This is a genomic window from Pseudomonadota bacterium (assembly GCA_027624715.1).
Lineage (GTDB): Bacteria > Pseudomonadota > Gammaproteobacteria > Burkholderiales > Eutrophovitaceae > Eutrophovita.
Genome location: JAQBTV010000005.1, coordinates 1 through 57,671, shown reverse-complemented (window position 1 = coordinate 57,671; position 57,671 = coordinate 1). Strand labels below are relative to the sequence as shown.

The following is a 57,671-nucleotide window of genomic DNA, read 5'->3' as shown; positions in this document are numbered from 1 at the left end:
GGAAAATTATTTGAGGCTGTTATTCCAAGGATGAATGAGCATGGCCGTATCCCGGTTTGTGGAATGATCAGCTGGTATAACGATGGAGCGATGGGAGCTGGTGCCCGAACAGAAACCTTATCAGCGCCATATCTGTGGCGAAATATTCTGGTTCGTAAGCTCTCGGTGAATGGTTTTATTATTTCTGATCATTGGTCAAATTATCTGCACTTTGTGCGTGAAGTTGAGCCGTTAGTCGCTTCAGGTACGCTTAAGTATCTTGAAGACGAGGTGGTAGGGATTGAGAAGGCCCCCAGCGCTTTTATTGGCTTATTACAAGGGCATAATTTGGGCAAGCTGGTCGTAGCGGTCTGACGCAGTTTGGATCCTTCTGTTTTGTCCAATAACGATCATGTCTTCATGCGGCAAGCTTTAATGCTAGCTAAAGAAAGTGCCCTTAAAGGAGAGGTGCCCATCGGTGCTGTTTTAGTCAAAGATGGACAGGTAATCAGTCAATCTGGCAATTCTCCAATTTCGTCATTAGATCCCACTGCCCACGCTGAGGTCACGACACTACGCCTAGCAGCAAATATTTTAAGAAATTATCGACTTGTAGGAACAACGTTATACTCTACGTTAGAGCCTTGCGTCATGTGTGCAGGGGCTATCATGCACGCAAGAGTCTCTCGGCTGGTTTTTGGAGCGTATGATCAAAAGTCGGGGGCATGTGGCTCAGTAATTGATTTATTTGAGCACGAAAAATTAAACCACCACACTTCGGTTCTAGGAGGTGTAATGCCTGCCGAGTGTACGGCAGTGTTACAAACATTTTTTAAAAATCGACGCTGAAATAATGTTTTTAAATATAAATATCAAACATCAAACGCTCAGCATAAGTGACGTATCTAATGAGCCCTTAATCAAAAGTTATCAAGTATCAACTTCCAAGTTCGGCGTTGGGGAGACGTATAACAGTTTTAAAACGCCGAGAGGAATGCATTGTATTCGAGCAAAGATTGGTGAAGACCAGCCGATTAACACAGTGTTCTTTGCGCGCAGACCCACCGGCGAGATATTTAGTACCTCTTTGCAGAACATGTATCCAGATCGTGATTGGATATTAACCCGAATACTTTGGTTGTCGGGAAAGGAAGTGGGGATCAATCGATTGGGCACGGTAGATACTATGCGCCGATACATTTATATTCATGGATGCCCCGATGGGACTCAGTTAGGAACGCCGGGTTCGATAGGATGTATTCGTATGGCTAATGCAGACATTATTGAACTGTTTAACCTAGTTTCTCCGGGTGATACGGTGATCATTAGTTAAGCGCAATGAAGAAATCTTAAATGAGGTTAATTGGGAAAGTATCAATTATTACCGATGCGGGTCGAGGAATCGGTCGTGCCACAGTAAATAAATTCTTGGCTGAATAAAGTTGTTATTGAAGTTGGTGGTGGAGCGACAATATAAAAAATCTAGTAAGTAAGCTTTTCATTTGATAATTCCGGTAGTTGTATGGAATTCTCAGGCTTAAATCCTTTTTTCTTGTGCTCAACAACGACTGTTGTGAAGATTCCACCGCGCACATAAAAGCGCGCAGTGAGCCGCATGAATTTTGGTTTTGTCAGGGTCGCTAGATCATTTAGAATTTGATTGGCAATAGCCTCATGAAATGCTCCTTTATCCCTGAACGATACCGTGTAAAGCTTAAGGCTTTTGAGCTCTACACATTTTTTATCGGGCAAATAATCTAAGTAAAGCGTTGCAAAATCAGGTTGTCCTGTTTTTGGACACAGGCAGGTAAATTCTGGGATTTGCATCCGTATCCAAAAATCATTTTTCGGCGCTGGGTTTGGAAATGTTTCAAGCAAGTGGTTGGCAGATTTTGGCATTCTTAAATGAGTTTATTAAGCTAAAATAGACGTTATGGGTGTGTGAGACTGAATTACAATTTTGCATATCTGAGATTATAACGATTTCAACGGATATTATTTTGCGCCTGACTCATATCAAATTAGCCGGTTTCAAATCTTTTGTAGATCCTACGCATATCCCTGTTCCAGGACAGTTAGTCGGCGTCGTCGGTCCAAATGGGTGCGGTAAGTCCAATGTGATTGATGCTGTTCGATGGGTGCTTGGTGAGACGTCAGCGAAACAGCTTCGTGGTGAGAACATGCAGGATGTTATTTTCGCTGGCTCGAGCGACCGTAAACCTATGTCTCGAGCAAGTGTCGAACTGATTTTTGATAACAGTGCCGGCAAAGTTACTGGAGCGTGGTCTCAATATTCAGAAATTTCAGTGAAACGTGTTCTCGAAAGCGAAGGGGCGTCTTTCTATTACCTCAATAATCAACACGTCAGGCGACGTGATGTCGCTGATATTTTTCTAGGGACTGGGTTAGGTGGCAAAGGATACGCCATCATCGAGCAGGGCATGATTTCTCGAATAATCGAGGCTCGCCCAGATGATATGAGGTTTTTTTTAGAAGAGGCCGCAGGCGTTTCTAAGTATCGCGAGCGCCGCCGAGACACTGAGTTACGTCTTGACGATACCAGAGAAAATCTCTCTCGCCTAGAGGATATTCGGTCTGAACTGGATAAACAGCTGCGAAAGCTTGAGCAGCAGGCTCATCAGGCCGAGAAGTTTCATGAGTACGAAAGCAAATTAAAAGAAACGCAGCAGCACGTGTGGTACCACAGTCAGCGAGAGGCTGATAAAAAAAGAGTCGATGTTGAGACGCAAATCAAAGAAATATGTACCAAGATTGAAAAAGAGACCGCGGTATTACGGAAGACAGAGTCCGAACTTGAGAAATTGAAAATTTCACGTGACGAGAGTGCTTCTGCAGTTAATGAAGTTCAAGGTTCGCTCTACGCGATAAACTCCGCGATTGCTCGAGTCGAACAGAGCATCGAGTACATCAGGGAGAATCGAAAAAGAACACAGCAACAGCTCAGCAATATTGATGTGACTTACAAACAAGAGCGTCTTAATTTGTTAGTCCTAGAGCAGTCATTTTGGAATGCTCGGAAAAATATACTGAGCGTGCGTTTTGATCAAAACCGAACTTTATTACATATGGAGAACAATAAGAATCAGCTGCCAGAAATAGAGCAGTGTTTTATCATTGCCCAGTCAACTGTAGATGCTCAAATAAAGTTAATTTCTGAGCTGCAAAATCAATTAAACCTAAATAAGACACAGCAGACACATGCTGCGGATGTCTTGGCTCAACTCGCGAATAGGAAAGCCAGGTTGGATAAGGAACGGCTCGATCTGAGCGCGCCAGACGCACGTAAAGCTGAGTCGATGGATTCATCTATCAAGCAATTAACGGGTTTATTAACTGACCGAGCGAACTCATTATTAAAGTCGGAAGCAAAGCTCATCCAATTGGAAAAAGAAAAAGAAACTGCCGCAACTAATTTAGATGAAAAGAGAAACGTTTCTTCTGAACTCAATGCAAAGAAAAAAGCCTTAAGTGACCTGCAGGCACGGGTCTCCCAGTCAGATCGTTTGAGAGAATGGTTAGATCAAAGCGGATTTAACAGTGATGATCGATTATGGGAATTGCTCCGAGTTGAAGAAGGTTGGGAGGATGCTGTTGAGGCGGTTCTGCGGGAGCGGCTGATGTCAATTGCCACCGTTGACCTTGGCACTATTACTTTTGAGGAGGCCAATAAGCCACCATCTAAAGTCTCGTTCTTTAATAAATACTTCGCTCATAACGAGAGACTCACTTTGACGTCGGAATTGAAATCATTGGCAACTGTCGTTCAAGCAAATGATGACTCTACCGCAAACCTTATGAAGCTTTGGTTATCGCACGTCTTTATTGCGGAATCGGATGCTGAGGCACGCTTATTGATGGGTCAATTAACCTCTGGACAGATGTGCATCACGAAAAGAGGGGATTTATACTACCCCGGTGGTGTTGCTCTTTTTGCTCCTGATCAAGAGGTGCATGGCGTGCTTGCACGACAACTTGAAATTGAGAAGCTCGATCAACTTGCCGAAATTGCGCAAGTGGCGGTCGACAGTGCTTCAGAAAAATTGCAGATGGTCACAGAGGCAGTTAACATACTTAAAGGTGAAATGGGTAGCGCACGACAAAGCTACGTGGACCTGAAAGAGAAACTTCATCACGAGCAAGTTGATTACCTGCGGCTGACAGATCTCAACCAGCACACCGTCGAGCGTTTGGCGCAGATAAATGCTGAACTCCTTGAAGTGAATGGGTTTAACGTAGGCGAGCAGGCGCGGTATACGAGCGCGACGGCTAACACAGAAGATTTAGAGATAAAACTTAAGTCTGCCTCTGGATCGCTACACGAACTGGCTGCCGAGCTTCAGTTGTCCAGTGAACAGAGGAATCGGAAACTTGAAGAAATCAGCAATCTCAATACAATGTATTCTGAGCACTCGTTTGAGTATCGATCATTATCAAATAAAATCAATGATTTAACAGAGAATATTCGTCAAGTTTACCAATTATTTATTCGATTGGATACTCAGAAAAATGAGCTAAACCAACAAGTTAATCGTGAGTTAGAAGGAGAGCAGTCGTCAGAGCTTCAAATGCACTTAGCGCATCGTGTTGAGATCGAGGAAAAGCTTAACGCCGCTCGCGAGATCCTATCTAGTTGGGATATACAGTTGAGAGCCGGTGAACAACTGCGACAAGAAACAGATCGAGGGCTTCAGCCTTTGCGTGACTTAATTAATACTATGAACCTAAAGGAGCAAGAATATCGACTCACTCGTGATGGCTATGTGCAGCAACTAACTGAATCGAATGCGGACAAAAACTTGCTGCAATCGATCGTGCCTGTAGACTTCGATACGGCTATCGCGCAGGCTTCAATATCGCAGTTACAGCGGAAGATAGCTAACCTCGGTGCGATTAATTTGGCTGCAATGGACGAACTCATAGGATCCAAAGAACGTAAAGGATATTTAGATTCACAATTAGAAGATCTATTAGAAGCTGTCGCCACCTTGGAGAATGCGATACGCAGTATTGACAAAGAAACCCGAGAGCGACTGTCTAAAACGTTTGATCAGGTCAATCAACAATTCGGAGAAATGTTCCCAGCACTGTTTGGGGGTGGTGAGGCCCGCTTGGTGCTCACTGGTGAAGAAATCCTTGATGCTGGTGTTGAGGTCATTGCTCGCCCCCCAGGGAAAAGAAACGTCTCAATCCATCTTTTGTCCGGAGGTGAAAAAGCACTCACCGCACTATCGCTTGTATTTTCCTTGTTCCAGCTTAATCCAGCGCCATTTTGCTTACTTGACGAGGTTGACGCGCCACTCGATGATAGTAATACAGTGAAATACTGCGACTTAGTAAAGAAAATGTCGAAGAGTACGCAATTTTTGTTCATCACACATAATAAAATCACCATGGAGATGGCGGAGCAGTTAATTGGTGTCACCATGCAGGAGCAAGGTGTATCAAGAGTGGTCGCTGTTGATATTGAAGAGGCTATGAAATTGAATGAAGACGTGGCAGTCTAATTACGAGTCATACGTAACTCAACTTTGAGGTTATGGAGTTTCTGAATGAGTGAATTGCAGATCTATTTGTTATCGCTAGGGGGAGTAATCATCCTCAGTGTTGTAATCATGAATCAGGTTCAGGAACGTCGATTCAAGTCTAGATTGAATCAACAATCGCATGAATTAGGGCATGACCCCTTGTTAGATTACTTTGACGATCCTGAGCCCGGTATTGTGATTGACAAGATAACCGAAGTGATTTCAGTTGCAGATCCAGTGGATCCGCCATTATTTCAAGGCGATTTTCAGGACGTAGATAGTGGGTTAAGTTTAGAATTACTCGATCCAGCCATTACCTTTGAAATTAAAATAAGTGCGGTGGACGGGCTATGCGTCAGCGCCACCGGTCGCTTGCAAGAGGTCCTCGAGACGATTCCAAAGCGCCATCAGGTTTGGGGAAGCACTCTAAAACATAAGAAACCCATTGTAGTATCCAACCCCGACTCGATGTTCGACCAATTGCTAATCGTTGTGCAACTCACAGATAGGAATGGCCCTTTGAGCCGTGATCAAATTGAGAGGATTGCGACAGATATTTACGCAGAGACGGTACCGACTGGCGCTATTGCAACGCAGATTAAGCCAGATGAAGAAGCTAATCGAGCTCTTAAGCTAAAGGACTTTAGTGATGAAGTTGATTCGCTGTTTGGTCTAACAATAGAACGTTCCAGAGAATCCTTAATGTCTGGCGAGGAAGTGCTTAGTTTGGCCTTAGCTTTAGGTATGAGACTAAATCAGCGTGGCGTGTTTGTCATGAAGGACGAGGGTAGAGAGTTATTCACACTTGAGAATAGAGATACAACACCCTTTGTGGAGGCGCAACTTAAAGGTCAGGAAATTTTAGGGATAACGTTTCTCTTAGACGTGACCACCGTTTCTGATGTGATCAGAACCTTTAACAAAATGGCTGGAGTCGCCAAACAATTTGCTGATGCGATGAATGCCAGCATTTGCGATGACAACAGCCAGGTAATCAGTGAATCAGGCTTAGATATAATCAAGCAGCAGTTAGGTAAGATAAATCAGCGCATGGAGGAGCAAGGAATTCTCCCGGGATCTTTGGCTGCTAAGCAGTTATTTTCGTAATGAGTGATGAGTATGCGATGATAAAAAGTCGTGCTGACTGGTTACGAAGCACGCTGAATCAGGCAAACCGAGAGTACTACGGGCTGGACAACCCTAGCCTCCTAGATTCTGAATATGACCGATTTTTTCAAGAACTAATCGATATAGAGCAACAGCATCCTGAATTTAAAAATGATGACTCACCGACGCAAAGAGTCGGCTCAAAACCTTTGGTGTCATTTGAGAGTGTAGCCCACTTAACACCAATGTTATCAATTAATAATGCGATTGATGCTATTGATATACAACAATACGATCGGCGAATTCGAGATTTACTCAATAGCGGTGACTCGGATATTACGTATTTTGCGGAACCTAAATTTGATGGGTTAGCCATTAGTCTTCGATATGTCGATCGGGTGTTAGTGCAGGCAGCTACGAGGGGCGATGGCAATACTGGAGAACAAGTCACAGAGAACATTCGAACGATACGGTCTGTTCCTCTAGTACTGTCAGCGCGCGCGTCCGATTACCTGGAAGTACGGGGTGAAGTTGTGATGATGAAACATGATTTTGCTGACCTGAATAGTCGACAGATAGATCTTGGAGAAAAGATTTTTGCAAATCCGCGTAATGCTGCAGCTGGATCATTAAGGCAGTTAGATTCTAAAATTACCGCAACAAGAAAATTATCTTTTTTTGCCTATGGTCTTGACGAATCTAATACCACATCACCCAGAGTTGTATCTCAGTATGACTTGGCAAGTCGTTTAAAAGAATATGGGTTTTCAACATCCAAATTAAGCGATGTGGTTTATGGTCTGACGGGAATTCAGAAATTTTTTGATCACGTGCAAAAAGTACGTTCTGAGTTAGATTATGAAATTGATGGAGTCGTCTATAAAGTCAATGCCCTAGTGGATCAGCAGAAATTAGGGTTTGTCTCACGCGCCCCTCGATATGCAATCGCATATAAGTTTCCACCTCAAGAAGAGATTACAAAACTTGTAGATATTGAGGTTCAAGTGGGCCGGACCGGGGCACTCACGCCGGTCGCTCGCCTAGACCCTGTTCGTGTTGGAGGTGTGGTAGTCACAAACGCTACCCTTCATAATGAAGACGAAATTCTTAGAAAAAACATCAAGATAGGTGATTATGTGATTGTCCGTCGTGCGGGAGACGTAATCCCAGAGGTGGTGCGCCCTGTACTGGACCGAAGAGCTAGAGTAAAAGTAAGAGACTTCTCCATGCCTTCTTCATGCCCAGTATGCGGTGGTGGTGTATTCAAAGAGGCGAGTGAGAGCGTCTATCGCTGTATATCTGGCATGCGATGTCGCGCCCAAAAAGCACAAGCAATCTGGCATTTTTGCTCTCGAAAGGCTATGAATATTGATGGTATTGGTGAGAAGCTGATTGATAAACTCGTTGAAAAACAGTTTGTCGAATCTTTTGCGGATCTCTATGAATTAAAACAAGAGGCGTTAGTTAGTTTAGAGCGCTTGGGCCAAAGGTCTGCAATGAATATCTGTGGCGCTATTTTCAATTCACGCGCAACTACATTTAATCGTTTTATCTACGCTCTTGGTATCCGTAATGTCGGTGAACAAACGGCTAAAGATCTGGCCTTCCATTTCCAAACGCTCGAACGGCTTAAAGCTGCGACTGAGGAAGCTTTAATTCAGATTCCTGACGTCGGCCCAATCGTTGCAAAAAGTATTAAAGCATACTTTAACGATGCGTATCACAATCAAGTTATCGATCGCTTAATCAGGCTCGGTGTGCATTGGGGTGCTGCTGAGCGGCTAATCAAAAGTAGCTCTTTCGCCAACAAAAAATTTGTCTTGACCGGAGGACTGGATAAGTTTTCTCGTGATGAAGCTCGTTATGAAATTGAATCTCGGGGTGGCGTCATTACAGGCGCCGTTTCAAAGAATGTGGATTATGTAATATTAGGTGTTAAACCTGGATTAAAGCTTAAAAAAGCAACTGAGTTAGGGATTAAAACTTTAGATGAATCCGAGTTTATTACGTTTCTGGAATTAAATGATGAATAAAAAAATTAATGCAGCAGTATTTCCAGTCGCCGGTCTTGGTAGTAGGTTTTTGCCAGCAACAAAGGCTACACCTAAAGAAATGTTACCTATAGTTGATAAACCCCTGATTCAATATGCTGTAGAAGAGGCGTTTGATGCGGGTATCAAAAAAATGATTTTTGTCACGGGTCGCAATAAACGTGCGATTGAGGATCACTTCGATTCTGCCTATGAATTGGAGACAGAACTCGCGTTAAAAGAAAAGCACGAGCTTTTGACAATTGTACAGTCGGTAGCGCCTAAGGGAGTTGAGTTTGTCTACGTCAGACAATCTAAGGCTCTTGGTTTGGGGCACGCAATTTTGTGCGCAAAGCCCGCTTTGTCGGATGAGCCTTTTGCTGTTTTGCTCGCTGATGATCTCATTAGAAGTTCGATTGGAGCACTCCAACAACTAATCATGGCCTCTGACGGAACTAATCGGCCAATTATTGGTTTGGAAGAGATCCAGCCTCATCAGACAAGTGCCTATGGCGTGATTTTGATTCGCGAGCCTATGGGCAAACACGTTATTGCCTCAAACCTTGTTGAAAAGCCCAAACCAGAGAACGCTCCATCTAATTTAGGCGTGGTAGGACGATATATTCTTCCCTACGAAATTTTTGATGTTATTGCAAAATTACCTAATCGATCTGGGGGCGAAATTCAACTCACTGATGCGCTCGCCGTCGTGGCGCAGCGTGATGGTGTGATTGGAGTGCTGCTGGAGGGGCGGCGTTTCGATTGTGGTTCAAAATTGGGGTTTGCTCAAGCCAATATTGAATACGGACTTGAACATCCAGAGATTGGTGAAAATCTTAAGGCATATCTTAAAGCGTTGGTGGGATGATAGAATCACGCCTGATTTTTTATTTATCACAGTCTCAGACGCGTTTGCTTGTGAATTCGGTATGGATGTTAGTGGAATGTGAAGATTTGTTCTGGATATCTACGAATTGAGAAACCATACAGAATTGAGTTATTGAGTTATTGAGTGAATGAGGTTATTCGATGAGTATTAAAGCGGTACTTAAGATGGGGAATCCAACATTATTGGAACGGTCTGACGAGATTCATGAATTTAATACACCAGAGTTGCTTGAATTAATTCAAGATATGAAAGATACGATGACTCATTTAAACGGCGCTGGACTTGCTGCGCCGCAAATTGGAAGACTTAAACGAGTCGTGATCTTTGGTTTTGATAGTAATGCCCGTTACCCAGAAGCAAGCGCGGTACCATTCACTATACTAATCAATCCTACGATACATTCACTTGATCAAATCATGGAAGAGGGGATTGAGGGTTGTTTATCAGTGCCCGGTTTAAGTGGTTCTGTCCCTAGATATAACAATATTAGATATCAGGGTTTCGATCCCTTCGGTATGGTCATCGATCGAATAGTCACTGGGTTTCATGCGCGAGTAGTGCAGCATGAATGTGACCACTTGAATGGAGTTTTATACCCGGCTCGAATAAAAGATTTTACGACGTTTGGTTTTATTGAGTAGCTAGCTTTTTTTGTGTTTTGAACACGCTAAGCTTGTCGATAAGGTCGCTTTGCAGCCTCAAGGCTTCCCGGGAACTGCGCAAGGCATCACCAGAAACTAGGAGAGTATCCTCTACGCGCTCCCCCATCGTATTGATTTTTGCATTCTGGATATCAATACGATACTCCGATAACGTTCGAGCGATGGTATACAGCAAACCACGTCGATCTGCACAGGTAATTTGTAAGTAGTAGTTCAAACCGTTTTCATCCCCTCTAATGCTAACCTCTGGCTTGATGGGGAAATACTTAAGTCGCCGACTTATTCTTCCGCTGATTGGTTTTGGTAGTGATTCTTCAACAATAATGATGGGTAGTTCCTTTTCGATATGTCGGATCATATCTTGATAGTGAATGTCCATTCCAAGATGAGTAAGTACTAGAAACGTATTGAGGTAATAATTATTTCGTGTGGTAAAAACTTTGGCTTCTACAACTGACAATTCAGTGTGCTCAAAAAATCCACAGATCTTAGCAAAGACCAAGGGTTCATCTTGACCATAAATCAAAACTTGTAATCCATCTCCAATGGGAGACAGTCTCGCCTTTACTATGGGTTGTTTGCTATCCATTCGAAAATTAAGAACGCGCGTATGCCATACGATCTCGCTCTCTTCATGGCGGATAAAATAGCTCTCGTCTAATTGATTCCAAAACTTAGTATATGCCTCTTTATGAATGGCGTAGGACGTTAGTCGAGCTTCTGCATTAAACTTTTTTCTCTCAATAAAATTACTTGATCTTTTTGAGTCAACGCTAATATGCTCTAATGCGAGGTGATATACATTCTCTAGTAGTTTACCTTTCCATGCATTCCATACCTTTGGACTTGTTCCTCGTATGTCGGCAACTGTTAGCAAATATAAAGCCTCCAAGCGTCGTTGGGTTTTTACAGATTTGACGAATTCAAGTACAACTGATGGATCTGAAATATCTCTCTTTTGGGCGATAGTTGACATATATAAATGGTTTTCAACCAGCCATACTACTAATTTCATATCCGTAGAGGTTAGACCATGATGTTGACAGAACTTTTTTGCATCCTCCATGCCAAGTTTCGAGTGATCACCTCCTCGGCCCTTGGCAATATCGTGATAAAGACCTGCTATATACAAGGTTTCAGGTCGTTTAAATGATCCCATCAGCTTGCTGCACAAAGGGAACTCGTGTGACATCTCCGGGACTGCAAAACGTCGCAGATTACGCACAACCATCAGTATGTGATCGTCAACGGTATACACATGAAAAAGATCGTGTTGTAACTGTCCGCATATTTTTCCAAACTCAGGTAAGTAACGGCCTAAGACTTCATATAGGTTCATCAATCTGAGTGTATGCGTCAAACCTACCTGTTTTTTAAAAAAACTCAAGAACGTTTTTTTGTTTTGTTGATCGTTCCTAAACTCATCATTGATCAGCTTTTTCGCATGCCAAAGTTCCTTACGTGTTCGTGCAGAGATGCCTCTGATCTCGTGATGTTCGTGTAGCACCGAAAAAAATCGAAGAATACTATGAGGTCTTTTATTAAAAACACTAGGACTTGTAGTTTCAAGAAAACTGTTTCGAATTTGAAAATCCTCATCAATCTTTATCGGATCTGCTTCGCTCTCTCCGTGTATCATCTCCGTAAGGTGTTGTAGTGCGATGGATGACAGAAGACTCACCGATTGAGAGGCCTTAAAGACTACTTGCATCAATTGTTCTGTCTCTGGCTTTGCTTTTGTAGTTCGAAAGCCCAGATCAGCGGCGAGTAGTCGTTGAAAATCAAACAGCAGTCGATCTTCCGTCCGTCCTGCCTTTAAATGTAGGAGTGTCCTAACAAGTGTTAGCGCTCGTTCATGTTTCTCGAGTTGTGCTTGCTCAGCTTTCGAGATTACACCGTTTTCTCTTAGATGCTTCCAAGTGGTGCCGTAGCCAGCTGCTTGAGCAATCCAAAGAACGGTTTGAAGGTCTCGCAATCCTCCAGGGGACTCTTTGAGATTCGGCTCAAGGTTTTGTGACGAATCGTTATAACGACTATGGCGTTGCCGTAGCTCAACGAGCTTTGCGTCGCAGAAACGATGCTTGTCTATATTGCTAACAGCTTGCTTCTTAAATTGAGTGAAGAGCGACCGGGAGCCAATTAAAAATCTCGACTCCATCAAATTTGTTTGCGTCGTGATGTCCTTTTCAGCCTCATTAATACACTCTTTGACATTTCTTACGCTATGCCCAACGTCTAGGCTAAGGTCCCATAGCAAACTAACAAACGCGGCGATCACTGATTGACTTTTTTTGTTTATAGCATCAGGAACAAGAATGAGTAAATCGATATCGGAGAAGGGGAATAAGGTGCCACGCCCATACCCACCCACAGCGATTAATGTCGCGTGCGTTGCCTGCAATTGTTCGTCCCAAAGAGACCTTAGCAGCGCATCAATTTGTCTAGAGTGGCGCTTGAGAAGAGATGCATAATCAGTCTTGCGGTCTAACTGAGAAAATAACCTTTGTTTTTTCTGTTTAATTTGCGCTCTAAGATTTTGAATTTGCGCATCCACCGGTGAAGCCGATTTTGCTTGCGTCATTCGACTTTAAACAATAAACCAGTGGGAGGTAGGGGTGTTCCTTCCGACGTCGTCAGCACTTCAAATCCTGTGTCCGTCACTAACACAGTATGTTCCCATTGAGCTGATAGTTGATGATCTTTAGTCACAATCGTCCAGCCATCGGCCAACTGACGGATGTCTGGCTTTCCTGCGTTGATCATCGGTTCCACTGTAAAAATCATTCCTGGAGCTAGCCTTAATCCCGTCCCAACTTTGCCGTAATGAAGTACTTGTGGATCCTCGTGAAAGGTGGATCCGATCCCGTGTCCACAAAATTCTCGTACAACACTATAGCCGGCGGACTCAGCCATTTTTTGTATCGCAGAACCGATGTCTCCCAAGTGAGCACCAGGCTTAATCTGCGCGATACCCGCCCACATACAATCGAAAGTAAGCGCGACTAAACGACGGCTTTGTATCGTAGGTTCTCCGACATGAAACATTCGGCTCGTATCTCCGTGATAGCCATCTTTAATTACTGTTATATCAATATTAATCGAGTCCCCATTTTTTAATTTTTTAGGTCCCGGAATGCCATGACAAATTACATGGTTAACCGAAGTGCAAACAGACTTGGGAAAGGGCGTATACCCAGGTGGGGCGTAATTCAGTGGGGCCGGAATGGTATTTTGCACATTGACCATGAAATCATGACACAGAGAGTCGATCTCATCTGTGGTAATGCCCGCACGGACCTGAGGTTGTATAAAATCGAGTACTTGAGATGCGAGCCTTCCAGCTATGCGCATTTTCTCTATCTCGTCATCCGTTTTGATTACTACTGACATTGAAGATTATTTTATTTTAGTAGACTGGATAATACCATCGTGGCTAAGCTTTGCGGAAAGAAGAACAGGATTATTGAGCGAAGATATGTGGCCCAGTTTTTAGAATGAGTGCGTCAACACGTTTGTTGATTTGATCGATTGTAGGAAAATCCAGAAGGATCCAATCTAACGTAGCATTCAGTTGGGCATAATTGGGCATTGCTCTCCATCTAAGTAAGGGAGCAGCCGAATGACATGATTTATAACAAGTCGACCCTAGTGGCTCCCAACGCCAACCTTCTGCGCGCACGATGGCATAGATCATCTTCGCTATATGCTCTTGAAGACCTTCGTCTATTAAAGCCTCATAAACAATGCTTTGCACCGCGCGCCAAGGTTTAGTGGCTTGGACTGACTGGCTGTGATAAATGAGCGTGGTTTTTAGATAATCAAACTCCCTGGGCAAAGGTCTGATTTGTCGTATTTCATCGGAGAGTAAATCTAGAGGGATTAAGAGATTTTCCTCCGTGGTCCAGATATCCCCCTGATTGTCGACGTAATCAATGCCTCTAATAAGCTTCACATATTGCGAATGCTCAAGGGTGTCAATTTGTTCAATAACTGGAGCCCCTCTAAATTTTCCAGCATTAACAGGATCGATATAGTTACCCATAAAAACTATAAGCATAAGATATTTTATGAAATTTTTAAATAAAATCATTTAATAATAGCTACTTAGGATATTGAGGGGTCTCTAACTATACAATTCATTACCCGACACTTTACTGCGCCGCAAAACACCAAACCCTTGACTTGTAGTGCAATAGGATTATTATTTTTTTACTGTACCTGAAAAATATAGTTATAGGAGCGACTCGTAGCACACCAGTAGAGCCAGCAACTAGACAGTTAACTGATAGTTTAAATTCTGCACATGATGATATGGGAGGAGCGTTATGGAATTCAATGTTTTACAAGCACACAAAGGGCTTGATAAACAACTTGAGGAGTTAGGATCAGATCCTTTTGACGGCAACAGCGTTGGAACCTCATTGTTTATGACAGGCAACATGGGTCCAAAGATCAAAGAGAAAATGGGAGAGGCTGCTAAGAAGGCTGGCATGTCTCGACGAGATTTTTTTCGGTCATCTCTTGGATTGAGTGCTGCGATGATCGCGGCTAACGAGGTAACCGGAATGAAGTTCTTTGAAGTTGGTGCTGCTGAAGCGGCTGACGCAGCTGCAAAGGGAGAGGCAATTCAGGTTGCTCGCGCAGGTAGCGACTTCGTCGTGGACGTACATACCCACGTGTGTACGCGACCTGGACACTACCAGTTGGGCGTGAATACGACTGAACGTGGTATGTGGTTCGTTCAGTTATTGGATGATCTGGGCAAAGCGTTTGGCATGGAAAACGGCACTCGCGACATGAATATCGCAAATTACGGCAGACTGATTTTAGAGGAGAGCGATACTACTGTTGGTATATTTAATCCATTCGGGTTTCGTGAGGATTACGGCGGGCAAGACATGATCCCAATGGAGTATCAAGTCGGTGTTCGCGACCGATGGCCTGATAACACCATTATGTTGGCTGGTGGTTTAACCCCAAATCAGGGTGTGGATGTAACACTAGAGCGGCTAAACATGTATGCCGACCAATATAGAATCTCTGGATTAAAGCTCTACACATTCGATTCAACTGATAAAAAAGGTTGGTGGTTCGATGATGAAGCATTGGCCTATCCTATTTGGGAAGAGTGCCGGCGCCTGGGTATCAAGAACGTTGGTTGTCATAAAGGTATTCCGTTTGGACAGTTCTACGCACGATACGCACACTGTGAGGATTTCGATGCGGCAGCGGATGATTTCTTGGACATTAACTTTATTGCATACCACTCAGCCTGGCCCTATCACAACGAGCTTGCTGCAATGAAGGGCTTTAAGCCACAAAGAAAGAACCTCTACTCAGAAGTGGGTTCGACCTTTGCGGCAACGGTTACCAGTAGGCCGCTTGAGTGCGCACACGTGATTGGCACGTTGCTTCGTGATCTTGGTCCAGACTATGTTCTTTGGGGCACTGATTCGCTACTTTGGGGTAATCCACAGTGGCAAATTGATGCATTCAGGAGCTTCCAAATCCCTGATGAGCTGGTGGAGGGACATGGATATCCTAAGATTACGCCTGAGATTAGACGTAAAGTTTTGGGGGAAAATGCTGCTAGGATCTGGAATATTGATAAGCAAAAAGCAATGACCGCAAAGGCTGATATTTTAGCTAGCAAGGCATACGCTTAAAGTTTATCTACAAAGGTTAGGTGTGTTCCTTTTTTTAGGAGCACACCTTTTTTTTGCGGAAAGGAAATACGGTGCCAACATACGAATACGCCTGTGACTCATGTCTAGTAATTTACAAAAGCATGCACAGGATGAGTGAAGCTGGCCCGACTACTTGTCGGAACTGCAAGGGAGAGCTCAGGAAGGTGATTTCAGCACCCAGTTTTAATAGCGGCAATCATACAAGTCCAACAGCAGCAAAATATTCGAAAATGTCCAATTCAGAGGAAATTGCTCGGGAACATGAATTACAAAAAGTGTATAAGTCGATTTGGATGCCTGAGGAAGTCAAACACAGCCCGTGGGAAGAGGACGACCACGACCGCTAATGCTGGATACATTGAAGACTTTAAAAACCTTATGGTTTTCGGTTGTACTACTTTGTTTTTGCCCGTGCGCTTACAGCGATATCCCCACGCAAGGCCTAGAGAATTCTGGTGGACTACTAACTACCTCTGAGACGGGTGAGTTATCTTTCACACTGCCCTTCGAAGCGTTAACGTCTGAATTGGGTAAGAAATTTATTAAAGGGCATGAGCAGTTTGAGGAGCCATGGGTGCTCGCGCCATTACCTGGGATTTGGGGGCTCGGCCCGACATTCAATGAGGTTAATTGTGTGGGCTGTCATCCTAACAACAGCAGAGCACGACCAGCTGCTGATCGAGCAGAGGTAGAAAAAGGCAATGTGATTAAGCTTGGCTATCGTCAGCCCAATGGCATCGTATTGCCTGCGCACCCATGGTATGGAGATCAACTGCAAAACAGAGCAGCTGAAAATCGTGTTCCCATAGAAGGAAATGCGACCGTGACTTATAAAGTAATCACTTTTGTATATCCTGATAAAAGTACTGTCAACCTAAAGCGACCTTTAATTGAAATAAAAAACCTTAACTTTGGCGATATAAATGACGCGACACTTGCTTCTATGAGGATTGCTCCGCAAGTGGTCGGACTGGGTCTTCTAGAATGGGTTCTCGATGATTCTTTACTTGAAATCGCCGCCAAGCAAAAAGAGCAAGGGCTCTCCGGGCGGCCGAACTATGTCATAAACTTGGAGACGGAAGAAGTTGTGATTGGTCGATTTGGGTGGAAGGCAGCACAACCTAATTTGAAACAACAAATTTCAGTAGCCTTTCATACAGACATTGGGGCAACCACTTTCTTTTTTCCAGAAAAAAATTGCCCGGAGATCCAAACTGGATGCCGAGAGCTCCCATCAGCCGCAAAGTGTGGTGGGCAAGGCGGTTGTACCGGAAATAAATTCCGACCAGAGGTTTTACCCAGCCGCTTAAGTAATATCACCACCTATTTACAGGCACTTAACATTCCGCAACGTCGCATTAAAGATTTAGGAAAAATTCTAGCGGGGGAGGAATTATTTCACCAAGTGGGGTGTTCAGGATGCCATATACCAACTTTGACAACTGGAAGCAAAGGGCCGATCAAAGAACTTCGGAATATGTCGTTTCATCCATACACAGATTTATTGATCCATGACATGGGAGAAGGACTGGCTGATAATCGACCAGAGGGCTCAGCTGATGGGCAGGAATGGCGGACACCACCGCTTTGGGGTGTCGGGTTACTGCGTAACATTTCTGGTGATTTGGGCTTGCTTCACGATGGACGTGCTGGTTCTATCGAAGAAGCTATTCTTTGGCATGACGGTGAGGCAGCGGTCACTCGTAAACGATTTGCAGATATGTCTAAATCTGAACGTGAGAACATTATCGAGTTCATTGACTCTTTATAAACTTACTTGAATAACCACATGCTGTTTCTCGCGTATGCACATCTACGAGGTTACTTTATTAAAGGTAACAACGCATAATCTTTCTAAGGTATAGATCGCACGTCCGAATCATTCTAGTTGGGAGAGAGATGCATTAGCGTCTTGCTGGATGTAACCTCAAACATCCAGAGCCTGTCGCAAGTAAGGATCAATGTCTCCTTTCCTAAGTAACCACTCTTTATAGTCCTTAGGTAAATCTGCTAACAATACGCCTTTATGTTTTCCAAAAGGCATGGTGATTGGTGTTCTAGCTTTCTCAGACTCAGCATATAAATCTTGCACAGTTTTTACCCCTAGTTGCTGGCAGATGTGGTTTAGGATTACAGCGCAGATGCCCACATCAACGATTGCCGAATGGGCATTTCGTAACTGCTCACGCGCTGTGCTGCGCTCTAAGTAGTAGAGTAGGGCGCTTTGCTTGTGGCTGTCTAAATTAGGCCATAACTTCCGGGCTAAAGATAATGTACAAATACGTTTGACTTCAGGTTTACCAATTACTTCCCAGTCGAAGTCAACGTTATGCCCAATAATAAAGTCCACATGTTCGGGTAGAGCAAAACTTGCCGCTGATGGGCAATCAACCAACTCTTCGTCCATGATGTGATGGACAGCTAATGCGCCTAAGGAAATGCGCTTCCCAGGGTTGTAACGCTGCACAAAAGGGTCAGCAACCGTAAAAGGGTCAATGCTTTCAAGCTCAATCCAAGCAGCTTCTATCAGTATGGGTTCTTTAATATCTGTAGCTTCGATATCAAAAATAATACTTCTGTGCATAGTTTTATTTCCCACAGGTTCGCATCTCAACCGTTATATTTTTTAGGTTGACCATGCACAGACTCAGCTCTCTATCAGTCACTTTCAATTTATCGCGCAAATCTTCAACGTCGTACCTCATTTTGGCATTATCTATCTCCAAGCGTTCTATTTGCTGTATTAAATCTGAAATTGTTACATTCTTACACACCAAAGTTTCTTCGTTACAAGCGGCATGAGAAGGAGTGCTCATTGCTAAAAATATTCCTATTAAAGCGGCCCTCAGTAAGTTATTGCGCGATAATTTGCACCTATGTGGGGTAAGCATTGGTATCTCCTGGTTAGTGACAAAAATAGCCTGTCATAAATTTCACATACTCGTTCCATTGTGAGTAGGCCCATCTTTGTCTGTTAGTTTTGATCTCCTCCGTCTTAATCAAATCAACAGCTCCTGATTTTTTATAATAATCATATGAAAGTTCTCGTATGCGCTCTCCGCGACAATCTATTTCAAAGTGCGTAACAAGGGATTTAACACCTTCGTAAACCTGTGATAACTCTCGTAGTTCAGCAACGAGAAATCGATCTTTAAATTTCTCAACTTGATGCAACTTCCACAGAATCTGATCTCCATTTTCCAGGGTCAATACAGGGGACCAATCATCAGCTTGGGCAGAAGGAGGTGTCACCAGTATGCATGTGATGGATACCGTGAGCATGATCAGATATTTGATCATTTCAACTAACTGCTTCCTTAAAAGGCGAAATTAAGTAGCTAGAAATCATTGGTGATTTAATTGATTTAACCAAATAGAAATAACATGCCCAAGCACAATTATTCGAGCGATCTGTATCGGATAGTATACTTGGACTTATTTGAAAATGCCTTATCGTCACTGTTGTTATTCAAGTGGTCAAGACATTCACTTTTAAGGAAATAGGCGGCTATGCACTATTTTACAACTCTTACACGCACGTATTTAACGTGGGCCCGGTGTAGGTCTATCAATAAGCTTAATGACTGATCAAAACTTACCGATTCTGTGGACATTTCGTCGTTGCCCCTACGCAATGCGTACGCGGTTAGCGATTAAACGCAGCGGTATCTCTGTGTATCTCAGGGAAATCTTATTACAGGATAAACCTCCTGAGTTTATCGAAGATAGTGAGAAAGCCACGGTTCCGGTACTTAAGTTGCCTGACGGAAAAATCCTTGAGGAGAGTTTAGATATTATGCGTTGGGCACTCAAACAGAGTGATCCTGATGATTGGTGCCAGGTGCTGGTTGCTGAAGCTGACTACTCCAAAGCGTTCTTAACCGAGTTGGATGGTACCTTTAAGGATGCCTTAGATCGATACAAGTACGCGAGTCGCTATGCTTTGAACGGCGACGCGGTTTTGAGACATCGTTCAATTGGCACCGCGTTTCTTCAACGCATTAATGAACGGTTAGATGAACACCCATTTGTGTCAGGGCAGAAGCAAGGGTTTCTCGATATTGCGAGTCTTCCTTTTGTACGTCAATTTCGTATCGCAGATCCAACGTGGTTTGATAGGCAGAATTGGGCGTTACTGCACGTATGGCTCCAGCAATTTATTGAGTCAGAACAGTTTGCAGTCATTATGCAAAAGCTGAAACCTTGGGATTCGCAGCAAGGCGAGGGCATCTTTTTTTGAACCTACTATACGGGTCTCTTGAGGTCTAGTTAGGTTAATTCGCTCGCAGGTTTCCATTCTGGTAGGGGAGTCCCACCCGTGTAGTGATTCTCGGCCGGGTTCTCTCTAAACAACACATAGATGTCCTCTTCTTTGATGTTTAATTCTTTAAACAATATGCGAGAGATCTCATCAACAAGTGCCTTCTTACGTTCAGGACTGCGACCAGGCCTTAAGTCAACATCAACAACCGGTAATCCATCACCAACAACTCCCAAAGCTTCAGAGATAGACACGTAATCGTACTTTGTTTCTTTAGGTGCAAGTGTGCGTAACACTGCGTCTTTGATATCTGTGCGTATTTTGTGTTTTATTTCTAACGATGTTCTCTCTGGGACTACAACTCGAATAATTGGCATACCGTTCCTTAGTGGCTCTATCGACGTAACATTGCTTTAATGATCCTAATTAGACTTGGCATAAAACGTATTAAGATTGAGATTGATAACTTTCAGATTGAAACGTAAAAATTCTCATGATCTGGCATCCTTCAACTGAGATTTCACCATATCAGTTCACAATTAATTGAGGAGCCACTGAGGCAATGATCTATCCGTACTTACTTTGTGACCTGATGGTTAAAAAGACTCAGACCAAGGTCTAAGATCGAGCTCAAGTGTCCAGGCACTTCTGTGCTGGTGATGCAAAAACCAATAAGCTTCAGCAATGGCCTCGATGTTGAGCATACCATCTTCCCCGCGCTCGGCCTTGAGTTGTGGGGCTTTTCGATTCAATCGTTCGCCATTAATTCCACCATCAATAATGACGTGTCCAATGTGGATGTTCTTCGGACCAAATTCTCTCGATAAACTTTGTGCTAAGTTTCTAACGCCCCCTTTTGCGGCAGAGAAGGGGGCAAATTTGGCTTTCCCTCGCAAGCTGCCGGACGCCCCAGTTAATATCAAAGTACCGCATGATCGATCGATATAGTGCGGTAGAACAGCCTGAGCGAGGAGAAATGAGCCTAAGGTATGCTCACGCCAGTGCGTCGTGAAGGATTCCTCTGTGACCTCTAAAAATGGAGCCCAATTATTACCGCCGGCATTGTGGACGGCGACTGCGATCGGAGCCAGAGACTCGGCTTTATCGACGAGTTTTTTAACCGATGCGGCATCCGTCACATCAGTGATGATCATCTTAGCTGTTACTCCATTAGCCATTAGTTCGCCCAAGGTTTTTTGTAGTTTCTCTTTGCTCCGTCCAGCAATTACAACAGGGTAGCCTCCTTGTGAAAATTTTCTGGCTATTGCGGCACCTAACCCATTTGAGGAGCCAACGCCAGAAACCAGCACTGTTCCTTTTTTATCTGTAGAATTTTTCACGGAAGTCTCAACCTCGATTAGTGTCTTCGTTAATGCGATTGCCAAAATAAAATAAAATAAAAGTGTGTGTTGCCAGCTTTAGGTATCTGGCCCAATACGCTTCGCTATTAAGCGCTGACTTTATGTGTTCATATTGTTCATAGGAGATGCAATTAACATATCGTAAAAGTTAAAGTCGTATTGTAAATTACAAAAGATTAACTGTTACGATTCATAATAACAATCAACTAAATATTGAGATAATAATGACTAATTCAACGAATGTCGTCACACTCAAAACACTATCTTGCAGTGCTGGATGGCGCAATTATTACTTCGTTAAATTGACCACCGACGATGGCGTTGTTGGCTGGAGTGAATTTGATGAGGGATTTGGATCGCCTGGGGTTGGTGCGGTGATTGAACAATTAGCGCCTCGAGTAATTGGTAAATCCGTCATGCATCATGAACGAATTCGCGAAGATCTATTCTGTATGACACGACCAGGAGCAGGAGGGGTTGTTGGACAAGCGCTTGGTGCCATTGAAAATGCGTTGCTTGATGCCAAGGCAAAAACGCTAGGGCTTCCATGTTACGAACTCCTCGGTGGAAAAATTCGAGACCGATTACGCGTGTATTGGTCGCATTTTGTCACTTGGCGAGCAGGCCGAATACCTCACTACTCACCTACCATTACTGATCAACAAGGCGTTAGGGCTATCTCTCGTGAAGCGATTGCAAAAGGTTTTAGCGCCGTAAAAACAAATATTTGGCGCTACGAAGATAATAAAATAATGGGATGGTCACCTGGATTTGGTTATCCGTTCGTACCAGAATTAAACGTTGATCGAAAAATACTCAACGGTCTCCGAGAACACCTTGAGACGATACGTGAAGAGGCGGGCCCTGATATTGACATCCTATTAGATCTAAACTTCAACGCAAAAACCGAGGGGTACCTCAAGATTTTGCGTGAAATTGAAGATTTGGACATGTTTTGGATAGAACTTGATACACGTGACCCGGACGCGCTCGCGTACATTCGATCACGCAGTCCTCATCCGATTGCCTCCTGTGAGACGCTCATCGGCGTGCAGCAATTTTTGCCATTCTTGCGACGACAAGCGTTGGATGTAGCCATCATTGATACCCCTTGGAATGGCGTGTGGCAGTCTATGAAAATTGCTGCAGTTGCTGAAGCACACGAGGTCAACGTCGCATGCCACAATTTCTACGGACATTTATGCACGATGATGAACGCTCATTTTTGTGCTGCGGTCCCTAACCTTAGAATCATGGAGGTCGATATAGACCGTATTGCGTGGGATCACGAGCTATTCACGCATACACCAGAATACGAACATGGTCATCTCGTTATTTCTGATCGGCCTGGATGGGGTACCGAGCCCGTGGAGGAAGCGATTCGCGCCTATCCACCAATTAAAGCGCATGGTCTTATGGGTCCCGGCCGTACTAACAGCCACTATGAGCTAAAACAATAGAAAAAAAGGGCCGTCTATGTGGCTCTTTTTTTTGTGAGCTAGAGTTTTACTTAATTGTTTCTGGGATCGGTACCCGGTTACGCCGCTGTCAACTGGCGCCTTTTTAATCCGCCGTTCATACGAAAAAATAGCCCAGTATGTTCATGGCTTCCTACCAAATGGGAATTTTTGAAAAAACGTTTGCGGAATGTGATTTGGCTACAACCACGTGCACGTTCACTGCACGTGTTTGACGCCAAGTCAGAAAAAAAACTCACATGAGCTCCGGGCTACTGGCTGGCGGCAGATTACTAAAGAGGTAAATTTTGAAAACTATAATTCTTGTAAGCTGACTATAAGCGCAAAAAATAGTTTTCTTGACGTTAGGCCAGCTAAGAGATAAATTTCAGAGCATGAAGAAACGTTTGCGCGATTACCCAATACGAATTCAGTCTCTTGACCTAGGCATTTCACCCGCGAAGTCGCCGGAGCGGAGTTTCGGACTTCTCATGTCAAATTACTTCGATTACCAGCGGAGGGATTGGTTTCAGAGATGACCGAAGCCGTTTTCAACCAACAAAAGCGCGGCGGGATTGACCGCTCAATCACCTTCGCTGATGCCCAAGCCAGGAGCGGCAACTATCCCGGCGTGATTGCGGAGATGCGTGCCGAGATCGGCAGCGAAAACGTGCATGTGGATTTTCCGACCCGCCTGTGTTATGCGCGCGATCGGCTGCCTTGGGGGGCGTTCCATATCCGCCGAGGCAAATTGCCATTTGATCTGCCGGTCGCGGTCGTGGCACCGGCAAACCACGAGGAGGTCAGAACCCTGCTTCGGTTGGCCAATGCGGCGCAGGTTCCTTTGATCCCCTATGGCGCTGGATCAGGCGTACTTGGTGCAACCTTGCCCTTACACGGCGAGATCATGCTCGACCTCAAGCGGATGAACCGGATTCTGGCGTGGCATGAAATTGATGGCATGGTCGATGTGCAGGCTGGTATGAACGGTGGCGAATTCGAGCGCGCTTTAAATCAACGAGGATTCATCTGCGGTCACTATCCGCAGTCTCTGCGGATGTCGACAGTGGGGGGATGGGCAGCATGTCGCGGAGCGGGTCAGGAGTCCACACGATATGGCAAGATCGAGCAATTGGTGCGTGGAATGAAGGTTGTATTGGCGAATGGCGATGACTTCGAGGTCCGGGCTGGGCCACCAAGGGCTGTTGGGCCTAGTCTCCAGGACTTGCTGGTTGGGTCGGAGGGCACGCTCGGCGTGATCACATCGCTTTCGCTAAGAATGTTCCCTGTACCTGCGCGAAAGCAGCCCTTGGTTCTGGCGTATGGCAGTCTTGCCAAGGCAATGCAGGCTAGTCGCAAGATGCTGCAATTGGAACTCAGGCCAGCTATTTTCCGATTGCATGATGAGACCGAGAGCCGTACGAAAGTGCGTGGTCTCTCTGGTTTTGACGCACATCCGATCCTGTGCTTTCTGGAGTTCCACGGCGATTCGCGGTTGGTGGAGGCCGAGTATGGCCTGGCGCGCGATATCGCGCTACAGCATGGCGCTATCGTGGGATCGAATGGTCTTTTTGACGAATGGGAGAGGCACCGGTTTCAGTCTCACTCTGTAGAGGCGCAGGCCGCGTACAACTATCAGGACACGATCGAAGTGTCTGCGCCTTGGTCGCGGCTGGAGGCGATGCATGCCGCAATGCGAGATGCGGTCACCGCGCTGCATTCATCGCTTTTCTTTGGTACGCATTGGTCCCACGCATATGCGGAAGGTGCATGTCAGTACATGACGTTTAGGCTACCGGCAATGCCAGACGAAGATGCGCTTGTTATTCACGCAAGGCTGTGGGAGATAGTTCATGCGCTGTGTTTCGAGCACGGTGGTTCGATAAGTCATCACCACGGAGTCGGATACTTTCGATCAGACTGGATGGCGCAGGACATTGGCATTGGCGGTCTCAACGTCCTGCGCCGAGTTAAAAAGGCGCTGGACCCACATTCGATCTTGAACCCCGGCAAGTTGGGGCTTTGAATTGGCGAGAACTAGAACATGAACTCAAGCAACAAACCTGAAATGCAACCCGATATCGGACTAACGCTCAGAATGTGCGCGTTGTGCCCAAGCCCATGCCGCGATGCCTGGCCATCCGCGTCGAAAGCACCGCTCGAGTCAGATTTGCCGTCGGGGCTCTCGTTGTTGGCGATGTCCGTTCTGGACGGGCTTATCGTATTGGACCATGAGGTTCGGGCATCGCTTCAAGTCAAACCGGAGGCAGAGCTGTGTGCGCAGGCCTGCGTGTACCACCTGCCTGTTATGGCGGCTGTCAGACACGTGCTCGGTTCCGAAGACAGGAACTGAATTTAATGGCGAGACAACAAGCAATCATGCTTGGCATTGACTTGGGTGCCGGGTCCCTAAAGGCCATCTTGGTCGCGTCCGACGGTATTGTCTTTGGTGCTGCAACTGAGGCTGTTATTAATCATGCACCGTATCCCGGATGGAGCGAACAGGATCCAGCAGATTGGTGGCGTGCGCTTTGCTCATCTGTCAAACAAGCGATTGCCTCGTCTGGCGTTGATCCGTCGGCGATCGAGGCTGTGTCGCTAACTGCCGGGGCTCATACCCAGGTGCTGGAAGATGCGAGTGGACGCGTACTGCGCCGTGCCATCATGTGGAATGACCAGCGTAGCCGTGACGAAGTGGCACTGTTGCGTGATAAGGCGGACGAGCGCATCTTGCAGATCGCACACAATCGGTGCAGTACGACTTGGACACTGCCTCAGATGGCATGGGTCTGCAATCACGAGCCGGGGGTGGCTGCCGCAACGCATCGCCTGTATCTGGCAAAGGATTGGCTGCGCTCGCGCCTGACGGGGACCTGGGAAACGGACCCGGTGGATGCACAGGGAACGCTGATGTATGACAGCCAACGCAACGAGTGGTCAACCGAGTTGTGCGATCTGATTGGTTGGGATCGCGACACCTTGCCGCCCGTTAAGGCGACTACGGAAGTCGTGGGCGTGGTAACCTCCACCGCTGCAGACGCGACAGGCTTAGTCATCGGCACGCCCGTGGTGTGCGGTACTTCGGACACTGCAGCAGAGACCTTTGCAGCGGGCATGACGCGGCGCGGACAGGCAGTTGTCAAGTTAGCTACCGCTGGTACTGTCAGCGTCTTGACACAGAATCCTCCCGCTGATCAGACGGTCTTCAACTATTTTCATGTAGTGCCTGACCATTGGTACACCATTACAGCCACCAACGCCTGCGCGTCATCGCATCGCTGGTTACGCGACCAGGTGGTTGGTGGCATGCTTGGATCGTCGCATGCTGGCGGCCCGGTGACATACGGAACGATGGATGCTCTTGCCTCCGATGTGGGGCCTGGCAGTGCTGGATTGTTTTTCCATCCATACTTGAACGGTGAGCGTACGCCCTACTGGGATCCGTTGTTGCGTGGCAGTTACGTCGGCTTGGGTTTTGAGCACGGGCCTGGTCATTTGGTGCGGTCCCTGTACGAGGGGATCGCTTATTCATTGCGGGATTGCCTGGACACCCTCCGTGTCAAAGTGGGGGATATTAGGTCGGCTCGCCTTACCGGTGGCGGCGTGAAAAGTGCCATGTGGCGCCAAATATTAGCGGACGTTTTGGCGCTAGAACTTGAGTTGCCTTCGTCGGCAGACGCATCGTACGGCGCGGCATTGATCGCCGGAATTGGTGTCGGTGTGTTCCCTGACGCAATCACTGCGGTGAATCAAACGGTTCGGGTGGTGGAGAAAACGGTTCCCAATCCTGCAACGATGCAGGTATACGCCGAAGGTTTCGATATCTACAAGGAAATTCAACAATCATTGGCACCGATTCACCACCGCATTCATGGTTGGCGCGACAATATGAATCATACCTAACAAGGGGAAACCATGGAATTTGGGCTGAAGGGACGAGTAGCTTTGATCACTGGTGCGGGTCGGGGTTTGGGGCTGGCACAAGCGCAAGCTTTAGCCGACGAGGGCGTCAAGGTCATGATCAACGATATCGACGCTGAACGGGCACAGAAGGCGGCGACCGAAGTCGGTGAGCGCGGCGTCGAAGCGCTCAGTCATGCCTGCGACTCAAGCGACGAGTCAGCTGTGACGACCATGGTTGAGCGCGCAGTCAATCACTTTGGACGGCTGGATATTCTTGTCAACAATGCGGGCTTGCCCGGTGCCCAGCGTCATATTGATGAAATGGACATGGAGGTGTTTGACCGTGCCATTCGGGTCCATTTGCGCAGTACTGTCGTTTGCAGCAAGCATGCCATTCGCCAAATGAAGATCGCAGGTTGGGGCCGTATTGTGAACCTCTCTTCGAGCCATTTTCTTTCGGGTGGGCGCGCCGGTATCTGTGACTACACCGCAGCGAAAGCGGCTATCTCCGGGTTGACGCAGAATCTGGCGAAAGAAGTTGCCGCACATGGCATCACGGTCAATGCCCTCGCGCCCGGGTTCATACTCACAGACCTGTTGACTGCCGCCCCAAAATCTATCCACAATACGATTGTCAGTCAAAACCCGACGGGGCGTTTTTGCAAAGCGGAAGAGGTAGGCGCCTTGGTGGCGTTTCTCTGTTCTAGTCAAGCCGCCTACATCAACGGCGCAACGATACCTATGGATGGTGGTCGGCGAGAGTTTTTTTGGGACTGAGTCAGCGAATTTTAGAGGGACAGTGAAAATGAGCAATGATTTGGATGGTGGCTGGACTGCGGTCGCCGCAACGTCAGATGTTCCCGACAATGATGTGAAAGGTGTTGTCGTTCAAGGTACGCCACTCGCCGTGTTCCGGATCAAAGGGACTTTTTTTGTGACCAGCGACGTCTGCACCCATGGCAACGCTTGTTTGTCGGATGGTTATCTCGATGGTGGAACGATCGAATGCCCTCTGCACCAAGGGCTGTTTGATGTGGCCAGTGGCAAAGCCCTTGGCGCTCCGGCTACTGAGGCACTGGCCACCTACGAAGTCAAACTCAAAGGAGATCAAATTTGTGTTAAGTTGGGTCAGTAATGATGCGACACAACAAGGTGTGTGAATTGACTCCATCGTCAACCGAAGTGAAGGAGCAGAGTGATAACTGAAGTTACATCGTCACCGGGACCAGCAGGTACTTGGGGAACGCAGGATTGGCCCTTGCGGGGTCATGAAATCATTCCCAGCAGCCTGCTCAAGCAATTGAGGCATCGCAAAGACATGCCAGGAATCGTCAGGCTTGTCGTCCACACCGTAGCGATTGTCGGCTCGGGTTTGCTGCTTTGGGACTTTCATCAAACCGCATGGGTGTGGCCGCTCATGGCAATATTTGGCTGTTTGGTTGCGCTGTTGTTCGGGCCGCTGCATGAGTGTGCACACGGTACAGCCTTTAGAACCCGTTGGCTGAATGACGTGGTTGGCCGAATTACCGGGTTCTTGGTTTATCGGCCGTTTCTATATTTCCGCTACCGCCACACGTCCCACCACACCTATACACAGCATTTGAAACTGGACCCGGACCGGGTGAATTTGCCAAATTCTGTTACTCAATACGCGTTCGACATGTCTGCACGCGGGTTCTGGAAAATGTGCTGGGCGTATCACATGCGAGGCGTGACTGGACGTTTTGACGATGCCGAGCGCTTTTTTATGCCGGCTGGGGAGACGGCCCGGATCGTGCGGGAGTTTCGCTGGTGTGTCGCAGGGTACATTGTCCTCGTGGCAGCGGCATTGGCGCTGGACCCATGGGCCCCGCTCGTGTTGATCGTTGGTCCCAGGATACTGGGGGAAATTCTCTTGCGAGTCCTGCGGATGTCCGAACACACGGCCACAGACGATAGCCCCGATTTGCTGCGCAATACTCGCACAACTCTGGTGAACCCGATATTGCATTACTTCTATTGGGAAATGCCTTATCACGCGGAACATCACCTTGCGCCATCGGTTCCGTTTCACGCGCTTGCAGGGCTGCACAGCCTCGTCAGCAACAAGATTGGGTTCGTGGCCGAGAGGGGGTTACTCGGTGCCCATGCAGAAATCTTGAGAACTGTTCGAGCCCAGCATGCACCTGTCTCTGGATGAAGGTTCGAAAGTCAATTGATTCGACCCGTTGCGCCACGCGCGTCGCTATCTGATGGCTTGATGGTCGTTTAACTTGTTGCTTGGTAAGGAAGCCGTACACCATGAACTCTGACCTTCGCATATTCGGGGGACCTAGACGGTATTTGCAGGGCCCAGGTGCAATTGACAGCCTTGCGGCCGAAACGCTTCATTTTGGGCGCAGACCAATCCTTTTGACAGACAGTGTCGTGTGTGATGCGCTCGAGAATAGTTTGAGGCCGACATTCCCGAACCTTGAGGTAGTGCTGTTCTGCGGTCAGTGTACGGCAAGCGAGATTGCCCGTGTGGCGCAGATTGGGCGGTCGGCGGCATGTGATGTAGTCATCGGTGCTGGTGGAGGTAAGGCGCTGGATGTGGCGAAGGCGGTCGCTTCCGACCTTGGGCACGAGGTTGTGATTGTGCCAACCGTTGCTTCGAATGACGCGGCAACCAGTCGGTTGAGTGTCATCTACGACGAGTCAAACGCGATTGCTGGCGTTCGAATGATGGCGCTGAACCCTTGCGCCGTCATCGTTGACACGACCCTTATTCTGGGCGCGCCAAAGCGGTTTTTTGTTGCCGGTATAGGCGATGCTTTGAGCAAGCATTTTGAGGCGAACCAGTGTCGAGATGCCAATGGGCGGAATTTTTACGGCGGTCGCCCGCCATTGCTTGCTCAGGTGATGGCTGACGCGTGTTATCACACGTTGCGTGAAAATGCCGTTCACGCGTTAACCGCTTTTGCGAGCCGCCAGTTGACCGACGCATTCGAGCGCACCGTTGAAGCCGCAGTGCTACTTTCTGGCTTGGCATTTGAGTCAGGAGGTCTGTCGATTGCGCATGCTATGACACGAGGCCTTTCTGCCGCCCCTGATTTTGCAGACGCATTGCATGGTGAGCAGGTCGCGTATGGCTTGATCGTCCAGCGTGTCATTGAAGGTGCCAGCGCAGGTGAGATGAGGGATCTGAGAGGGTTCATGGCCGACGTTGGCCTGCCGCGAAACCTGAGGGAGTTGGCGGGAATAGAGATCGCCAGTGGTGAGAGTATTGCAGCAATTGCCGAACGTACAGTTCGGGATGCTTCACACCATTTGCGCCACTTTTCGCGGCCCATCGCCTGTACGGATTTGATCGAAGCAATGAGACTTGTTGAGGATGCCAGTTTTGCTTTCCGCGGGTCGAGCGACTAATTTGGATTCAGTTGGGCGCATGTTGTTGGTGCCAAATCCAAATTGATCATTTTCAATAAAATAAGTAGTGCCGATCAGCGATATGAAGCAGGTGTTAAATAAATTGAGAGAGCAGTATTTTTGTTGGTAACACAGTCCCTCGCACAAACTGAACACTATTGCGCTCCATAAAAAAGCCCCATTTAATGGGTTTTTTTGTTGAATTTGGCACAAGCTCTAAAACCACAACAATAAAAAATAAAGGGAGTAGTGTGATGCAATGTTATCCAGTTCTTTATGTTTGTTGGTAGTACGATGGACGGTGAGTAATCCACAAGTTATTTCAGAGTGATTGGTGTTGCAGTCCGGCGGAATTAATGTGCAACTGCCCGACCCACCGCACGTTCCCACTCAGTCATACGATGCTGCGCTTCATCACGAGAAATCTGCGGTTCAAATATGCGATCAATCTTCCATTGCTTTTCGAGCGCATTTAAGTCACCGAAAATGCCGCATTGCAGTCCCGCCAAATAAGCTGCGCCAAGAGCGGTAGTCTCAATCACAGCAGGACGAATGACGGGGATACCCAATAAATCTGCTTGTATTTGCATAAGCAGGTTATTGGAGCAAGCACCACCATCGACCCGTAATTCCCGAACGGGAGCGCCACCATGTTGAACAGCATCTTTACTCATGGCCTGTAACAGCGCAGCACTTTGAAATGCGATGCTGTCCAGAGCAGCTCGCGCAAAGTGCGCTATCGTCGTACCGCGGGTGATGCCCACAATCGTCCCACGCGCATCCGCATTCCAGTAAGGAGCTCCTAAGCCTGTGAATGCTGGCACTATGACGACTCCATCGGCGTCTGACACTGTTTGCGCAAGCGTCTCAATGTCTGCGCTATTTTTAAAAGCATTCAAACCGTCTCGTAACCATTGCACAACGGCGCCAGCGATAAAAACACTGCCTTCGAAAGCAAACTCAAGTTGGCTAGTGGTTTGCGCCGCACTGGTGGTGATCAGTCCGTTGTAGCTCGTTTGGAATTGATTGCCTGTATGCATCAACATAAAGCAACCTGTGCCGTAAGTATTTTTTGCTTGACCCTCATGCCAACATGCTTGGCCAAACAATGCGCTTTGCTGGTCACCTGCAACACCGCCAATAGGTAATGGGTAGCCAAGCCATTCAGAATCTATGCTGCCAAAGTCGCTAGATGATGCTTGCACCAAGGGCATCAAGTTGCTATCGATATGTAACATAGACATGAGTTCACTGTCCCACTTGTTGGTGTGAACATTTAAAAGCATGGTACGAGAAGCATTGCTCACATCGGTCGCATGCACAAGACCTTTCGTTAAGTTCCAGATCAACCATGTGTCTACTGTGCCAAATGCAAGTTCTCCTTTTGCAGCCATGTCACGCGCTTCGTGTACGTTGTTCAATATCCATTGCAATTTAGTTCCAGAAAAATAGGCATCGATCACCAAACCTGTTTTGGATTGCACAAGTTTGTCTTTTCCTTCTTGGCGTAACTTGGCGCAAACAGGTTCTGCACGTCTGTCTTGCCAAACTATAGCGTTATAAATGGGCTGACCAGTTTTGCGATTCCAGACCACGGTTGTTTCTCGTTGGTTGGTAATGCCAATACAAGCAATGTCCTCTGCGCGGATATTGGCATTATTTAAAGCTGCACGCATGGTGGCGAGTTGGCTAGACCAAATCTCAATTGGGTCATGCTCAACCCAACTTGGATGCGGATAAATTTGTCGAAACTCTTGTTGGGCCATGCTCACAATATGGCCGTCTGGCGCAAACACAATGCTACGGGAGCTGGAAGTGCCTTGGTCAAGCGCTAGAAGATATTTCACGGTAATTTGAAATTTACTTTATGAAGTGACAGTTTTTGGATCAGTCTAAAAAGTGTGCAAGCAAACTCTACACATTTTCTATGGCAGCCCCAATAAATTATGGTCTTTAGGTATTGAAGGGCTGCTTATGGCCAATAACTGCCATTACCTAAAGCAGATTAATTCCAAAGCTCTTCATCAGCAAAGCAAATAAGCCAAAACAGATAACTGTCGTCACGACACACGCACCCATCGTCATCCAGAATCCTAGCTTTGGAAGCAAGTATGGAAACAATAGGAACATAGGTAATGTTGGAATCACATACCCGAAGGTGTAATAAGCGTGGTTTGCTATCTTTTCTTCAGGCTGATTCTCTATATAGAGCCATACAAGGGTAAGAAGCGTCATCAAGGGCAATGCCGCAATAAAACCACCTAGCCTATCGCTTCTCTTAGCTATCTCGGAAATGAATACAACCATTCCGGCTGTTAATAGATATTTTGTAATGATCCAAGCCATATATGCCTTTGATATTGGAGGATTATCCCATTATAGGAATGTCGTTTTAAATGACATGGGATTATTTTTGTTGATTCAGCTTGTTTGACCTCCATTGATCGAATTGGCGTTGATTCATAGCCTTGCAACCAATACATAGTCGATACATGGAGTAAAAACTAAAAACGGCTTCAGAGCAAAATCGCCTTGAAACCCTTATTCTAGTTGGCTCCTCGACCTGGACTCGAACCAGGGACCCACTGATTAACAGTCAGTTGCTCTACCGACTGAGCTATCGAGGAATTGGAAGGCATAGTAGTGTTTCGCAGTGGGTTGGTCAACTAGAGTGATTAGGTAATGACTTTAGCTATGGCTTCTGAGACTAAACCAATATTTTTTGAATTGAGGGCTGCAACACAAATTCGACCACTTTCGATGGCATAAATTGAGCACTCCTCTCTAAGCCTAACCACCTGCTCACGGCTTAGCCCTGTGTAGGAAAACATACCTTGCTGCCTCGCGATAAACGAAAAATCAACATCCGGACAGAGTTTAGTAATATTTTCCGACAATTCTAATCTCATGCGCTTAATACGCTCTCGCATGCCTCCAAGTTCGCCATCCCACTGGTTCCTAAGATCTGGATCAGCAAGCACCGTTTCGACTATTGCACCACTATAGATCGGTGGGTTCGAGTAATTGGTACGTATGAGGCGTTTTAACTGGCTCTGTACCCGCTTTGCTTCCTCAGCAGAACTAGAGACAATCGACAGGCCACCGATACGCTCTCCATACAGAGAAAATGATTTTGAGAACGAATTGGAAATAACTAAGGTTTCGCAGCGTTCCGTGAAAAGACGCACAGCGAAACCATCTTCTTCAAGCGACGCACCAAAGCCTTGATACGCAATATCTAGGAATGGAATTAATGCTTGCTCAACGATGAGCTCAGCAATTATCTTCCACTGTTTCGTATCTAAATCTACACCTGTAGGGTTGTGACAACAAGCGTGCAGTAGAACCACGGATTGTTTTGGGAGTTTTTTAAGTTGTTCCACCATACGGTCAAACGCAACACCTCCCGTATCTGCATCATAGTAGGGATAAAGGTTAACTTTGAGACCAGCATTTTGAAAGATACCCCGATGATTCTCCCAGCTTGGATCAGAGATCCAAACATCAGAGCAACCCACCGCTTGCTTTAAGAAATCCGCTCCAACTTTAAGAGCGCCCGTGCCACCTAAAGTTTGCGCCGTGACGATTCGGTTAGCGCTCAAAGCCTTGGAGTCTGCTCCAAAAAGAAGTGCTTGAACCAACTTGCCATAATTTGCGTTTCCATCAATGGGTAGATAAGGACGGGCGGCTTGTTTAGCCACAATTCGTGTTTCAGCCGACTTAACGCATTCAAGCAAAGGTACCAAGCCTTTGTCATCGTAGTAGACCCCAACGCCTAAATTAACCTTGTTAGGGTTAGTATCTACCTTGAAAAGTTCGGTAAGCCCTAAAATAGGGTCACTCGGCGCTAATTCAACACCGCTAAAAGCTGAAGTCGTCATATACTGGTCGTTATTAAGATATACGTTAGAAATTAACGGGCGTAATTGTACCGCACGTGTTTATGCTAATTCCACAAGAAACAAGGCTCACGAGATTTTGTCCACAGAAAACTTTATCAGATTCCCCAATAGTCCATTTTTACTTAATCAGCTATTCGAACCCGCAGGAGATCAACCAGAGGCCATAGAGGCTCTTTTGAGCGGCTTAACGAGTCAGATGTCGCATCAGACATTGCTTGGGGTGACTGGCTCAGGGAAAACCTTTACGATGGCCAATGTGATCGCTCGGTCAGGGCGCCCTGCGATTATCATCGCACCCAATAAAACCTTAGCGGCACAGCTTTACTCCGAATTTAAGGAGTTTTTCCCGAAAAACGCAGTTGAGTATTTCGTGTCTTATTACGACTACTACCAACCTGAGGCATATGTCCCATCGCGAGACCTTTTCATCGAAAAAGATTCGAGCATTAACGAACATATCGAGCAAATGCGGTTATCTGCTACCAAATCATTACTCGAGCGCGATGACTCGATCATTGTCGCGAGTGTGTCATGCATATATGGCATAGGAGACCCAGTTGACTATCACGGCATGATTCTCCATCTAGTGGAGGGTGAGGAAATTGGCCAACGTAAGATCATTCGAAGACTTGCCGAGATGCAGTACGAACGAAACGACATGGATTTTCAGCGCGGTATTTTTAGGGTGCGAGGTGATGTCGTTGATATTTTTCCATCAGAAAATTCTGAACATGCCATTCGGGTTTCATTATTTGATGATGAAATTGAATCTCTATCGGTATTTGATCCGCTTACAGGCCACATTATCAATAAGGTGAAACGCTATACCGTCTACCCATCCAGCCACTATGTGACGCCAAGAGCAACCGTTCTTAGGGCTATAGAGGCTATTAAGGTGGAGCTGCGGGAGCGGATGGCTCAATTTCAAAAGGATAGTCTTCTGGTTGAAGCGCAGCGCATTGAGCAGCGCACTCGTTTTGATTTGGAGATGCTTACCGAAATGGGCTTTTGTAAGGGTATTGAGAATTATTCGAGACACTTGTCCGGCCGCGAAAAAGGCGCTCCCCCACCAACTTTAATCGATTACCTACCTAAAAATTCCATTATGTTTATAGACGAATCACACGTCACTGCACCGCAAATTGGTGGGATGTATAAAGGTGATAGAGCGCGAAAAGAAAATTTAGTGAATTATGGCTTCAGATTGCCTTCGGCACTAGACAATAGACCCTTGCGGTTTGATGAGTTTGAACAAATAGTGCCACAAACCATTTTCGTTTCCGCAACACCCTCTCATTATGAGAGTTCGAAACAACAACAAGTTGTAGAGCAAATGGTTCGACCAACCGGGCTTGTAGATCCTCAATTGGAAGTTCGACCTGCAATTAATCAAGTTGATGATCTCTTATCAGAGATCAGTATTCGAGCCAAGATCCATGAGCGTGTCCTAGTTACTACTCTGACTAAACGAATGGCGGAAGATCTAACAGATTTTTTAGCTGAAAATGGAATTGCGGCGCGCTATCTACATTCAGATATTGATACGGTGGAGCGCGTCGAAATCATTCGAGATTTGAGACTCAGAGTGTTTGACGTCTTGGTGGGTATCAATTTATTGAGGGAAGGATTAGATATTCCAGAAGTCTCACTTGTAGCTATTCTGGACGCGGATAAAGAGGGGTTTCTGCGCTCTGAGCGCGCATTGATCCAAACGATTGGCCGTGCTGCAAGACACATTAACGGGCGAGCCATTATGTATGGCGATTCAATCACTAGATCGATGCAACGCGCTATTGACGAAACAAACAGACGGCGGCAAAAACAAATTGAATTCAACGCTGAACATAACATCACCCCGGTCGGCATTGAAAAACGTGTACGCGATTTGATCGAGGGTGTGTACTCTGAGCGAGACTTAAGTAGCAACATTAAATCTAAGACTGAACGTCCTACCGAAATTACATCTGAGTCAGATTTGTTAATTGAAATTAAACGCGTAGAAAAACGTATGAAAGAGGCTGCTAAAAATTTAGAGTTTGAGAAAGCAACTGAGTTCAGGGATGCTCTCAAATCGCTCAAGGATCGATTTATTTCAGGTTCATTGGCTTAAACGCAAACACGCAAAGATTCTTTATGAAGCTTCTAATTGTTTGTGTGGGAAACAATCTGTTCTTCTATTAATGGGTATGGAACACCTGAAGACGTATCAACGATTGAACCTCACAGATAATAGATCAAGTATCCTATGTTTTTTAAATATAGCAAAAGATGTTTGCGAGTCGACGTGCCTGACTCCTAATATGGTGTGGAGGGCGAATTTAATACTGTGCTTGAAATAATTGACAGAGGGGCGGACACATTTTTGAATCACATGTATCCGCCAATTTACCTCAAGGTGACCAAATTATAATGGTCACAAGTTGCTTTTCTTTATTATAGACTATACCTTTGTTTCTACCCTTTGGAGTGGCTCACTTGCTGATATAGTCGCATCCTTGGCTTGTCGCCGCATTCGTCGTTCTTCTCTTGCTTTCTCTAACTCAGCTGTATTTTGCTGTGACTCAAGACTAGAGCCGCTCGCAGACGGTGTGGTCTCTATCATTGTCATACCCTGGGGTAACAGTATCGGTTCCTCCACAATCGGCATTCGGATGATAGGCGGAAGCGTTTCAGCAACAGCCGCCGGCACATGAACCACTTCACGCACATCGTCCTCATCCGAAGGGCTATGGAACAAAGATCCATTGGTTTTTACTTCGGGCTTATCAACCGTTGTGTGCCTGGTTTCGGCCACATGAGGTGTTTCCCTACCGAGCGCCTCGTAATCAACGTCATAACCGGTAGATACCATCGATTGAGGACTAGGAGCTTGCTGACCTTGGGTGCCCGATTCTGCGCCCATAGTTGCTACAGAGGCTGATGCCGTATTCTCTCCACCGTCATTTCTCCGGTTGCGACCTCGTCGATAGTTATTTGTGCGACGAGGGCTCCCAGCCTGATCTTCTCGTCGTTCTGAGTGCTCACTTATTTGTGCCGTGGTATCTATGCTTCTATTGTTGGACGTGTCTACGAGATTTTTAACTTCTTCTTTTTGCTGCACAGAATTGTTGGAAGAATCATCATTACCGTTTTCAGCATATCTACCACGTCCTCTCCTTGGTCGACGACGGTCACCACGGGAATCGATACGACCGCGACGACGATCATTACGTTCGTCATCCCGACTGCCGTGCCTCCGGTCAGTACGCGGATTTCTACGTTGAGTGTCCGAAGAAGATTTTTCTTTGTCTTCACTAGAGCCGAATATGGAAAGAATGAGTCGTTTAAAGAAACTATCTTTTTTGATTTGTGATGGGGGCGCCTTTATTGGAGTCACTCCTTTCACTGCAGCAGAAGGTTTTATTACGTCTTGCTTCTTGTCATTTTCTAGTCCTTGCTCAGTCACTTCCTCAACCAAATTATAGCTCGGCATAGTCGTATCAATTTGATTAAGCTCATCATGACGTACACGTTTCACCGTGTAATGTGGCGTTTCTAAGTGGGTATTTGGTATCAATACACAGCTCACTTTTACCCGCTGCTCAATAGCGTAGAGCTCGTGTCTCTTTTCATTGAGCAAATAGGACGCAACAGCAACAGGAACTTGGGCGTGTACCGCCGCAGTACTCTCTTTCATTGCCTCTTCTTGCACGATTCTAAGAACATGCAAAGCGGTAGACTCAACGGAGCGGATAGTCCCGGTACCACTACATCGTGGGCAGGTGATATGGCTTGTTTCACCAAGCGAAGTTTGCAGTCTTTGTCGCGCCAGCTCCAGCAATCCAAACCTAGAAATTTTTCCTACATTAACTCGCGCGCGATCATACCTAAGGGCCTCACGTAGTGTGTTTTCGACTTCACGTTGGCTCTTCGGGTTTTCCATATCGATAAAATCGATAACTACAAGCCCACCCAAGTCACGCAGACGCAATTGTCTTGCGATTTCCTCAGCTGCTTCGATATTTGTTTTGCGTGCCGTTTCCTCGATATCGCTACCTCGTGTCGATCGCGCAGAGTTAACATCGATAGAGACCATGGCCTCTGTGTGATCAATAACAATAGATCCACCAGAAGGCAAAAGAACCTGTCGCGAATAAGCTGATTCTGTCTGATGCTCAATTTGAAAACGGGAGAATAGGGGAGTTTCTTCCTGATACCATTTAACCCGATCCACGTTATGCGGCATGACATGCCCCATAAACTGGCGAGCTTGCTCGTAAATTGATTCAGTATCGATAAGTATTTCGCCAATATCTTGCCGGAAATAATCTCGAATCGCCCGAATAACAAGACTTGCATCTTGATAGATTAAGAACGGCGCTTTTTGGCTGCCGGCAGCTCCGTCAACCGCTTTCCATAATTGAGTTAGATAGTTTAAATCCCACTCTAACTCTTCTGCGCTGCGACCAATACCGGCTGTGCGGGCGATTACGCTCATTCCCTTAGGAAGGCTAAGTTGATCCATGGAGTCACGCATTTGCTCTCGTTCTTCGCCTTCGATTCTTCTTGAAACACCGCCCCCACGAGGGTTATTAGGCATTAAAACTAAGTACCGTCCTGCCAGACTGATGAATGTGGTTAATGCCGCACCTTTGTTGCCACGCTCGTCTTTTTCAACTTGCACGATAAGTTCGGTACCCTCGGATAACACATCCTGAATTCGAACTTTGGTGGGATTAGCTTGCGGATCTTTAAAGTAAGACCTACTGATTTCCTTGAAAGGAAGAAATCCATGCCTTTCGGGACCGTAATTAACAAAGGCCGCTTCGAGACTGGGCTCGATTCGGGTAATAACAGCTTTGTAAATATTACTTTTTTTCTGTTCCTTGCCTGTTGTTTCTACATCTAAATCGAGGAGTGTTTGTCCATCGACTATTGCAACTCTCAGCTCTTCGGCATGGGTCGCGTTAAATAACATTCGCTTCATTTATATTCCCCTGCGCATACACCGCTGTAGGAGATTAAACCGGCGCTAGTTTTAGATAATTTCGTTCAACTATTTCAATTAATAAATTAAATAAATTCTTTCGTTGTGTCGAGTAATCGTTTCCTAAATCAATATCTTTCCGGTTTATTACATAGGCCCCCGCATCTTAATGGCGTTGGCACTTTGATTCTCCCACGCTGTTCTAAGCGCGCAAATCATTTACTATATCGCTACTTTCGTTTTTCACTATATGAGGTGAGCGAAATTAACCTTGGGACGAGCCTGCTACTAAATTCGTTGAGAACTAAACGGCTAACTAACAACGGGACTATAAACCCGGAGGCCGCACGATCTTCATGAGACCGTGGCATTCTCGTCGTCAAACGGCTCGTTGGCGGATTATAATGCAAAATGAATAACTTATGTAAAGATCGTGTGAATCAAGTCGTGATTGGCGTTGATGGCGAAGCGCAACGAATTGATAACTACTTATTGAAGATACTCAAAGGTGTCCCTAAGAGTCATATTTATCGTATTTTGCGTAGTGGGGAAGTGCGTGTGAATGGAGGCCGCGCAGGTCCGAGTCGCAGACTCACGGAGGGGGATAAAGTCCGTATTCCTCCAATACGCGTTGCACAAAGAGACGAGGGAGCGAAACCGAGAAACTCCATGCAACTGCCCATTTTGTATGAGGATGACCATGTGCTTGCTATTGACAAGCCCTCTGGTTTAGCCGTTCACGGAGGAAGCGGGGTCTCTTTTGGAATCATTGAGATCTTAAGGGTGGATAGGCCCAATATACCTTTTCTTGAACTTGTACATCGGTTGGATAAAGAAACTTCAGGCGTTCTGCTGCTCGCCAAAACACGAACGGCGCTGACCCACTTACATGGCCAAATTAGGGATAGTCTGACGAAAAAAATATATGTCGCTTTGGTCTGGGGTGTTTGGGACCGCGCCATTAACAAGATAGACTTACCCCTCCGTAAGTTTGTCTCTAAAGACGGTGAGCGTAGAGTTGTTGTTGATGGATCTGAGGGTAAGCCATCCCTTACATTAGTTCGTGCGCTTGAGACGCACGGACAAACCACCTTAATCGAAGCTAATCTTAAGACTGGAAGAACGCATCAAATCCGAGTTCACTTGGCGCATAAAAACTTCCCGATTTTGGGCGATGAAAAATATGGAGATTTTCAGCGAAACAAAATCTTCCAAGCCTATGGTCTAAAGCGGATGTTTCTTCATGCGCATCAATTTTCTTTCACGCACCCCGAACTCGGAAAGAGAATGAAAATTGAATCGCCAATACCAACAGAGCTGAGGCGGGTCATGACTGTTATTGATGAATCACAACAAAAGAAAGTGCTAGACATTCCATGAGAAATTTCGATTTAATTGTTTTTGATTGGGATGGAACACTCGTAGATTCGACAGCGCATATTACGCAAAGTATTCAAAAGTCGTATGCTGATAACGATTTGCCGGTTCCTGCGGAGGCGGCTGCCAAACACGTTATAGGCTTAGGCCTTTTGGATACCTTTAACTATTTATCTCCTAATCTCACCGAAAGCCAACACAAAGGTATTGTCGATCGTTACCGGCATCATTTTTTAATTGCCGATAAGACTATTCATGCTTTCCAAGGTGCCTCAGACGGGCTGAAAGCTTTAATAGAAAGAAATTATTTTTTAGCAGTGGCTACTGGGAAAAGCCGGGTCGGCCTAGATCGTGCATTAAAAAAAGTAGATTTCGGCCATTTATTTTCGGTGACACGATGTGGTGATGAGGGGTTCCCCAAGCCACATCCCGATATGCTGCAATTCATTATGGATGATCTCGCAGTAACCCCTGACCGAACGCTCATGATTGGGGACACTTCGCATGACTTACTGCTCGCTAAAAACGCGGGAGCTTGGGGCGTTGGCGTCAGTTATGGGGCGCATGATAAAAATGAGCTTATCGCTCTTAATCCGTTAACGTGTGTGGATAGCTTTGAGGCATTGATGGCATGGCTTCTCGAAAACGGTTGATTTGTCAGCCCTCGGATTTAAAAGAATGTGGCAGGGGCGTGCGCTTCGCAACAACAGGTGACAACGGGGAAGAGATTCCTGGTTTTGTCATACGTCATAACGGATTAGTGTTTGGCTACGTAAATCGGTGCGCCCATTTACAAGTAGAACTTGACTGGCAACACGGGGAGTTTTTTGATGCGGACCAAGAGTTGCTGATATGTGCTACACATGGAGCTTTGTATCTTCCAGGCACCGGAGAATGTATCGGTGGGCCGTGCAAGGGGGTGTTCCTCACTAAACTAGTGACTATCGAAGAAGATGGCGGCGTATATCTTGTAGAAGAGTAGGCCTAGGCTAGACGAGAAAAACAAGAAAGATTACCCTAAAAATGATAGGGTTAGATTAGAGTACTGCTGGATGCCACCCCGTGCTAGAGGGAGATGTATAGTCCAAGGTGCGTCTCGTAAATAAGATTGCGGTGAATCACCACAATTGATCAAAAAATTAGTGAGCTGAACCAGCGGCTCCTACACACAATTTTGAGTGATTAGATGGATACCTTAGAGAAAAATACACTGACTGATTTAGCTCAAGCATCACTAGTAGAGCAGCGACTAGCACGTCGATGGAAAATATTCTTTCGATTAATTTATTTAGTCGTCGGGGTTGGTGTGTTCGTAACGTTGACGTTTGATGGTGGGGTTCCCAACCAAGGTCCACACACTGCCATCATAGATTTGGATGGTGTAATCGCATCGGAGGCGCCAGCAAATGCCTACGATGTCATTGCAGGCCTAGAAGATGCGTTTGCAAATGTTAATGTCAAAGGCATCCTCATTCGCATCAATAGTCCTGGAGGTAGTCCAGTCCAATCAGAATTGATCAATCAAGAAATCATGCGCCTACGTGGTATCAACCCTTCAATTCCGGTTTATGCTGTCGTCGAGGATATTTGCGCGTCTGGCGGTTACTATGTAGCCGTTGCCGCTGATCAAATCTTTGTTTCCCCCTCAAGCATAGTGGGCTCTATTGGGGTTCGTTTGGACGGATTCGAATTTACCGAGGCTTTAAATTCTCTTGGAATTAAGCGTCGATTACTCACCGCAGGGGAGAACAAAGGATTTCTGGATCCATTTTTACCCATGGAACCAGGTCAACGTGATCATGCTGAAAAGATGCTTAATAACATTCACCAACAATTCATCAAGGCTGTAACTCTAGGACGAGGAGAGCGCCTAAAAGACAATCCAGAGATTTTTTCTGGTTTAGTTTGGACTGGAGAGCAGAGTATCAACCTTGGATTGGCTGATGCCTATGGCAGCGTACTTTCTGTATCTCGGGATGTTATTGGAGCTAAAGAACTCGTTAATTATTCGGTGAAAGAGAGCTATGTTGAACGTATTGCGAGGAAGGTAGGTGCTGAGATATACTATAAATCAATGGGTTACAATTTATATTAACGGTACATTATAATACACTACGGTAATGTAACCCCCTCATCTCGAAGCATTCTTGAAAGCGCGATTAAGGGCAAACCGACCAAGGCAGTTGGATCTGAGCCGAGAATCGACTCAAGCAACGTAATGCCCAAACCCTCAGACTTAGCACTCCCCGCACAGCCCAGCACGTCTTCTGTTTCCACATAGCGTTGGATCTCAGAGAGACTCAGTTGTCGAAATGTCACCTCGGTATCCACCACCAAAGATTGGTATTTATTGGTGTGACGGTTCAAGACACATATGCCCGTATAAAAAAATGCAGTCCGACCACTCGCAAATTTGAGCTGTTCAATAGCTTTATCTAAACTACCTGGTTTGGACAATCTCCTACCATCACATTCGGCTACTTGATCCGATCCGATAATAAGATCTCTGCCAGTTAAATGAGCTACCGCACGTGCTTTCGCGATAGATAACCTCTCTGCGCACAATCGAGCATCCTCGTTTGGCAGCGGGGTCTCATCAACTTTTGGTGACACTACTTGAAAATTTTTACAAATACGTTTGAGCAACTCTTGGCGATAAATTGAGGTAGATGCAAGAACAATAATTGGCGTGGAATAGGAACCCATGGCTCTAAATTTTTAAGATAAAATTTTGACAAATGCACATATAATCAATATTATGCGCGCGCTATGAGTAATCGACCTATCATTGACACACTAGGGTTTGCACAAAAAACCCAATCCCAGGATCTCCAGCTCAAGTTAGCCGACCTCCCTAGGTTAACTGATGTGTCAGCTATCGTAAATGGCGTCGTTCAAGCAAACGTCACTGGTGGAATACAGCACGACGGTAAAGCGTTTATCGAACTTAAGATTCTAGGTGCTTTTACACTGACATGCCAACGATGCATTGATTTATTTGATTTTCAGATTAATTCGCGCAGTCGGTTTATAATAATAACCAAAGAACATGAGCTCGTTGAGATTTCTCGGGGAGAACAAGATATCAACACGATTCTAGCTAAGAAGGAATTAAATCTTATTGAATTTGTTGAAGACGAACTATTATTGACCTTGCCAATGGTTCCGCTTCACGAAGAAGGAGATTGTGAAAGACCTCAGCTGCCGGATGATCAATCAGATTTGACAAACCCATTTAGCGGACTGAAGCAGTCATCTTAAATTTAGAAACTTTGGAGTGAACACAAATGGCCGTACAAAAAAGCAAAAAATCACCATCTCGTCGAAACATGCGTCGTTCTCACGACGCGTTATCGAGCCCATCGATAGCGGTCGAGGCAAGCGCTGGAGAAACGCATCTTCGTCACCACATCAGCCCAAACGGCTTTTATCGTGGCAAGAAAGTTATTCAGAAAAACGACGATTAAATTTTTGTAGCCACTAATGGTGCCTGCAAAAATTTAACACAAAGGCCACCTGAGACACATGGACCAAGTTAATTGCACTGCTGTGCAACACTCGGCATACATACAATGACCATCACAATAGCACTTGATTGTATGGGAGGTGATCATGGTGTCAAAGTTACCGTTCCTGCTGCTATTCATTTTGTAAAATCTCGTCAAGATGCTCATGTCATTTTAGTAGGCATATCGGATCAAATTAGCAAAGCGTTAAATCAACATCCACACAACAAAGATCGATTAACAATCATTCATGCCGAAGAAGTTATAGGCATGGACGAAGGCCCTGCTCAAGCACTCCGCAGTAAGAAAAACTCATCAATGAGAGTAGCAGTTAACCTGATCAAAGAAGAACAGGCAGATGCGTGTGTGAGCGCGGGTAATACAGGCGCTCTGATGGCCATCTCAAGATTTGTACTCAAAATGTTACCCGGTATTGAAAGGCCAGCAATTGCTTCTTTTTTGCCAACACATAACGGTCAAGTCTGCATGCTCGATTTAGGAGCGAACGTAGACTGCTCGGCCGAACATTTACTTCAATTTGCAGTCATGGGCAGCTGCCTAGTAAGTTTAAGCGGTGGTAGCAATTTCCCAAGCATTGGTCTACTTAACATTGGCTCAGAGGACATTAAGGGAAATGAAGTCATTAAAGAGGCTTCAGAATTATTGAAGCATAGCTCTCTTAACTTTAAAGGTAATGTTGAGGGCACAGATATTTATAGAGGCACAACGGATGTAATTGTTTGCGATGGATTTGTTGGTAATGTGGCACTAAAAACATCCGAAGGACTAGCTCAAATGTTAGGGAAGTATCTTAAAGAGGAGTTCCATCGAAATCCGCTCACGAAGCTGTTGGGGGTATTGGCTTCGCCAGTGATAAATCGTTTTAAAGAGCGCGTAGATCATAGGCGATACAACGGTGCAAGCCTATTAGGATTAAGAGGTATTGTGGTTAAAAGTCACGGGGCAGCGGATGTGTATAGTCTTGGATTTGCGATGCAAAGAGCCTATGAAGAAGTCAAACATTCTATGCTTGATGCGATTACTGAAAACATCAAAGTGCCGGAACAAGGAGAGCTGTGATGTATTCAAGAATTATTGGCACTGGTAGCTACCTTCCCGAAAAAATCTTAACGAATAAAGATCTTGAAAAATGTATTGACACTAACAATGAATGGATTGTGTCGCGCTCAGGTATTAAACAAAGACATGTTGCTGCGGACAATGAGGTCACCAGCGACTTAGCTACAAAAGCAGCTCAACTAGCAATTGACCAATCCGGCCTTAGTGCCAGCGACATAGATCTCATTATCGTCGCGACAACGACACCGGATATGATCTTTCCAAGTACAGCTTGCATTGTGCAATCTAAATTAAATATTTCGGGAGGTCCTGCATTTGATGTCCAAGCAGTGTGTTCAGGTTTTGTTTATGGGCTAAATATCGCTGACTTATTTATTAAAAGTGGGCAAGCAAAGAACGTATTACTGATTGGCGCTGAAGTCTATTCCCGTATTCTTGATTGGAGTGACCGAACCACTTGTGTGTTATTCGGAGATGGCGCTGGTGCAGTTGTACTCTCTGGCGCTGATAACCCAGGCATTATTCAAACGAACCTACACGCGGATGGCTCTTTGTATAAACACTTATGGGTTCCCGGTTGGGTTAAGGGTGGTAAGGTAGAAGGCTCACCTATGGTTCAAATGGATGGTGGTATCGTCTTTAAGTTTGCCGTTAAGGTTTTTGAGCAAACTGCCCGAGAGTTGCTCAGTGCTACCGGAAAAACGATCGAAGAGATTGATTGGTTCATTCCACACCAAGCTAATATTCGGATTATGGAGTCCACCGCAAAAAAACTAAACTTACCCTTAGAGCGATTGATCACAACCGTAGCCCACCATGGCAATACCTCTGCCGCATCCATCCCATTAGCGCTCGACGAAGCAGTTCGAGATGGACGAATCAAGAAGGGGCAATTATTGTTATTCGCTAGTGTTGGCGGAGGATTCACCTGGGGAGGTGCGCTTCTTGAATTTTAGTTTTAAATAAAGGAATAACGATTGTGACAATTGCTTTTTTGTTTCCTGGCCAAGGATCCCAATCAATGGGTATGATGGATGCTTTCGCGAACGTTACGGTTGTTAAAGACACATTTAAAGAGGCCTCATCGATCCTCCAACAGGATATGTGGGAGCTTGCACACACTGGTTCCGAGGAGCAACTGGAACTGACCACTAACACGCAACCTCTAATGCTGATATCTGACGTTGCGATGTATCGTGCTTGGATTAAACTCGGCGGTAAGTTACCTTCAATTTTAGCGGGTCATAGTTTGGGTGAATATGCGGCTTTGGTAGCTTCTGGTGCACTTGACTTTGCTGACGCAGTATCTCTTGTTCGGCAACGGTCAGTGCTAATGCAAAATGCCGTGCCTTCTGGCGTTGGTGCGATGGCCGCGGTGTTGGGTTTGACTGATGAGAACATCAGCTTAGCGTGTCAAAATGCAGCAATAGATGGGGGCGTAGCAGAACCCGCAAATTACAATTCGCCAGGACAAGTTGTTATTGCTGGTGATAAACAAACAGTCGAGAAAGCCATTGAGGAAGCAAAAAAACTTGGAGCTAAACGGGCAATGTTGATTGCCATGAGCACCCCATCTCACTGCAGTCTCATCAAACCAGCGGCAGATTTATTCGCATCGATTTTAGACACAGTAAGTATTGAATCTGCGAACATTCCAGTAGTGCATAACGAAAATGTTCAAGAATCGAGTACAGCACAGGATATTAAAAAATGTTTATATCAACAATTATTTAAGCCCGTTCGTTGGGTTGAGACGATTCGCTACATCGTTGCAAAAGACATCCGTATCGGGTGCGAATGCGGTCCAGGAAAAGTAATTACCGGCCTCAACAAACGAATAGACAAAGAGTTCCAAACGATTTCTTTAGCCTCTCCAAAAGACATGGAGTTAGCCATGAACGAATTTTCAGAAGGGCAAATATGAATATAAGCTTGGCAGGTGAGGTGATCCTCGTGACTGGAGCGAGCCGTGGCATAGGCGCAGAGATCGCAAAGACGTTGGGTCTTACAGGCGCAACCGTTGCCGGAACAGCCACTTCAGACGAAGGGGCAAATCGGATTACTGAACTCTTCAAAAAAGAGAACATATCAGGACTTGGGTATCGATTAAATGTCTGTAAGGCAGACGAGTGTACTTCGGTCCTCTCAGAAATAGAAAAGGCGCATGGACCCGTATCGATCCTTGTTAACAACGCTGGCATTACCAGAGATAATTTATTGATGAGAATAAAAGAAGACGATTGGGATGACATCATGGATACCAATCTCAAGTCCGTCTACCGACTATCGAAACTCGTTTGTCGGAGCATGATCAAAGCAAGATCTGGAAAAATCATCAACTTAACCTCTGTTGTTGGGTTCATGGGTAATGCAGGTCAATCCAACTATGCTGCCGCAAAAGCAGGAATCGTGGGCTTCAGTAAGTCCTTAGCCAGAGAGCTCGGTGGGAGAAATATCAACGTAAATTGCGTGGCCCCTGGCTTTATTGATACGGAAATGACACAAGATTTAGCTGAAGAACATAAAAAAACCTTGATAAATCAAGTGCCTCTAGGCCGCTTGGGCGAAGTATCGGATATCGCAAATGCCGTTCTATTTTTGGCATCCAATCTTTCCACCTACATCACGGGATCGACGATTCACGTCAATGGCGGCATGTTGATGGAATAGAACCGAGGTCTCATTTTATTTGGTAGAATACCGCGCGGTAGTGAAACGTATTCACTAAATCACTTTTTTTTAGAAACTGAGGGGTTTTGTACATGGGATCAATCGAGCAACGCGTCAAGAAAATTGTTGCTGAGCAGCTAGGTGTTAAAGAAGCTGACATCAAAAATGAAGCAACTTTTGTAGATGATCTTGGTGCTGATTCACTGGATACCGTTGAATTAGTCATGGCACTTGAAGAAGAGTTTGAATGCGAGATTCCTGACGAAAAAGCTGAAAAAATTACATCAGTTCAGCAAGCTATTGATTATGTCAATTCTAATTTAGATAGCTAACCCAATAGCGAGCGATGAGGCTATCAAACCACTCAAGGAGTAGCCGGTGTCAAGACGTCGGGTTGTCGTAACCGGCCTGGGGATTGTTTGTCCGGTTGGTAACAATGTTTCAAAGGCTTGGGGAAATATTCTAGAAGGGCAATCTGGGATCGGCACAATCACCCGTTTTGATGCAATTCCATTTGCGTCTCATATCGCTGGAGAAGTAAAGGATTTTGATATTACAAAGATCCTTCCCTCGAAGGACGCACGCCGTATGGATACGTTCATTCATTATGGACTCGCAGCAGGTATCGAAGCTCTAGAAGATGCTGGATTCTCAAAAACACCTGAAAACGCAGAGCGTATCGGCGTCAATATTGGATCGGGTATCGGTGGTTTACCGCTCATCGAAGATACCAAAAAGATCTTAGGCGAGAGTGGGCCTCGAAAGATATCGCCGTTCTTCATTCCAGGCGCCATTATCAACATGGTCGCAGGGAATCTATCCATCCTGTACGGACTGAGGGGCCCAAGTCTAGCCATGGTTACTGCCTGTACCACAGCGACCCACTGCATTGGTGATTCTGCCAGATTGATTGAATATGGTGACGTAGATGTGATGGTTGCGGGTGGCGCAGAGTCTTGTATATCCCCCCTCGGTGTTGGTGGGTTTTCAGCGGCACGCGCACTCAGCACACGAAATGATGACCCTTTAACAGCAAGCCGTCCCTGGGATAAAGGTAGAGATGGGTTCGTTTTAGGGGAAGGTGCCGGCGTAATGGTTCTAGAAGAGCTAGAGCACGCCAAACGTCGTGGCGCTAAAATTTACTGCGAATTAAGTGGGTACGGTATGAGTGCCGATGCACATCACATCACGGCCCCTAGCAAAGATGGCGAGGGTGCAGCTCGTTGCATGACTAATGCGCTTAAAAACAGTGGTATTAATCCCGATACTGTTGACTACATTAATGCGCATGGTACGTCGACGCCACTAGGCGATATTGCAGAGACCGTAGCCATAAAACGAATGTTTGGCGATCATGCGCACAACCTAGCCGTGAGCTCGACCAAATCAAGTATCGGACATCTTCTTGGCGCTGCAGGTGGTGTAGAGGCAGTATTCACAGCCTTAGCGATTCGAGATCAAATTGCGCCGCCGACAATCAATCTCAATGATCCTGATCCAGAGTGTGACTTAGATTATGTTCCTAATGAGGCCAGGAAAATGACCATCCGATCTGCCATTTCTAATTCATTTGGTTTCGGTGGCACAAACGGCAGCCTCGTATTCTCTTCGATTAACTAAATCTATGACTGTTATCTGCCTCAAAAACAGATGAATAGAGCAACGTGCCACATTTAAAAAATATTCTTGTAAAACTGGCCATCGGTAGCTGTGTTCTCATTGGGTTTTTTCTGGGCTGGCTCTTATTTATTGGCTTGAGCTCAGCTGAACTTGAAGAACCAACAACGATAACAATTGAGCGGGGTGCGACATTGGGAACTGCGGCAACCGAGCTAGCAAATAAGTCTATCATTGATAATGCACGCTCCTTTAAGCTCTTAGCCTGGGTCTTTGGTATCAGTTCAGATATAAAAGCAGGAAAATACAAATTTGAAGATGGCGTGACAGGATTCCAAGTCCTGCAAAAGATTTATCGTGGCTACTTTGAAAAAAACCGTTTACGAATACAAGAGGGTTGGACATTCGCTGATTTACGCAAGGCGTTGGATGACCACGATGCAATTCTGCACAGCAGTACTGGTTGGACCCAAAAGAAAATACTTAACCACCTGAACATACCCTATGAACATGTAGAGGGGTTGTTTTTCCCTGATACTTACATTTTCTCTGGAGGAACGAGTGACCTCGAAATATTGAAAATCGCTCATGAGAAGCTGAGCAAAGTACTCGAAGAAGAGTGGCGCAAACGAAATATCAAAATACGTTTTAAAGATCCTTACAATGCACTCATTCTCGCGTCAATCATTGAAAAAGAGACATCACTTCCAGCAGAAAAATCAATTGTTTCTGGCGTATTTATGAATCGATTAAAAAATGGTATGCGATTGCAGGCGGACCCGACTGTGATTTATGGCCTCGGTGATAACTTCGATGGTGACATTCGTTACAAGGATCTAAAAGCCGATAATCCTTACAACACGTACACCAGAAATGGCTTACCTCCGTCACCGATTGCGCTGCCTAGTCGCAGTTCTATTCGTGCTGTGATGCACCCTGCGAGCACGACCGCACTCTATTTTGTCGCAAAAGGGGACGGTACCCACCAGTTCTCTGATAACCTTAGCGATCACAATACAGCTGTGAAAGAATACCAACGCTAACAACGAGAGCGCACGTGACTAAAGGCCTTTTCATCACATTTGAAGGCGTAGATGGAGCGGGGAAAAGCACCCAGCTTAACTATGCCGTTAAATACCTTCGAGATCGAAAGATAGACCTTGTTCAAACTAGAGAACCTGGTGGAACACCGCTTAGCGAGCAGCTACGAGACATGATGCTAGGCGTTACAACACCTCTCGATTCGGATACAGAAGTGCTTCTGATGTTTGCTGCGAGAAAAGAACACATAACACGCGTCATAAAACCGGCTTTAGAATCTGGAACTGTAGTCATTTGTGATCGTTTCACTGACGCTACATTTGCCTATCAGGGTGGCGGTGCGGGTGTTGACCCATCACGCATCGAAGTATTGGAGCGTTGGGTTCAGGGAACCCTTCAACCCGATCTAACTCTATTCTTTGATCTGCCGATTGAAATCGCCCAACGTCGTATGAGTCATCGCGTTAAAGATCGTTTTGAATCCAAAGCTATAGATTTTCATGAACGTGTTCGGCAAGCCTACCTAGACCGGGCAAAGAAAGATCCTGCCCGCATAAAAGTTATTGATTCTTTGAATTCAAAAAGTCAGATTCGCCTACTCGTTCAAAACGAGCTGGATCAAATATGCAGTTAGCTCAGTGTTCATGGCTTGATGAGCCTAAAACTAAAATCGGAAAACATTTACCACCAGCACTGTTGATCTACGGCGTTGAGGGGGTTGGGAAAAGAACCTTGGCTCTTCACCTCGCCCAATCTACGCTTTGTGAAAAGGTATCTTTCTTGCAAGAGGCTTGTGGAATATGTGGATCTTGCCACCTATTTCAGGCTGAAACTCATCCTGATTTCAAAATGATAACAAATGATGAAGCAGATGCAAGCGGTGATGCCGAGGGTGCCGGGAATACAAAGAAAGCAAAACAGGTTATTAGCGTGAAATCCGTCCGAGAATTGGGGGGCTACTGTTACACCAAACCTCATCGGGGTCATGCAAAAATCATCATTATCGATCCGGCTGACAACTTAAATCAAAATGCATCGAACGCCTTATTAAAAAACTTAGAAGAACCGCCAGAGTTTCTTCATTTCATTTTATTGGCTAAGCACTCAGAATCACTGATTCCAACCATACTCAGTCGGTGCCTAAAGGTTTACGTGAAAGCTCCAGGGCTCGACGTCACGTCAGACTGGATAAACCATCAAACCTCGCACCATCAGATCGAAGAACATAGAAAAGAGCTTGCCATTCGCCTTTCGGGATGCGCCCCTTTTGCGTCAACGCAATTGATAGAGGATGACACTTTCTTTGAGAATCGAGATAAAATTCTTACTCTATTAAGTCAGGAACCAATCAATGCGTTTGACCTTGCAGCACTTTGTGAAAAAGTTGAAGTACCGATACTGCAACGTATTTTTTATCCCTTATTGCATGACTTACTTATGGCAGATCTAGGCGGTGAGATTGTCTTTCACAAAGATAAAGTATCAGAGATTAGGTGCATTAAACGCTCACTCAGTCGCAAAGCAGTCGCGCATTGGCAAGACAACTTTAATGAATATCTAAAGGCAGCAAATCATCCACTTAACCGACGATTGGCCTTGGAAGCACTCTTTTTAAATTGGCCGCGAACATAGAAAAAAATACCATGCAAATTGTTGATTCACACTGTCATATCAACTTTCCAGAGCTCTCAGAAGATATCGAAGGTCTTATTAGACGGATGGAAGAGAACAATGTTTGTAAGGCCTTATGCGTCTCAGTCGAGCTAGAGAAGTTTCCGGATATATTAGGGTTAGCAACTCGGTACCCTACTATTTTTGCGTCTGTCGGGGTACACCCAGATCATCAAGATTGTGAAGAGCCTACGGTAGAACAATTAGTGACGTTATCGAATCACCCTAAAGTAGTCGCAATTGGTGAAACCGGTCTTGATTATTTTAGAACTAAGGGCGATACCGAATGGCAACGCGAGCGCTTTCGCGTACATATCAATGCAGCTAAAATCACACAGAAACCTCTGATAATCCACACCCGAGAAGCGGGTAGCGACACGCTAGACGTTCTTAGGGAGCAGGGGCAGGGGCAAGTGAGGGGTGTGATGCATTGCTTCACGGAAACAATGCCATTTGCACTCGCTTCAATTGAACTAGGGTTCTTTATTTCATTCTCTGGCATCTTGACCTTTAAGAATGCCGAAGAAATTCGTACGGTTGCAAAGGAGATACCCATTGAGTACATAATGGTTGAAACAGATTCTCCTTACTTAGCTCCGATGCCGTATAGAGGTAAAACCAATGAACCATCTTATGTGCGTTTTGTTCTAGAGGAGCTCGCTCGCGTTAAAGGCTTACCCTTAGATGTCGTGGCTCAGAAAACTACGGAAAACTTCAACAGACTATTTTTAATTTAAAAGGTGGCATAGAACCATCAGCCTAATTTGTTTCTTAAACGCTCCAGTTCGCCCGATATTTTTTTAATGCCGCTCATCAGCTCCTGCTTATGGCGTTCATCCTCATCATCCCCTAAATCTAAAGCCTTATTCTCCCTATTTAAGACATCGACTACGATCGCGATCAGCATATTAAGAAATGCGAAAGCTGAGAAAAATATGAATGTCAGGAAATAAACCCATGATAGGGGGTAAATATTCATCACCTCATACATGACGTCTATCCAGTTATCGAAAGTCATGACACGAAATAAGGTGAGAATGGACTTAGAGATATCACCCCACAGAAATGGGTTAATGGATGCAAATAAGGTCGATCCAATTGCGCCATAGATATAGAAGAAGATAAACATCAGCAAAACTAAGTAACCTAGTCTTGGGAGTGATTTAAATATTACGTTCAATAGGAGACGTAATTCAGGAATAACCGAGATCAACCTCAAAACTCGAAAGATGCGTAATAAACGTCCTACAAAGACCAGATTAGAGCTCTCTAATGGAATTAAACTGCCAATTACAACGATGGTATCGAAGAGGTTCCATGGATCACGAACAAAACGCTTCAAATCACCCTCGGCGATATAACGGATAATGATCTCCACCAGAAAAATAATGCTGATTAAAAGGTCAAAATATGAGAGTAGATCTTGATAAGGTTCGAGCTGGTGGAAGGTTCGCGCACCCACGGTCAGAGCAGAGAAAATAATGATGAAAATCATCGTTATTTCAAATAACTTGTGATGTCGTATATCGATTATTTTTTGTATAAGCATTTACAATTCACACCAGGCAGTAAATTTAATGTCACTGTTTTAATTAAAATTAAGTTTAAATAACGAACAATATAGAAGTTCTATCAGAATAACGATCAATTCCATGATTATTACGCCACTCAATCAGATCGTTGGCTGCACCATTGAGGGAGTTTCCGTCAGGACTGCCAGCGAAGAAGAGTTACAGCAAATTCATTCCGCTTGGATGAGATATAGCATTGTGGTCATAAAGAATCAGGTTTTAACGCCTTCCGAACAGCTCAAATTTGCAACTTATTTTGGATCTCCAGATATTTACCCATTCTTAGAGGGCTTAGAGGGACATCCTGAGATAACCCGTGTTTTGAAAAAATCAACAGAGACTAAAAACTTTGGAGGCGTTTGGCACACGGATACGATCTACTTACAAAAGCCACCGATGGCCAGCATGCTCTACGCGATAGACGTCCCCTTGAACGGTGGCGATACGCTCTTCGCCAGCCAGTACAAGGCTTATGACGCACTCTCAAGTAAAACGAAAGAACGTATCCAATCATTCTCAGCTGAATCGCGCTCTGACCTCGAGGCGGTTTCCGCTACACGCTTAAACCGAACACCGGTCTCGAATAAGAAAGTACCCGTCAATTACTCAGCGATTCATCCTATGGTTAGGACTCACCCTGAGACTCAATTGAAAAGTCTTTATATCAGTCCTGCTCACACCTGCAGCGTCCAAGAACTCAATTCAGAGGCAAGTACGGCGCTACTATCCGAATTATTTACACATCAGACAAAGGAAGAGTTTCAGTGTCGCGTCAAGTGGTGTAATGGTCATTTAGCGCTTTGGGATAACCGCTGTCTATTGCATTTACCCCTCAATGACTATCAGGGACAGTTAAGGCTACTGCATCGAATCACGTTGAAGGGTGATCGACCGTTTTGAGTCATGACAGAAGAGGCTTACGGGCTGTTGCATTGGCTCAGCCATAAAAAACGACAGGCTTTTCGCCTGCCGCTATTTGAAATTAAATGATTACGATGCTTTAATGCTTCATATCACAGTCATACGCGACCGATATAAATACTCCATCGTTAATTAAATAAGTTGGAGTAAATTTGCAGACACCCATTAAATTTGCGTATTTACCTGATATGCCGCGCATGACGCTATTGCCAGTTCCAGGAACACCTAACCTGCCGACCCGAGTATTTTCAATTGAGAATTCATCATTGTCTTTATCTTTAACGCGACAAAAGCCGTAAACCGTACTTTGGCCGTCTTTTTCTAGGCTACTTGCAGCGCAGTTAAACGCGAACACTGTCCCTACGGGAATTGGTCCATATGTCGAACTATTGACGTTACTGAGCCCTTCGAGCTCTGCCGTTGAGAATCTGATGTCATTTGCTTTAATTTCGTCTAATTGCATCTTTGCACTAGAGATGAAAGAAAGCTTACCTACGGAATCACCGTGATGTTCGGCACCAGCAGATGAAATAAAAATGAATAAACCTAATAGACTTAATATCGTATTTTTCATCGAATTTTTATCCTTAAGAAAATTAAAAAAATGATATAGAAAGTTTTTTACCAAATTTTTGTACCTAAAAATAATACCATAAAATAACTACAGTTAAACAACCGACATCTTTAGTCGAGAGAGAAAAAAATCTGTAAAGTGTAAAATCTAAATAAATAAATATGACTTGCTAAAATAAAAATAAAATTGTATGGAAAAGATTACTTTTGAAAGTATTAATGTTCGGGCTTCACTTGTTCCTTTAAGACGTCCGATTGTGGCAAAAGTTGGTCAGTTCGTTGATTGGCCCTTGATTCTAATCGACGTGCAAACAAAAGAGGGCATTGTTGGACGCAGTTATCTGGAACCATACATTAAAGATTCCGTCAAATATATCGCGCCAGCATTGCATGACATGGCCGTGAAATTTAAAGGTAGGACGATCCATCCTGCCGATATGTATCGAGAAATCATTGGCTCATTACACCTTATCGGACGACAGGGTGTGAGTGTAATTACAGCTGCTGGTTTGGATATGGCCCTTTGGGACGCTCTTGCTAAGGCTGCGAATATGCCACTTGCCAACCTATTGGGAGGATCTACTGGCCCTTTAAGAGCCTACAACACCAATGGATTGTGGCTGCTGCCGTTTGACAAATTAGCAAAAGACGCTGAAGAATTAGTCAGCGAAGGGGGTTTCAAGGCTATTAAAATGCGACTCGGCAGAGCGAGACTAAAGGATGATATTAAAGCCATAAAAATCGTCAGAGAAGCGGTGGGAGAAGATATCCATCTCATGGTCGATTTCAATCAAGGGCAAACAATCCAAGAAGCGATTACTAGACTGCATGGGCTAGATGATCAAGGGATGTATTGGTTTGAAGAACCCATTGTGTTCGATACGTACGCACAGAACGCACAGTTAACCAAAGAAATAAAAACACCAATATCAATCGGCGAAAACATCTACGGATCCCGCTCATTTCTAGAGGCGATTCAAGCTAATGCCGCAGATCTATACATGCCTGACCTCATGAGAATTGGTGGGGTCACTGGGTGGATGAGTGCCGCCTCAATTGCTGGAGCGGCTAATGCCCCGTTATCAAGTCATTTATACCCCGAAGTGTCTGCCCATCTTTTAAAAGCCTCCGAATCAGCAGATTGGCTTGAGTATCGGGACTGGGGTAATCCACTCGTTAAGGAGCCCTTTGAAATAAAAGACGGCATGGCAATCGTTCCTGACCGCATTGGTAACGGTCTCGATTGGGACGAAGATGCTGTAAAAAAATATCAGTACTTCTAACGATTATTCGAGTGACTAACGCGGCCTGCCTGTTCTGCGATCTTCAAGCATCAGATCGCGAACGCATCGTCTCGGAGAATCATCTCGCATATGCTGTTCGAGACGGTTCTCCTGTAACTGAGAAGCACACGCTTTTTATTCCCAAACGACATACGCTTGATTTTTTTGGATTAGTTCCGGGTGAGATATTGGCCATAAATGAACTGATCCATGAGCAACGTCAAATGTTATTAGATTCTGATCGGCGAATCGAGGGTTTCAATATTGGTATAAATTGTGGGCAGGTAGCCGGTCAGTCGGTATGGCATTGTCACGTTCACTTAATCCCCAGACGCAAAGGTGATAGTGAATTTCCAAAAGGAGGGGTGCGCCATGTGATTCCCTATAAGGGCGACTTAGAGGACTTACGCTAGCTTGCTTAAATAATGTGTTTAATTCGCAAAGAGTCGGTGCGAGATCTCCTTCGAGCTAGTGGTTTCGACTATTTATCGATACACAGCACAACCTTCTGCGGTACGAACCAGCAGCTACGCTCCTGTTTTAACCCAGAAAAAACATTCGTTTATATCGATGTAACCACCTTGATTCCAGCAAAACTCCCACCGTCCGTCATTAGGGACTATATAACCAAAAGAGCCACCCCGAATAACTTCTAGATCGTTTGGGTTGCATGTTTCCAAACCTGATCTACAAGCGGTTTTTAGCAATCCATCATTAAATTCGCCAGTAATTTGGTTATATTCACATGGACCATTGATACCAATCCCCCCATTAACGGTCAATTTACAGTATGAGTCTAGGGCCTGGGCTTGGGCTGCAGCGATTTCAACAACGATTAGAAGCACTGCGATTGTAGTTAACTTAGTGACCATACTACCGCTTAATAAAAGTATTATGTTATTAGGATAAACATATGAATATATTAATAAATAATTAGTACGTTGGCGAGGGTTAAGAAACCCAGGTTACGTTCAAGATAAACAATTAGCCATAATTTATGCTTATTGGGGAATTATCGATACTTGCGGCATATTGCGTATAATGTATATTATGTCAAGTACAGTATTTTTACGCCGCAGGGAGATAAGCGGTCGACTACTTCATGTCACCTCCTCAAGGCTTATTTAGTTTCGAACCAATTGACGATATATATATTATTCTCAAACACATTAATCCGTATTAGTACGATCTCCTGGTTTCTGATACATAAAAAACAATCCAACC

The 57,671-nt window shown here is 45.3% G+C and carries 57 protein-coding genes and 1 tRNA gene (1 of these 58 running past the window's edge); 40 read left to right on the top strand and 18 right to left on the bottom strand.

Going from position 1 to position 57,671, the window contains the following annotated elements:
• The 3 genes in view from O3A65_04930 to O3A65_04920 are tightly spaced (at most 6 nt apart) and all read left to right on the top strand, a layout consistent with a single transcriptional unit that may run on beyond the window.
• A protein-coding gene (locus O3A65_04930) for an NADP-dependent oxidoreductase (GenBank protein MDA1331816.1) crosses the window boundary here: on the top strand, nt 1-354 show its 3' end. Its footprint begins 684 nt before the window's first position; 354 of the gene's 1,038 nt are visible here — the last part of the coding sequence; its start codon lies beyond the left edge, outside the window; it ends in the stop codon at nt 352-354.
• Between the two features lie 6 nt (nt 355-360).
• Nucleotides 361-828: a tRNA adenosine(34) deaminase TadA gene (gene tadA, locus O3A65_04925; protein ID MDA1331815.1), complete on the top strand. Its 468-nt coding sequence runs from the start codon at nt 361-363 to the stop codon at nt 826-828.
• A 4-nt stretch (nt 829-832) separates the two neighbouring features.
• Entirely contained in the window at nt 833-1,312 is a 480-nt protein-coding gene (locus O3A65_04920; GenBank protein ID MDA1331814.1) for a L,D-transpeptidase, read from the top strand.
• Nucleotides 1,313-1,461: 149 nt separating this feature from the next.
• Here the strand turns inward: O3A65_04920 and queF are convergent, their stop codons facing one another.
• On the bottom strand, nt 1,462-1,878 hold the full coding sequence (gene queF / locus O3A65_04915) for a preQ(1) synthase (protein ID MDA1331813.1): 417 nt from the start codon (nt 1,876-1,878) through the stop codon (nt 1,462-1,464).
• Between the two features lie 101 nt (nt 1,879-1,979).
• Here queF and smc point away from each other — a divergent pair, with 101 nt between their 5' ends.
• From smc to def, 5 genes are all read left to right on the top strand, one after another.
• The gene (gene smc / locus O3A65_04910) at nt 1,980-5,504 is read left to right on the top strand and encodes a chromosome segregation protein SMC (GenBank protein MDA1331812.1); all 3,525 of its coding nucleotides are present in this window, start codon (nt 1,980-1,982) and stop codon (nt 5,502-5,504) included.
• A 45-nt stretch (nt 5,505-5,549) separates the two neighbouring features.
• A complete protein-coding gene (locus O3A65_04905; GenBank protein MDA1331811.1) occupies nt 5,550-6,632 on the top strand; it encodes a hypothetical protein in 1,083 nt (360 codons plus the stop codon).
• Nucleotides 6,633-6,649: 17 nt separating this feature from the next.
• Entirely contained in the window at nt 6,650-8,665 is a 2,016-nt protein-coding gene (ligA, locus tag O3A65_04900; GenBank protein MDA1331810.1) for an NAD-dependent DNA ligase LigA, read from the top strand.
• Nucleotides 8,655-9,530, top strand: a complete 876-nt coding sequence (gene galU / locus O3A65_04895; GenBank protein MDA1331809.1) for a UTP--glucose-1-phosphate uridylyltransferase GalU — start codon at nt 8,655-8,657, stop codon at nt 9,528-9,530. The genes ligA and galU overlap by 11 nt, the downstream gene beginning before the upstream one ends.
• 161 nt (nt 9,531-9,691) lie before the next feature.
• Nucleotides 9,692-10,192 (top strand): peptide deformylase, encoded by a 501-nt coding sequence (def, locus tag O3A65_04890; GenBank protein ID MDA1331808.1) that lies wholly within the window; start codon nt 9,692-9,694, stop codon nt 10,190-10,192.
• Here the strand turns inward: def and O3A65_04885 are convergent.
• From O3A65_04885 to O3A65_04875, 3 genes are all read right to left on the bottom strand, one after another.
• The gene (locus O3A65_04885) at nt 10,182-12,794 is read right to left on the bottom strand and encodes a [protein-PII] uridylyltransferase (GenBank protein MDA1331807.1); all 2,613 of its coding nucleotides are present in this window, start codon (nt 12,792-12,794) and stop codon (nt 10,182-10,184) included. The genes def and O3A65_04885 overlap by 11 nt on opposite strands.
• On the bottom strand, nt 12,791-13,603 hold the full coding sequence (gene map / locus O3A65_04880) for a type I methionyl aminopeptidase (GenBank protein ID MDA1331806.1): 813 nt from the start codon (nt 13,601-13,603) through the stop codon (nt 12,791-12,793). The genes O3A65_04885 and map overlap by 4 nt, the downstream gene beginning before the upstream one ends.
• A 70-nt stretch (nt 13,604-13,673) precedes the next feature.
• Entirely contained in the window at nt 13,674-14,270 is a 597-nt protein-coding gene (locus O3A65_04875) for a hypothetical protein (GenBank protein MDA1331805.1), read from the bottom strand.
• A 268-nt stretch (nt 14,271-14,538) separates the two neighbouring features.
• Between O3A65_04875 and O3A65_04870 the strand changes: the two genes are divergently transcribed.
• From O3A65_04870 to O3A65_04860, 3 genes are all read left to right on the top strand, one after another.
• Nucleotides 14,539-15,879 carry an amidohydrolase family protein gene (locus O3A65_04870; protein ID MDA1331804.1) on the top strand — a complete coding sequence of 447 codons (1,341 nt, stop codon included), beginning with the start codon at nt 14,539-14,541 and terminating at the stop codon, nt 15,877-15,879.
• A gap of 71 nt (nt 15,880-15,950) precedes the next feature.
• On the top strand, nt 15,951-16,247 hold the full coding sequence (locus tag O3A65_04865) for a zinc ribbon domain-containing protein (protein MDA1331803.1): 297 nt from the start codon (nt 15,951-15,953) through the stop codon (nt 16,245-16,247).
• On the top strand, nt 16,247-17,671 hold the full coding sequence (locus tag O3A65_04860; protein ID MDA1331802.1) for a thiol oxidoreductase: 1,425 nt from the start codon (nt 16,247-16,249) through the stop codon (nt 17,669-17,671). The genes O3A65_04865 and O3A65_04860 overlap by 1 nt, the downstream gene beginning before the upstream one ends.
• Before the next feature lie 156 nt (nt 17,672-17,827).
• On the opposite strand, the gene O3A65_04855 is transcribed toward O3A65_04860, so the two are convergent.
• The 3 genes from O3A65_04855 to O3A65_04845 all read right to left on the bottom strand — a co-directional run bounded on the left by O3A65_04855 (nt 17,828) and on the right by O3A65_04845 (nt 19,200).
• The gene (locus O3A65_04855; GenBank protein MDA1331801.1) at nt 17,828-18,484 is read right to left on the bottom strand and encodes a DUF3820 family protein; all 657 of its coding nucleotides are present in this window, start codon (nt 18,482-18,484) and stop codon (nt 17,828-17,830) included.
• 4 nt (nt 18,485-18,488) lie between these two features.
• Nucleotides 18,489-18,716, bottom strand: coding sequence for a hypothetical protein (locus tag O3A65_04850; protein MDA1331800.1), 228 nt, complete (start codon nt 18,714-18,716; stop codon nt 18,489-18,491).
• An 88-nt stretch (nt 18,717-18,804) separates the two neighbouring features.
• Nucleotides 18,805-19,200 carry a hypothetical protein gene (locus tag O3A65_04845; GenBank protein MDA1331799.1) on the bottom strand — a complete coding sequence of 132 codons (396 nt, stop codon included), beginning with the start codon at nt 19,198-19,200 and terminating at the stop codon, nt 18,805-18,807.
• A 280-nt stretch (nt 19,201-19,480) separates the two neighbouring features.
• Between O3A65_04845 and O3A65_04840 the strand changes: the two genes are divergently transcribed.
• Nucleotides 19,481-20,140, top strand: coding sequence for a glutathione S-transferase N-terminal domain-containing protein (locus O3A65_04840; GenBank protein MDA1331798.1), 660 nt, complete (start codon nt 19,481-19,483; stop codon nt 20,138-20,140).
• 29 nt (nt 20,141-20,169) lie between these two features.
• Here the strand turns inward: O3A65_04840 and O3A65_04835 are convergent, their stop codons facing one another.
• A complete protein-coding gene (locus O3A65_04835) occupies nt 20,170-20,538 on the bottom strand; it encodes a tautomerase family protein (GenBank protein ID MDA1331797.1) in 369 nt (122 codons plus the stop codon).
• Between the two features lie 219 nt (nt 20,539-20,757).
• Nucleotides 20,758-21,501: an SDR family NAD(P)-dependent oxidoreductase gene (locus O3A65_04830; GenBank protein ID MDA1331796.1), complete on the bottom strand. Its 744-nt coding sequence runs from the start codon at nt 21,499-21,501 to the stop codon at nt 20,758-20,760.
• A gap of 245 nt (nt 21,502-21,746) precedes the next feature.
• Between O3A65_04830 and O3A65_04825 the strand changes: the two genes are divergently transcribed.
• From O3A65_04825 to O3A65_04790, 8 genes are all read left to right on the top strand, one after another.
• Nucleotides 21,747-22,982 carry a mandelate racemase/muconate lactonizing enzyme family protein gene (locus O3A65_04825; protein MDA1331795.1) on the top strand — a complete coding sequence of 412 codons (1,236 nt, stop codon included), beginning with the start codon at nt 21,747-21,749 and terminating at the stop codon, nt 22,980-22,982.
• Nucleotides 22,983-23,622: 640 nt separating this feature from the next.
• Nucleotides 23,623-25,005, top strand: coding sequence for an FAD-binding oxidoreductase (locus O3A65_04820; GenBank protein ID MDA1331794.1), 1,383 nt, complete (start codon nt 23,623-23,625; stop codon nt 25,003-25,005).
• 18 nt (nt 25,006-25,023) lie between these two features.
• Nucleotides 25,024-25,332, top strand: coding sequence for a hypothetical protein (locus O3A65_04815; protein ID MDA1331793.1), 309 nt, complete (start codon nt 25,024-25,026; stop codon nt 25,330-25,332).
• A gap of 5 nt (nt 25,333-25,337) precedes the next feature.
• On the top strand, nt 25,338-26,882 hold the full coding sequence (locus tag O3A65_04810) for an FGGY family carbohydrate kinase (protein ID MDA1331792.1): 1,545 nt from the start codon (nt 25,338-25,340) through the stop codon (nt 26,880-26,882).
• Nucleotides 26,883-26,894: 12 nt separating this feature from the next.
• Nucleotides 26,895-27,659, top strand: a complete 765-nt coding sequence (locus O3A65_04805) for a glucose 1-dehydrogenase (GenBank protein ID MDA1331791.1) — start codon at nt 26,895-26,897, stop codon at nt 27,657-27,659.
• A 28-nt stretch (nt 27,660-27,687) separates the two neighbouring features.
• Nucleotides 27,688-28,017 (top strand): non-heme iron oxygenase ferredoxin subunit, encoded by a 330-nt coding sequence (locus O3A65_04800; GenBank protein ID MDA1331790.1) that lies wholly within the window; start codon nt 27,688-27,690, stop codon nt 28,015-28,017.
• A 123-nt stretch (nt 28,018-28,140) separates the two neighbouring features.
• A complete protein-coding gene (locus tag O3A65_04795; GenBank protein MDA1331789.1) occupies nt 28,141-29,061 on the top strand; it encodes a fatty acid desaturase in 921 nt (306 codons plus the stop codon).
• Between the two features lie 101 nt (nt 29,062-29,162).
• Nucleotides 29,163-30,269: a glycerol dehydrogenase gene (locus tag O3A65_04790; GenBank protein ID MDA1331788.1), complete on the top strand. Its 1,107-nt coding sequence runs from the start codon at nt 29,163-29,165 to the stop codon at nt 30,267-30,269.
• Nucleotides 30,270-30,622: 353 nt separating this feature from the next.
• Here O3A65_04790 and glpK read toward each other — a convergent pair whose 3' ends face one another.
• The 4 genes from glpK to O3A65_04770 all read right to left on the bottom strand — a co-directional run bounded on the left by glpK (nt 30,623) and on the right by O3A65_04770 (nt 34,150).
• Nucleotides 30,623-32,116 carry a glycerol kinase GlpK gene (glpK, locus tag O3A65_04785; GenBank protein ID MDA1331787.1) on the bottom strand — a complete coding sequence of 498 codons (1,494 nt, stop codon included), beginning with the start codon at nt 32,114-32,116 and terminating at the stop codon, nt 30,623-30,625.
• 148 nt (nt 32,117-32,264) lie between these two features.
• Nucleotides 32,265-32,615 carry a DUF3147 family protein gene (locus O3A65_04780; protein ID MDA1331786.1) on the bottom strand — a complete coding sequence of 117 codons (351 nt, stop codon included), beginning with the start codon at nt 32,613-32,615 and terminating at the stop codon, nt 32,265-32,267.
• 205 nt (nt 32,616-32,820) lie between these two features.
• Nucleotides 32,821-32,896: transfer RNA gene (locus O3A65_04775), tRNA-Asn, on the bottom strand.
• A 48-nt stretch (nt 32,897-32,944) separates the two neighbouring features.
• Nucleotides 32,945-34,150, bottom strand: a complete 1,206-nt coding sequence (locus O3A65_04770; GenBank protein ID MDA1331785.1) for an aspartate/tyrosine/aromatic aminotransferase — start codon at nt 34,148-34,150, stop codon at nt 32,945-32,947.
• A gap of 97 nt (nt 34,151-34,247) precedes the next feature.
• Between O3A65_04770 and uvrB the strand changes: the two genes are divergently transcribed.
• On the top strand, nt 34,248-36,281 hold the full coding sequence (uvrB, locus tag O3A65_04765; protein MDA1331784.1) for an excinuclease ABC subunit UvrB: 2,034 nt from the start codon (nt 34,248-34,250) through the stop codon (nt 36,279-36,281).
• Between the two features lie 330 nt (nt 36,282-36,611).
• On the opposite strand, the gene O3A65_04760 is transcribed toward uvrB, so the two are convergent.
• Entirely contained in the window at nt 36,612-39,137 is a 2,526-nt protein-coding gene (locus O3A65_04760) for an Rne/Rng family ribonuclease (GenBank protein MDA1331783.1), read from the bottom strand.
• Between the two features lie 411 nt (nt 39,138-39,548).
• On the opposite strand from O3A65_04760, the gene O3A65_04755 reads away from it, so the two are divergent.
• From O3A65_04755 to O3A65_04740, 4 genes are all read left to right on the top strand, one after another.
• Entirely contained in the window at nt 39,549-40,517 is a 969-nt protein-coding gene (locus tag O3A65_04755; GenBank protein ID MDA1331782.1) for an RluA family pseudouridine synthase, read from the top strand.
• Nucleotides 40,514-41,167 (top strand): HAD-IA family hydrolase, encoded by a 654-nt coding sequence (locus O3A65_04750; protein ID MDA1331781.1) that lies wholly within the window; start codon nt 40,514-40,516, stop codon nt 41,165-41,167. Before O3A65_04755 ends, O3A65_04750 begins: the two co-directional genes overlap by 4 nt.
• Nucleotides 41,146-41,496: a Rieske 2Fe-2S domain-containing protein gene (locus tag O3A65_04745; protein MDA1331780.1), complete on the top strand. Its 351-nt coding sequence runs from the start codon at nt 41,146-41,148 to the stop codon at nt 41,494-41,496. Before O3A65_04750 ends, O3A65_04745 begins: the two co-directional genes overlap by 22 nt.
• A 204-nt stretch (nt 41,497-41,700) precedes the next feature.
• Complete coding sequence (locus O3A65_04740; protein ID MDA1331779.1) at nt 41,701-42,609, top strand: S49 family peptidase; 909 nt, start codon at nt 41,701-41,703, stop codon at nt 42,607-42,609.
• Between the two features lie 17 nt (nt 42,610-42,626).
• On the opposite strand, the gene O3A65_04735 is transcribed toward O3A65_04740, so the two are convergent.
• Nucleotides 42,627-43,220, bottom strand: coding sequence for a Maf family nucleotide pyrophosphatase (locus O3A65_04735; protein MDA1331778.1), 594 nt, complete (start codon nt 43,218-43,220; stop codon nt 42,627-42,629).
• 63 nt (nt 43,221-43,283) lie between these two features.
• Between O3A65_04735 and O3A65_04730 the strand changes: the two genes are divergently transcribed.
• The 12 genes from O3A65_04730 (at nt 43,284) to O3A65_04675 (ending at nt 52,836) form a co-directional block, all read left to right on the top strand.
• The gene (locus O3A65_04730) at nt 43,284-43,775 is read left to right on the top strand and encodes a YceD family protein (protein MDA1331777.1); all 492 of its coding nucleotides are present in this window, start codon (nt 43,284-43,286) and stop codon (nt 43,773-43,775) included.
• Between the two features lie 26 nt (nt 43,776-43,801).
• On the top strand, nt 43,802-43,981 hold the full coding sequence (gene rpmF, locus O3A65_04725; protein ID MDA1331776.1) for a 50S ribosomal protein L32: 180 nt from the start codon (nt 43,802-43,804) through the stop codon (nt 43,979-43,981).
• A 105-nt stretch (nt 43,982-44,086) separates the two neighbouring features.
• A complete protein-coding gene (gene plsX / locus O3A65_04720) occupies nt 44,087-45,100 on the top strand; it encodes a phosphate acyltransferase PlsX (protein ID MDA1331775.1) in 1,014 nt (337 codons plus the stop codon).
• Nucleotides 45,100-46,056 carry a ketoacyl-ACP synthase III gene (locus tag O3A65_04715; protein ID MDA1331774.1) on the top strand — a complete coding sequence of 319 codons (957 nt, stop codon included), beginning with the start codon at nt 45,100-45,102 and terminating at the stop codon, nt 46,054-46,056. The genes plsX and O3A65_04715 overlap by 1 nt, the downstream gene beginning before the upstream one ends.
• 23 nt (nt 46,057-46,079) lie before the next feature.
• Nucleotides 46,080-47,024: an ACP S-malonyltransferase gene (fabD, locus tag O3A65_04710; GenBank protein MDA1331773.1), complete on the top strand. Its 945-nt coding sequence runs from the start codon at nt 46,080-46,082 to the stop codon at nt 47,022-47,024.
• On the top strand, nt 47,021-47,770 hold the full coding sequence (gene fabG, locus O3A65_04705) for a 3-oxoacyl-ACP reductase FabG (protein MDA1331772.1): 750 nt from the start codon (nt 47,021-47,023) through the stop codon (nt 47,768-47,770). The genes fabD and fabG overlap by 4 nt, the downstream gene beginning before the upstream one ends.
• 92 nt (nt 47,771-47,862) lie before the next feature.
• A complete protein-coding gene (acpP, locus tag O3A65_04700) occupies nt 47,863-48,102 on the top strand; it encodes an acyl carrier protein (protein MDA1331771.1) in 240 nt (79 codons plus the stop codon).
• A gap of 46 nt (nt 48,103-48,148) precedes the next feature.
• Nucleotides 48,149-49,390, top strand: a complete 1,242-nt coding sequence (gene fabF, locus O3A65_04695; protein ID MDA1331770.1) for a beta-ketoacyl-ACP synthase II — start codon at nt 48,149-48,151, stop codon at nt 49,388-49,390.
• Nucleotides 49,391-49,434: 44 nt separating this feature from the next.
• Nucleotides 49,435-50,430, top strand: coding sequence for an endolytic transglycosylase MltG (gene mltG, locus O3A65_04690; protein MDA1331769.1), 996 nt, complete (start codon nt 49,435-49,437; stop codon nt 50,428-50,430).
• Nucleotides 50,431-50,444: 14 nt separating this feature from the next.
• Nucleotides 50,445-51,062, top strand: a complete 618-nt coding sequence (gene tmk, locus O3A65_04685; GenBank protein ID MDA1331768.1) for a dTMP kinase — start codon at nt 50,445-50,447, stop codon at nt 51,060-51,062.
• Nucleotides 51,053-52,060: an AAA family ATPase gene (locus O3A65_04680; protein MDA1331767.1), complete on the top strand. Its 1,008-nt coding sequence runs from the start codon at nt 51,053-51,055 to the stop codon at nt 52,058-52,060. Before tmk ends, O3A65_04680 begins: the two co-directional genes overlap by 10 nt.
• A gap of 11 nt (nt 52,061-52,071) precedes the next feature.
• Nucleotides 52,072-52,836: a TatD family hydrolase gene (locus tag O3A65_04675; GenBank protein MDA1331766.1), complete on the top strand. Its 765-nt coding sequence runs from the start codon at nt 52,072-52,074 to the stop codon at nt 52,834-52,836.
• Between the two features lie 17 nt (nt 52,837-52,853).
• Here the strand turns inward: O3A65_04675 and O3A65_04670 are convergent, their stop codons facing one another.
• Nucleotides 52,854-53,648: an ion transporter gene (locus O3A65_04670; GenBank protein ID MDA1331765.1), complete on the bottom strand. Its 795-nt coding sequence runs from the start codon at nt 53,646-53,648 to the stop codon at nt 52,854-52,856.
• Nucleotides 53,649-53,751: 103 nt separating this feature from the next.
• Between O3A65_04670 and O3A65_04665 the strand changes: the two genes are divergently transcribed.
• The gene (locus O3A65_04665) at nt 53,752-54,570 is read left to right on the top strand and encodes a TauD/TfdA family dioxygenase (protein MDA1331764.1); all 819 of its coding nucleotides are present in this window, start codon (nt 53,752-53,754) and stop codon (nt 54,568-54,570) included.
• 100 nt (nt 54,571-54,670) lie between these two features.
• Here the strand turns inward: O3A65_04665 and O3A65_04660 are convergent, their stop codons facing one another.
• Nucleotides 54,671-55,165, bottom strand: coding sequence for a hypothetical protein (locus O3A65_04660; GenBank protein MDA1331763.1), 495 nt, complete (start codon nt 55,163-55,165; stop codon nt 54,671-54,673).
• Nucleotides 55,166-55,355: 190 nt separating this feature from the next.
• Here O3A65_04660 and O3A65_04655 point away from each other — a divergent pair, with 190 nt between their 5' ends.
• Entirely contained in the window at nt 55,356-56,447 is a 1,092-nt protein-coding gene (locus O3A65_04655) for a mandelate racemase (GenBank protein ID MDA1331762.1), read from the top strand.
• Between the two features lie 11 nt (nt 56,448-56,458).
• Nucleotides 56,459-56,860: an HIT family protein gene (locus O3A65_04650; protein ID MDA1331761.1), complete on the top strand. Its 402-nt coding sequence runs from the start codon at nt 56,459-56,461 to the stop codon at nt 56,858-56,860.
• A 114-nt stretch (nt 56,861-56,974) separates the two neighbouring features.
• Here the strand turns inward: O3A65_04650 and O3A65_04645 are convergent, their stop codons facing one another.
• Complete coding sequence (locus tag O3A65_04645; protein ID MDA1331760.1) at nt 56,975-57,319, bottom strand: hypothetical protein; 345 nt, start codon at nt 57,317-57,319, stop codon at nt 56,975-56,977.
• Between the last annotated feature and the right edge of the window lie 352 nt (nt 57,320-57,671).

Excerpts from the sequence above, each read along its gene's own strand:
- O3A65_04920 (MDA1331814.1), top strand. The coding sequence starts at position 833 with ATGTTTTTAAATATAAATATCAAACATCAAACGCTCAGCATAAGTGAC.
- queF (MDA1331813.1), bottom strand. The coding sequence starts at position 1,878 with ATGCCAAAATCTGCCAACCACTTGCTTGAAACATTTCCAAACCCAGCG.
- O3A65_04905 (MDA1331811.1), top strand. The coding sequence starts at position 5,550 with ATGAGTGAATTGCAGATCTATTTGTTATCGCTAGGGGGAGTAATCATC.
- ligA (MDA1331810.1), top strand. The coding sequence starts at position 6,650 with ATGATAAAAAGTCGTGCTGACTGGTTACGAAGCACGCTGAATCAGGCA.
- galU (MDA1331809.1), top strand. The coding sequence starts at position 8,655 with ATGATGAATAAAAAAATTAATGCAGCAGTATTTCCAGTCGCCGGTCTT.
- def (MDA1331808.1), top strand. The coding sequence starts at position 9,692 with ATGAGTATTAAAGCGGTACTTAAGATGGGGAATCCAACATTATTGGAA.
- O3A65_04885 (MDA1331807.1), bottom strand. The coding sequence starts at position 12,794 with ATGACGCAAGCAAAATCGGCTTCACCGGTGGATGCGCAAATTCAAAAT.
- map (MDA1331806.1), bottom strand. The coding sequence starts at position 13,603 with ATGTCAGTAGTAATCAAAACGGATGACGAGATAGAGAAAATGCGCATA.
- O3A65_04875 (MDA1331805.1), bottom strand. The coding sequence starts at position 14,270 with ATGCTTATAGTTTTTATGGGTAACTATATCGATCCTGTTAATGCTGGA.
- O3A65_04870 (MDA1331804.1), top strand. The coding sequence starts at position 14,539 with ATGGAATTCAATGTTTTACAAGCACACAAAGGGCTTGATAAACAACTT.
- O3A65_04860 (MDA1331802.1), top strand. The coding sequence starts at position 16,247 with ATGCTGGATACATTGAAGACTTTAAAAACCTTATGGTTTTCGGTTGTA.
- O3A65_04855 (MDA1331801.1), bottom strand. The coding sequence starts at position 18,484 with ATGCACAGAAGTATTATTTTTGATATCGAAGCTACAGATATTAAAGAA.
- O3A65_04850 (MDA1331800.1), bottom strand. The coding sequence starts at position 18,716 with ATGAGCACTCCTTCTCATGCCGCTTGTAACGAAGAAACTTTGGTGTGT.
- O3A65_04845 (MDA1331799.1), bottom strand. The coding sequence starts at position 19,200 with ATGATCAAATATCTGATCATGCTCACGGTATCCATCACATGCATACTG.
- O3A65_04840 (MDA1331798.1), top strand. The coding sequence starts at position 19,481 with ATGACTGATCAAAACTTACCGATTCTGTGGACATTTCGTCGTTGCCCC.
- O3A65_04835 (MDA1331797.1), bottom strand. The coding sequence starts at position 20,538 with ATGCCAATTATTCGAGTTGTAGTCCCAGAGAGAACATCGTTAGAAATA.
- O3A65_04825 (MDA1331795.1), top strand. The coding sequence starts at position 21,747 with ATGACTAATTCAACGAATGTCGTCACACTCAAAACACTATCTTGCAGT.
- O3A65_04820 (MDA1331794.1), top strand. The coding sequence starts at position 23,623 with ATGCGTGCCGAGATCGGCAGCGAAAACGTGCATGTGGATTTTCCGACC.
- O3A65_04815 (MDA1331793.1), top strand. The coding sequence starts at position 25,024 with ATGAACTCAAGCAACAAACCTGAAATGCAACCCGATATCGGACTAACG.
- O3A65_04810 (MDA1331792.1), top strand. The coding sequence starts at position 25,338 with ATGGCGAGACAACAAGCAATCATGCTTGGCATTGACTTGGGTGCCGGG.
- O3A65_04805 (MDA1331791.1), top strand. The coding sequence starts at position 26,895 with ATGGAATTTGGGCTGAAGGGACGAGTAGCTTTGATCACTGGTGCGGGT.
- O3A65_04800 (MDA1331790.1), top strand. The coding sequence starts at position 27,688 with ATGAGCAATGATTTGGATGGTGGCTGGACTGCGGTCGCCGCAACGTCA.
- O3A65_04790 (MDA1331788.1), top strand. The coding sequence starts at position 29,163 with ATGAACTCTGACCTTCGCATATTCGGGGGACCTAGACGGTATTTGCAG.
- O3A65_04780 (MDA1331786.1), bottom strand. The coding sequence starts at position 32,615 with ATGGCTTGGATCATTACAAAATATCTATTAACAGCCGGAATGGTTGTA.
- O3A65_04770 (MDA1331785.1), bottom strand. The coding sequence starts at position 34,150 with ATGACGACTTCAGCTTTTAGCGGTGTTGAATTAGCGCCGAGTGACCCT.
- O3A65_04760 (MDA1331783.1), bottom strand. The coding sequence starts at position 39,137 with ATGAAGCGAATGTTATTTAACGCGACCCATGCCGAAGAGCTGAGAGTT.
- O3A65_04755 (MDA1331782.1), top strand. The coding sequence starts at position 39,549 with ATGAATAACTTATGTAAAGATCGTGTGAATCAAGTCGTGATTGGCGTT.
- O3A65_04750 (MDA1331781.1), top strand. The coding sequence starts at position 40,514 with ATGAGAAATTTCGATTTAATTGTTTTTGATTGGGATGGAACACTCGTA.
- O3A65_04745 (MDA1331780.1), top strand. The coding sequence starts at position 41,146 with ATGGCTTCTCGAAAACGGTTGATTTGTCAGCCCTCGGATTTAAAAGAA.
- O3A65_04740 (MDA1331779.1), top strand. The coding sequence starts at position 41,701 with ATGGATACCTTAGAGAAAAATACACTGACTGATTTAGCTCAAGCATCA.
- O3A65_04735 (MDA1331778.1), bottom strand. The coding sequence starts at position 43,220 with ATGGGTTCCTATTCCACGCCAATTATTGTTCTTGCATCTACCTCAATT.
- O3A65_04730 (MDA1331777.1), top strand. The coding sequence starts at position 43,284 with ATGAGTAATCGACCTATCATTGACACACTAGGGTTTGCACAAAAAACC.
- rpmF (MDA1331776.1), top strand. The coding sequence starts at position 43,802 with ATGGCCGTACAAAAAAGCAAAAAATCACCATCTCGTCGAAACATGCGT.
- plsX (MDA1331775.1), top strand. The coding sequence starts at position 44,087 with ATGACCATCACAATAGCACTTGATTGTATGGGAGGTGATCATGGTGTC.
- O3A65_04715 (MDA1331774.1), top strand. The coding sequence starts at position 45,100 with ATGTATTCAAGAATTATTGGCACTGGTAGCTACCTTCCCGAAAAAATC.
- fabG (MDA1331772.1), top strand. The coding sequence starts at position 47,021 with ATGAATATAAGCTTGGCAGGTGAGGTGATCCTCGTGACTGGAGCGAGC.
- acpP (MDA1331771.1), top strand. The coding sequence starts at position 47,863 with ATGGGATCAATCGAGCAACGCGTCAAGAAAATTGTTGCTGAGCAGCTA.
- O3A65_04680 (MDA1331767.1), top strand. The coding sequence starts at position 51,053 with ATGCAGTTAGCTCAGTGTTCATGGCTTGATGAGCCTAAAACTAAAATC.
- O3A65_04675 (MDA1331766.1), top strand. The coding sequence starts at position 52,072 with ATGCAAATTGTTGATTCACACTGTCATATCAACTTTCCAGAGCTCTCA.
- O3A65_04670 (MDA1331765.1), bottom strand. The coding sequence starts at position 53,648 with ATGCTTATACAAAAAATAATCGATATACGACATCACAAGTTATTTGAA.
- O3A65_04665 (MDA1331764.1), top strand. The coding sequence starts at position 53,752 with ATGATTATTACGCCACTCAATCAGATCGTTGGCTGCACCATTGAGGGA.
- O3A65_04660 (MDA1331763.1), bottom strand. The coding sequence starts at position 55,165 with ATGAAAAATACGATATTAAGTCTATTAGGTTTATTCATTTTTATTTCA.
- O3A65_04655 (MDA1331762.1), top strand. The coding sequence starts at position 55,356 with ATGGAAAAGATTACTTTTGAAAGTATTAATGTTCGGGCTTCACTTGTT.
- O3A65_04645 (MDA1331760.1), bottom strand. The coding sequence starts at position 57,319 with ATGGTCACTAAGTTAACTACAATCGCAGTGCTTCTAATCGTTGTTGAA.